General features: G+C 71.9%; 46 protein-coding genes and 2 pseudogenes (1 of these 48 running past the window's edge). 29 read left to right on the plus strand and 19 right to left on the minus strand.

Annotated elements, in window-relative coordinates:
- The 3 genes from ACF1GV_RS18170 to ahcY all read left to right on the plus strand — a co-directional run.
- Positions 1-765: vitamin B12 dependent-methionine synthase activation domain-containing protein (locus ACF1GV_RS18170; protein WP_391681671.1), on the plus strand; the 765-nt coding region annotated here is incomplete at its 5' end.
- Positions 762-1,661 carry a methylenetetrahydrofolate reductase [NAD(P)H] gene (gene metF, locus ACF1GV_RS18175; protein ID WP_391681674.1) on the plus strand — a complete coding sequence of 300 codons (900 nt, stop codon included), beginning with the start codon at positions 762-764 and terminating at the stop codon, positions 1,659-1,661. The genes ACF1GV_RS18170 and metF, both read left to right, overlap by 4 nt.
- Positions 1,651-3,048 (plus strand): adenosylhomocysteinase, encoded by a 1,398-nt coding sequence (gene ahcY / locus ACF1GV_RS18180; protein ID WP_391681676.1) that lies wholly within the window; start codon positions 1,651-1,653, stop codon positions 3,046-3,048. The genes metF and ahcY overlap by 11 nt, the downstream gene beginning before the upstream one ends.
- A 65-nt stretch (positions 3,049-3,113) precedes the next feature.
- Here the strand turns inward: ahcY and ACF1GV_RS18185 are convergent, their stop codons facing one another.
- Together ACF1GV_RS18185 and ACF1GV_RS18190 are read right to left on the minus strand one after the other, a co-directional pair.
- Positions 3,114-4,622: an FAD-dependent monooxygenase gene (locus tag ACF1GV_RS18185; protein ID WP_391681679.1), complete on the minus strand. Its 1,509-nt coding sequence runs from the start codon at positions 4,620-4,622 to the stop codon at positions 3,114-3,116.
- Positions 4,623-4,724: 102 nt separating this feature from the next.
- Positions 4,725-6,377, minus strand: coding sequence for an FAD-binding oxidoreductase (locus ACF1GV_RS18190; RefSeq protein WP_391681681.1), 1,653 nt, complete (start codon positions 6,375-6,377; stop codon positions 4,725-4,727).
- Positions 6,378-6,593: 216 nt separating this feature from the next.
- On the opposite strand from ACF1GV_RS18190, the gene ACF1GV_RS18195 reads away from it, so the two are divergent.
- The 4 genes from ACF1GV_RS18195 (at position 6,594) to ACF1GV_RS18210 (ending at position 11,270) form a co-directional block, all read left to right on the plus strand.
- Positions 6,594-7,400: a 2-amino-3,7-dideoxy-D-threo-hept-6-ulosonate synthase gene (locus ACF1GV_RS18195; protein WP_391682917.1), complete on the plus strand. Its 807-nt coding sequence runs from the start codon at positions 6,594-6,596 to the stop codon at positions 7,398-7,400.
- Positions 7,397-8,506, plus strand: a complete 1,110-nt coding sequence (locus tag ACF1GV_RS18200; RefSeq protein ID WP_363266136.1) for a 3-dehydroquinate synthase II — start codon at positions 7,397-7,399, stop codon at positions 8,504-8,506. Before ACF1GV_RS18195 ends, ACF1GV_RS18200 begins: the two co-directional genes overlap by 4 nt.
- Positions 8,507-8,572: 66 nt before the next feature.
- Positions 8,573-9,958, plus strand: a complete 1,386-nt coding sequence (locus ACF1GV_RS18205) for a class I adenylate-forming enzyme family protein (RefSeq protein ID WP_391681683.1) — start codon at positions 8,573-8,575, stop codon at positions 9,956-9,958.
- Between the two features lie 391 nt (positions 9,959-10,349).
- Positions 10,350-11,270 carry a bifunctional transcriptional activator/DNA repair enzyme AdaA gene (locus tag ACF1GV_RS18210; protein WP_391681686.1) on the plus strand — a complete coding sequence of 307 codons (921 nt, stop codon included), beginning with the start codon at positions 10,350-10,352 and terminating at the stop codon, positions 11,268-11,270.
- 341 nt (positions 11,271-11,611) lie between these two features.
- Here ACF1GV_RS18210 and ACF1GV_RS18215 read toward each other — a convergent pair whose 3' ends face one another.
- From ACF1GV_RS18215 to ACF1GV_RS18225, 3 genes are read right to left on the minus strand one after another with little or no spacing between them, the layout of a single operon-like run.
- Positions 11,612-12,835, minus strand: a complete 1,224-nt coding sequence (locus ACF1GV_RS18215) for an MFS transporter (RefSeq protein ID WP_391681689.1) — start codon at positions 12,833-12,835, stop codon at positions 11,612-11,614.
- A 1-nt stretch (position 12,836) separates the two neighbouring features.
- Positions 12,837-14,417 carry a 4-hydroxyphenylacetate 3-hydroxylase family protein gene (locus ACF1GV_RS18220; protein ID WP_391681693.1) on the minus strand — a complete coding sequence of 527 codons (1,581 nt, stop codon included), beginning with the start codon at positions 14,415-14,417 and terminating at the stop codon, positions 12,837-12,839.
- Positions 14,418-14,443: 26 nt separating this feature from the next.
- Positions 14,444-15,010 (minus strand): flavin reductase family protein, encoded by a 567-nt coding sequence (locus ACF1GV_RS18225; protein ID WP_391681695.1) that lies wholly within the window; start codon positions 15,008-15,010, stop codon positions 14,444-14,446.
- 202 nt (positions 15,011-15,212) lie between these two features.
- On the opposite strand from ACF1GV_RS18225, the gene ACF1GV_RS18230 reads away from it, so the two are divergent.
- Positions 15,213-15,875: a class I SAM-dependent methyltransferase gene (locus ACF1GV_RS18230; RefSeq protein WP_391681697.1), complete on the plus strand. Its 663-nt coding sequence runs from the start codon at positions 15,213-15,215 to the stop codon at positions 15,873-15,875.
- A 62-nt stretch (positions 15,876-15,937) separates the two neighbouring features.
- On the opposite strand, the gene ACF1GV_RS18235 is transcribed toward ACF1GV_RS18230, so the two are convergent.
- Positions 15,938-17,611 carry an FAD-binding oxidoreductase gene (locus ACF1GV_RS18235; protein ID WP_391681700.1) on the minus strand — a complete coding sequence of 558 codons (1,674 nt, stop codon included), beginning with the start codon at positions 17,609-17,611 and terminating at the stop codon, positions 15,938-15,940.
- 224 nt (positions 17,612-17,835) lie between these two features.
- On the opposite strand from ACF1GV_RS18235, the gene ACF1GV_RS18240 reads away from it, so the two are divergent.
- The 3 genes from ACF1GV_RS18240 (at position 17,836) to ACF1GV_RS18250 (ending at position 21,645) form a co-directional block, all read left to right on the plus strand.
- Positions 17,836-18,462, plus strand: a complete 627-nt coding sequence (locus tag ACF1GV_RS18240) for a cupin domain-containing protein (RefSeq protein WP_391681703.1) — start codon at positions 17,836-17,838, stop codon at positions 18,460-18,462.
- Between the two features lie 126 nt (positions 18,463-18,588).
- Positions 18,589-19,395 (plus strand): SDR family oxidoreductase, encoded by an 807-nt coding sequence (locus tag ACF1GV_RS18245; protein ID WP_363266127.1) that lies wholly within the window; start codon positions 18,589-18,591, stop codon positions 19,393-19,395.
- A 684-nt stretch (positions 19,396-20,079) separates the two neighbouring features.
- Positions 20,080-21,645 carry an MFS transporter gene (locus ACF1GV_RS18250; RefSeq protein WP_391681706.1) on the plus strand — a complete coding sequence of 522 codons (1,566 nt, stop codon included), beginning with the start codon at positions 20,080-20,082 and terminating at the stop codon, positions 21,643-21,645.
- A gap of 368 nt (positions 21,646-22,013) precedes the next feature.
- Here the strand turns inward: ACF1GV_RS18250 and ACF1GV_RS18255 are convergent, their stop codons facing one another.
- On the minus strand, positions 22,014-22,886 hold the full coding sequence (locus tag ACF1GV_RS18255) for a BTAD domain-containing putative transcriptional regulator (protein ID WP_391681708.1): 873 nt from the start codon (positions 22,884-22,886) through the stop codon (positions 22,014-22,016).
- 138 nt (positions 22,887-23,024) lie between these two features.
- Complete coding sequence (locus tag ACF1GV_RS18260; protein WP_391681710.1) at positions 23,025-24,734, minus strand: FAD-dependent monooxygenase; 1,710 nt, start codon at positions 24,732-24,734, stop codon at positions 23,025-23,027.
- 226 nt (positions 24,735-24,960) lie between these two features.
- Between ACF1GV_RS18260 and ACF1GV_RS18265 the strand changes: the two genes are divergently transcribed.
- From ACF1GV_RS18265 to ACF1GV_RS18315, 11 genes are all read left to right on the plus strand, one after another.
- Positions 24,961-26,679 (plus strand): class I adenylate-forming enzyme family protein, encoded by a 1,719-nt coding sequence (locus tag ACF1GV_RS18265; protein WP_391681712.1) that lies wholly within the window; start codon positions 24,961-24,963, stop codon positions 26,677-26,679.
- A 2-nt stretch (positions 26,680-26,681) separates the two neighbouring features.
- Complete coding sequence (locus ACF1GV_RS18270) at positions 26,682-27,695, plus strand: methyltransferase (protein WP_391681714.1); 1,014 nt, start codon at positions 26,682-26,684, stop codon at positions 27,693-27,695.
- A gap of 48 nt (positions 27,696-27,743) precedes the next feature.
- Positions 27,744-29,717 carry an FAD/NAD(P)-binding protein gene (locus ACF1GV_RS18275; protein ID WP_391681716.1) on the plus strand — a complete coding sequence of 658 codons (1,974 nt, stop codon included), beginning with the start codon at positions 27,744-27,746 and terminating at the stop codon, positions 29,715-29,717.
- Positions 29,714-31,111, plus strand: coding sequence for a lyase family protein (locus tag ACF1GV_RS18280; RefSeq protein ID WP_391681718.1), 1,398 nt, complete (start codon positions 29,714-29,716; stop codon positions 31,109-31,111). Before ACF1GV_RS18275 ends, ACF1GV_RS18280 begins: the two co-directional genes overlap by 4 nt.
- Positions 31,112-31,146: 35 nt before the next feature.
- Entirely contained in the window at positions 31,147-32,364 is a 1,218-nt protein-coding gene (gene metK / locus ACF1GV_RS18285) for a methionine adenosyltransferase (protein WP_391681721.1), read from the plus strand.
- 89 nt (positions 32,365-32,453) lie between these two features.
- Complete coding sequence (locus ACF1GV_RS18290; RefSeq protein WP_391681723.1) at positions 32,454-33,422, plus strand: PfkB family carbohydrate kinase; 969 nt, start codon at positions 32,454-32,456, stop codon at positions 33,420-33,422.
- A gap of 205 nt (positions 33,423-33,627) precedes the next feature.
- Positions 33,628-34,350 (plus strand): BTAD domain-containing putative transcriptional regulator, encoded by a 723-nt coding sequence (locus tag ACF1GV_RS18295; protein WP_391681725.1) that lies wholly within the window; start codon positions 33,628-33,630, stop codon positions 34,348-34,350.
- Between the two features lie 100 nt (positions 34,351-34,450).
- Positions 34,451-35,041 carry an RNA polymerase sigma factor gene (locus ACF1GV_RS18300; RefSeq protein ID WP_391681728.1) on the plus strand — a complete coding sequence of 197 codons (591 nt, stop codon included), beginning with the start codon at positions 34,451-34,453 and terminating at the stop codon, positions 35,039-35,041.
- Positions 35,038-35,838 (plus strand): MGMT family protein, encoded by an 801-nt coding sequence (locus ACF1GV_RS18305; protein ID WP_391681731.1) that lies wholly within the window; start codon positions 35,038-35,040, stop codon positions 35,836-35,838. The genes ACF1GV_RS18300 and ACF1GV_RS18305 overlap by 4 nt, the downstream gene beginning before the upstream one ends.
- Before the next feature lie 35 nt (positions 35,839-35,873).
- A complete protein-coding gene (locus ACF1GV_RS18310; RefSeq protein ID WP_391681733.1) occupies positions 35,874-36,419 on the plus strand; it encodes a methylated-DNA--[protein]-cysteine S-methyltransferase in 546 nt (181 codons plus the stop codon).
- Positions 36,420-36,520: 101 nt separating this feature from the next.
- Entirely contained in the window at positions 36,521-37,273 is a 753-nt protein-coding gene (locus tag ACF1GV_RS18315) for a 2OG-Fe(II) oxygenase (protein WP_391681736.1), read from the plus strand.
- Between the two features lie 43 nt (positions 37,274-37,316).
- On the opposite strand, the gene ACF1GV_RS18320 is transcribed toward ACF1GV_RS18315, so the two are convergent.
- Positions 37,317-38,294 carry an NAD-dependent epimerase/dehydratase family protein gene (locus ACF1GV_RS18320; protein WP_391681738.1) on the minus strand — a complete coding sequence of 326 codons (978 nt, stop codon included), beginning with the start codon at positions 38,292-38,294 and terminating at the stop codon, positions 37,317-37,319.
- A 7-nt stretch (positions 38,295-38,301) separates the two neighbouring features.
- Complete coding sequence (locus ACF1GV_RS18325; RefSeq protein ID WP_391681740.1) at positions 38,302-39,255, minus strand: ScbA/BarX family gamma-butyrolactone biosynthesis protein; 954 nt, start codon at positions 39,253-39,255, stop codon at positions 38,302-38,304.
- 221 nt (positions 39,256-39,476) lie between these two features.
- Between ACF1GV_RS18325 and ACF1GV_RS18330 the strand changes: the two genes are divergently transcribed.
- Positions 39,477-40,142, plus strand: coding sequence for a ScbR family autoregulator-binding transcription factor (locus ACF1GV_RS18330; RefSeq protein WP_391681742.1), 666 nt, complete (start codon positions 39,477-39,479; stop codon positions 40,140-40,142).
- Positions 40,143-40,210: 68 nt separating this feature from the next.
- Here ACF1GV_RS18330 and ACF1GV_RS18335 read toward each other — a convergent pair whose 3' ends face one another.
- Together ACF1GV_RS18335 and ACF1GV_RS18340 are read right to left on the minus strand one after the other, a co-directional pair.
- Positions 40,211-40,975, minus strand: coding sequence for an SDR family oxidoreductase (locus ACF1GV_RS18335; RefSeq protein WP_391681745.1), 765 nt, complete (start codon positions 40,973-40,975; stop codon positions 40,211-40,213).
- 57 nt (positions 40,976-41,032) lie between these two features.
- Positions 41,033-41,695, minus strand: a complete 663-nt coding sequence (locus ACF1GV_RS18340) for a ScbR family autoregulator-binding transcription factor (protein WP_391681747.1) — start codon at positions 41,693-41,695, stop codon at positions 41,033-41,035.
- Positions 41,696-41,984: 289 nt separating this feature from the next.
- Here ACF1GV_RS18340 and ACF1GV_RS18345 point away from each other — a divergent pair.
- A pseudogene (locus tag ACF1GV_RS18345) lies at positions 41,985-42,167 on the plus strand (NUDIX domain-containing protein); the annotation flags it as partial.
- A 479-nt stretch (positions 42,168-42,646) separates the two neighbouring features.
- Here the strand turns inward: ACF1GV_RS18345 and ACF1GV_RS18350 are convergent.
- Positions 42,647-43,173, minus strand: a pseudogene (locus ACF1GV_RS18350) (DUF6584 family protein).
- 199 nt (positions 43,174-43,372) lie between these two features.
- Here ACF1GV_RS18350 and ACF1GV_RS18355 point away from each other — a divergent pair.
- The 4 genes from ACF1GV_RS18355 (at position 43,373) to ACF1GV_RS18370 (ending at position 48,694) form a co-directional block, all read left to right on the plus strand.
- The gene (locus tag ACF1GV_RS18355) at positions 43,373-43,903 is read left to right on the plus strand and encodes a TerD family protein (RefSeq protein ID WP_391681750.1); all 531 of its coding nucleotides are present in this window, start codon (positions 43,373-43,375) and stop codon (positions 43,901-43,903) included.
- Positions 43,904-44,445: 542 nt separating this feature from the next.
- Positions 44,446-45,840, plus strand: a complete 1,395-nt coding sequence (locus ACF1GV_RS18360; RefSeq protein WP_391681753.1) for an amino acid permease — start codon at positions 44,446-44,448, stop codon at positions 45,838-45,840.
- Positions 45,841-46,535: 695 nt separating this feature from the next.
- A complete protein-coding gene (locus ACF1GV_RS18365; protein ID WP_391681755.1) occupies positions 46,536-47,075 on the plus strand; it encodes a DUF485 domain-containing protein in 540 nt (179 codons plus the stop codon).
- Positions 47,072-48,694 (plus strand): cation acetate symporter, encoded by a 1,623-nt coding sequence (locus ACF1GV_RS18370; protein ID WP_391681758.1) that lies wholly within the window; start codon positions 47,072-47,074, stop codon positions 48,692-48,694. The genes ACF1GV_RS18365 and ACF1GV_RS18370 overlap by 4 nt, the downstream gene beginning before the upstream one ends.
- Positions 48,695-48,739: 45 nt before the next feature.
- Here ACF1GV_RS18370 and ACF1GV_RS18375 read toward each other — a convergent pair whose 3' ends face one another.
- From ACF1GV_RS18375 to ACF1GV_RS18400, 6 genes are all read right to left on the minus strand, one after another.
- Positions 48,740-51,157 carry a SpoIIE family protein phosphatase gene (locus ACF1GV_RS18375; RefSeq protein ID WP_391681760.1) on the minus strand — a complete coding sequence of 806 codons (2,418 nt, stop codon included), beginning with the start codon at positions 51,155-51,157 and terminating at the stop codon, positions 48,740-48,742.
- 120 nt (positions 51,158-51,277) lie between these two features.
- On the minus strand, positions 51,278-52,555 hold the full coding sequence (locus ACF1GV_RS18380) for an ABC transporter substrate-binding protein (RefSeq protein ID WP_391681763.1): 1,278 nt from the start codon (positions 52,553-52,555) through the stop codon (positions 51,278-51,280).
- A gap of 5 nt (positions 52,556-52,560) precedes the next feature.
- Entirely contained in the window at positions 52,561-53,820 is a 1,260-nt protein-coding gene (locus ACF1GV_RS18385) for a branched-chain amino acid ABC transporter permease (protein ID WP_391681766.1), read from the minus strand.
- Positions 53,817-54,698 carry a branched-chain amino acid ABC transporter permease gene (locus ACF1GV_RS18390; RefSeq protein ID WP_391681768.1) on the minus strand — a complete coding sequence of 294 codons (882 nt, stop codon included), beginning with the start codon at positions 54,696-54,698 and terminating at the stop codon, positions 53,817-53,819. Before ACF1GV_RS18390 ends, ACF1GV_RS18385 begins: the two co-directional genes overlap by 4 nt.
- Before the next feature lie 5 nt (positions 54,699-54,703).
- On the minus strand, positions 54,704-55,519 hold the full coding sequence (locus tag ACF1GV_RS18395; protein WP_391681771.1) for an ABC transporter ATP-binding protein: 816 nt from the start codon (positions 55,517-55,519) through the stop codon (positions 54,704-54,706).
- Positions 55,516-56,274: an ABC transporter ATP-binding protein gene (locus ACF1GV_RS18400; RefSeq protein WP_391681773.1), complete on the minus strand. Its 759-nt coding sequence runs from the start codon at positions 56,272-56,274 to the stop codon at positions 55,516-55,518. Before ACF1GV_RS18400 ends, ACF1GV_RS18395 begins: the two co-directional genes overlap by 4 nt.
- 188 nt (positions 56,275-56,462) lie before the next feature.
- Between ACF1GV_RS18400 and ACF1GV_RS18405 the strand changes: the two genes are divergently transcribed.
- A protein-coding gene (locus ACF1GV_RS18405) for a PucR family transcriptional regulator (RefSeq protein ID WP_391681776.1) crosses the window boundary here: on the plus strand, positions 56,463-57,671 show its 5' portion. The gene runs 87 nt beyond the window's last position; only the first 1,209 of its 1,296 coding nucleotides appear in the window; it begins with the start codon at positions 56,463-56,465; its stop codon lies off the right edge, out of view.

Raw genomic sequence — 57,671 nt, forward strand, 5'->3', positions numbered from 1 at the left:
CCGCCGTTCTGGGGCACCCGCGTGATCAAGGGCATCCAGCTCAAGGAGTACGCCTCCTGGCTCGACGAAGGCGCCCTGTTCAAGGGCCAATGGGGTCTCAAGGGCGACACGATCGAGGCCGAGGGCCGGCCCAGGCTGCGGATGTGGCTGGATCGGCTGCGGACCGGGAACCTGCTGGAGGCGGCCGTCGTGCACGGCTACTTCCCGTGCGTGTCGAAGAACGACGACCTGATCGTCCTGGACGAGCAGGGCGAGGAGCGCACGCGCTTCACCTTCCCCCGTCAGGGACACGGCCGCCGGCTGTGCCTGGCCGACTTCTTCCGCCCGGAGGAGTCCGGGGAGCGGGACGTCGTCGGTCTCCAGGTGGTGACGGTCGGCTCGCGCATCGGCGAGGAGACAGCGCGCCTGTTCGAGGCCGACGCCTACCGCGACTACCTGGAGCTGCACGGCCTGTCCGTCCAGCTGGCCGAGGCCCTCGCCGAGTACTGGCACGCGCGCGTACGCGCCGAACTCGGCATCGCCGGGGACGACCCGGCCGCCCTGGACGGGATGTTCCGTACCGAGTACCAGGGGTGCCGCTACTCCCTGGGCTACCCGGCGTGCCCGAACCTCAAGGACCGCGCCAAGATCACGGACCTGCTCCGGCCGGAGCGCATCGGCGTGCACCTGTCGGAGGAGTTCCAGCTCCACCCCGAGCAGTCCACGGACGCCATCGTCGTCCACCACCCCCAGGCGAGCTACTTCAACGCGGGAGGCCGTTCATGAGCTCCGTGCGCGAGGCGCTGGCAAACGGCGTTCCCTCGTTCTCCTTCGAGTTCTTCCCGCCGAAGACCGGCCAGGGTGAGCGCGCCCTGTGGAACTCCGTCCGCCGCGTCGAATCCCTCTCCCCCACCTTCGTGTCCGTCACCTACGGCGCCGGCGGCTCATCGCGCGAACGGACCGTCGAGGTCACCCGGCGCATCGCCGCCGAGACCACCCTGCGGCCCGCCGCCCACCTGACCGCCGTCGGGCACTCGGTGGCCGAACTGCGGCACATCATCGGCCAGTACGCCGACGCGGGGATCAGGGACGTCCTGGTGCTGCGCGGTGATCCGCCCGGCGATCCGAACGGCCCCTGGACGGCGCACCCGGACGGTTTCACCTACGCCCGTGAACTGGTGGAACTGGTGCGCTCGCTGGGTGAGTTCACCATCGGTGTGGCGGCCTTCCCCGAGATGCACCCGCGCTCCCCGGACTGGGACAGCGATGTCCGGCACTTCGTCGCCAAGTGCCGGGCGGGCGCCGACTACGCCATCACGCAGATGTTCTTCCACGTCGAGGACTACCTGCGGCTGCGCGACCGGGTCACGGCCGCGGGCTGTGACATCCCGATCATCCCCGAGATCATGCCGGCCACCGACGTCCGTCAGATCCGCCGTTTCGCCGAACTGTCCCACGCGGCCTTCCCCGAAGACCTCGCCCATCGGCTCGAAAGCGCCCGGGACGACGCCGCAGCGGGCCACCGGATCGGCGTGGAGCACGCCACCGCCATGGCCGGACGTCTCCTCGCCGAGGGGGCGCCCGGCTTGCACTACATCACGCTCAACAAGTCCACCGCAGCCCTCGACATCCATCGGAACGTGCTGTCGACACAGATCACAAGGAGCGCTCGTGTCCGCTGAGTTCACCGATTTCAAGGTCGCCGACCTGTCCCTGGCCGAGTTCGGCCGCAAGGAGATCAGCCTCGCCGAGCACGAGATGCCGGGCCTGATGGCGATCCGCGAGGAGTACGCCGAGGCACAGCCCCTCAAGGGCGCCCGCATCACCGGCTCGCTGCACATGACGGTGCAGACCGCCGTCCTCATCGAGACCCTGGTCGCCCTCGGCGCCCAGGTCCGCTGGGCCTCCTGCAACATCTACTCCACCCAGGACCACGCCGCCGCCGCCGTCGCGGCCGCCGGCATCCCCGTCTTCGCCTGGAAGGGCGAAACCCTCCAGGAGTACTGGTGGTGCACCGAGCAGGCCCTGACCTGGCCCGCTCACCCCGGCCCGAACATGATCCTCGACGACGGCGGCGACGCCACCCTCCTCATCCACCAGGGCGTCGAATACCGCAAGAGCGGCGCACTGCCCGCCGCCGACAACGAGGAACTCGCCGTCATCCGCGCCCTGCTCCAGGCGAGCCCCCTGGACTGGACGTCCCTCGCCTCCGAGATCCGCGGTGTCACGGAGGAGACGACGACGGGTGTCCACCGCCTGTACGAGATGATGCGCGACGGGACGCTGCTGTTCCCGGCGATCAACGTCAACGACTCGGTGACGAAGTCGAAGTTCGACAACAAGTACGGCTGCCGCCACTCCCTCATCGACGGCATCAACCGCGCCACCGATGTGCTGATCGGCGGCAAGACGGCCGTCGTCTGCGGCTACGGCGACGTGGGCAAGGGCTGCGCCGAGTCCCTGCGCGGCCAGGGCGCCCGGGTGATCGTCACCGAGATCGACCCGATCTGCGCGCTGCAGGCGGCGATGGACGGCTACCAGGTCACCACCCTCGACGAGGTCGTCGAGACGGCCGACATCTTCATCACCACGACCGGCAACAAGGACATCATCATGGCCTCCGACATGGCCAAGATGAAGCACCAGGCGATCGTCGGCAACATCGGTCACTTCGACAACGAGATCGACATGGCCGGCCTCGCCAGGATCCCCGGCATCGTGAAGGACGAGGTCAAGCCGCAGGTCCACACCTGGACCTTCCCGGACGGCAGGAAGATCATCGTGCTGTCCGAGGGCCGTCTGCTGAACCTGGGCAACGCCACCGGCCACCCCTCGTTCGTGATGTCCAACTCCTTCGCGAACCAGACGATCGCGCAGATCGAGCTGTTCACGAAGCAGTCGGAGTACCCGACCGGCGTCTACGTGCTGCCCAAGCACCTCGACGAGAAGGTCGCCCGGCTCCACCTGGACGCCCTCGGCGTGAAGCTCACCACGCTGCGCCCGGAGCAGGCGGCGTACATCGGCGTCGAAGTGGACGGCCCGTACAAGGCCGACCACTACCGCTACTGAACGAGCGTCCTGCCGGATGGCGGGGCCCGTACGGCGCCGCTACGGCACCGTACGGGCCCCGCTGCCTACTCGGGGTCCCCGAACCAGCAGCCCAGCGCCCCGGCCAGGGTCTCCGCGTCCCCGGCGTCGCCGCGGGCCGACCAGGCGATGTATCCGTCGGGCCGCACCAGCAGGGCGTCCGTGCCCATCTGCTCGGTCGCGGTCGCCGCCACCACGTTCACCCGGAAGCGCCACGGCTCGGCGGCTTTGAGCAAGTCCTCCGAGTCGGCCAGCAGCAGCAACAACGGCCGTGCGCTGTGCAGGAGTTCGGAAAGGCCGGTGACCGAGTCACCGGTCTTCAGCAGCACGTCGGGCGCGAAGCGGCCGGCCAGCGGGTCGCCGGCGCGGCCGGTGTCGTAGTGGACGTCGACTCCGCTGATCATGCCGCCGAGGTACTGGTTGACGTCGTCGAAGTGCATCATCCGGGCGAACAGGGTGCGCAGCGAGTCCATGCGGGGGTCGGGGTCCATCAGGGCCACCTGGGCGCGCACGTTCTCCAGGACCGCCTCGGCGATGGGCGCGCGCTCGGTCTCGTACGTGTCGAGCAGTCCGGCCGGCGCCCAGCCGTGCACCTCGGCGGCGAGTTTCCAGCCCAGGTTGACGGCGTCCTGAAGGCCGAGGTTGACGCCTTGGCCACCGGCCGGGAAGTGGACGTGCGCGGCGTCGCCGGCCAGCAGGACCCTGCCGACGCGGTAGTGCTCGGCCTGCAGGGCGGCGTCACTGAACCGGGTGAGCCAGCTGGGTGAGTCCATCGGTACCGGGTGGCCCGCGATCCGCTCCACCTCCGCCCGGAACTCGTCCAGGGTCACGGGCGCCTGCCGGTCCGGGTGCGGGCCGCGGAAGTCGTAGGTGCACACCCGGCTGCGTCCGAACAGGTTGAGCCACACCAGGGTCCAGCCCCGCGGGTTGCGCTGCCAGCCCTGCGGAGCCCGCGCCGGGTCCAGCAGGCGGACTTCGCCGATCAGGGCGCCGACGCGGGCGGGCGTGCCGGTGAACGGGATGCCGGTCAGTCTGCGCACGGCGCTGCGGGCGCCGTCGGCCCCGACCACCCAGGACGCACGCAGTGTGTCCGTGACGCCCCGGGCATCGCGTACGGTCAGGCGTATCGCGTCCGCTTCCTCGTCGAGGCCGACGAGTTCGCGGTCGCGCCGGATGAGCGCGCCGAGCCGTTCGGCTTCGGCCGCGAACACCTCCTGGGCCCAGGCCTGCGGGCTGCCCACCATGACGGGACCCTCGGTGACGACACGGCTCAGGTCGAGGTCGAACATGCCGGAGAAGTGGAACGGCACGGGGCCACGGCCCACCGGCGGGGCAGGCGGGCCGGGCTGCACGGCCTTGAGGAGTCCGCGCCGGTGCAGGGTCTGCGCGGTGCGGGCGTGCAGTGTCCCCGCCTTCGACTCGCCGGTCGGCGCGGGCAGCTTCTCCAGGACGGTGACGCGCACGCCCAGCAGGGCCAGTTCCCGGGCGAGCAGCATGCCGACGGGCCCGCCGCCGACGACGGCGACCTGGGTGTCCACGGCTGGGCTGTTCGGCATCGGCGCTCCTGCGGTGGTAGACGACACTCTGGGCATCCGTTCGGATGCTGTACGTCAGGAGGAACACCGGCCCGCGCCGACGGGTTGCACGACGGTGCCAGTTCAGTTGCCCGGCAGCCGCACGGACTGCCGGTGCCGGAAGACGTTGCCTGGGTCGTACGCCTGCTTGACGCGCTGCAGGCGACGGTAGTTGCCCTTGTAGTACAGGTCGTGCCAGGGCGTGCCCGAGCGGTTGAACTCCGGCGAACCGAGGTCGGCGTCGGGGTAGTTGACGTAGCAGCCGTCGGTGACCGCGCCGGGGACCGGGACGCCGCCGGTGTCGGCGTACATGTCGGCGTAGAACTCGCGCAGCCAGCGTACGCAGTCCTTCTCGTCGGCCGGATCGTCCCACCAGATCATCCAGGCCAGCTTGTACGCGGCGTCCCGGTGGGCGCTCGCCGTGGCGTCCTGGGCGACGGCCGAGACCTGGCCGGCGAAGGAGCTGAGCATGACCGAGCCCGTCGGGTTGCCGATGTCCGTGCGGGTCAGGTGGCGGTGGAGCGCGGCCAGTTGGCGCTGTGGGAAACCGGCCTTCATGTACGCCGACTTGAAGTCGCTCTTCTGGGTCGGGTCGTTGGTGGTGGGGTTGGCCGTGCCGAGGTAGCGGGCCGCCTGCAGCCAGGGAAGGCGGCGCGGGGCGGCCAGGTCCGGCAGCGCGGCCAGTTCACCCATCCGCGTGGTGACCGGGCCGTGCGCGACGGTGACGCCCTCGGTGACCGCCGCGAGGAACTCGTCGTGCAGCCGGGCCGCGCCGGGCACGCTCGCGTCGACGTGCGTGATCAGGCCGACGGCTCCGTTGGAGACGTGGTTGAGGGAGAGCAGGCTGCACACGGCGGTCGCCGGGTCGCCTGGGGCGGCGTGGCGCACGTGCCAGTCCGCGTAGTTGCGGACCAGCCGCGTGAAGGACCGCTCGTCCAGGTCGGCCCACTTCCACGAGACGGCGCTGACCAGGACCTCCGGCGGCGGGGCCGGCAGCAGCCGGGCCGGGTCCGTGCCGCTCGCGCCGGGGCTGCGGAACCAGTAGCGGGTCACGACGCCGAAGTTGCCGCCGCCCCCGCCGGTGTGCGCCCACCACAGGTCCCGGTTCGGGTCGTCGTCCTCGCGGGTGGCGACGACGGTGCGCACGGTGCCGTCGGCGTTCACCACGACGACCTCGACCGCGTACAGGTGGTCCACCACCAGGCCCAGCCGGCGGCACAGCAGTCCCCAGCCCCCGCCGCTGACGTGGCCGCCCGCCCCGACCTGGAAGCACATGCCCGCCGGCACGATGACGCCCCAGGTGCGGTACAGGCGCTCGTAGACGTCGAGGAGCTGGGCGCCAGGCTGCACCATGAAGGCGTTCATGGACGGGTCGAAGTCCACGTCCCGCATCGCCGACATGTCGATGACCGCTTGCACGTCGGGGCTGAAGACGAAGTCCTCCCAGCAGTGTCCGCCGCTGCGCACCGTGAGCCGCTTGCCGGCCCGGACCGCCTGCCGGACGGCGGTGGCGACCTGGGCGGTCGAGCGCGGAACGTAGACCGTCTCGGGTCGGCCGATGTAGCGCTGGTTCCAGCCCCGGACGAGGTCCGGGTAGCGCGCGTCGCCAGGGGTGACGGTCACCAGTTCCTCCGGCTGGGCCACCGCCTGCCCGGCGGGCAGCAGCACCCCGCCGCCGATCCCGGCGCTCGCCGCGAGCACTCCCCGTCTGCTCACCTGTCGCCTGCCGTGCGTCATGGGGCCTCCCCTCCCGCTGTCGCGTGCGGATCACACGCGGATGCCGCCGACGCTAGGCATCCGGCGGCGGTGGCCGCACTCCGCATCTTGCGGCGTGCTCGGCGCGGGACACCTGGCTCGATTCTTCAGAGGCCACTGCGACAGTTCAGCCGGGACCCGCAGCGGAATCCCACCCGAACCCTGTGACCAGGAACGAGGAGGGGTGTCATGTCGAGCATGCCGCTCACCGGTAAGTCGGTGCGCCTGGCACGATTGTCCCGGCCGGGAGACGGCCGGTTCCTGTTCGTGCCGCTGGACCATTCCGTGTCCGACGGGCCCGTGGCCACCGCCGCCGGCTTCGGCGACCTGGTCCGCTCCATCGCGGACGGCGGCGCCGACGGCGTCGTCGTCCACAAGGGCAGGGCGCGCATGATCGCGCCGGCGCTGCTCACGCGGTGCTCCCTCGTGGTGCATCTGAGCGCGAGTACCGCGCACGGGCCCGACGTCAACGCCAAGGTGCTGGTCGGTGACGTGGAGGAGGCGGTGAGGCTGGGCGCGGACGCGGTCAGCGTGCACGTGAACATCGGCTCCGACACCGAGGCGGAGCAGCTCGCCGACCTCGGCGCCGTGGCCGCGGCCTGCGACCGCTTCGGCATGCCGCTCATGGCCATGATCTATCCGCGTGGTCCCCGTGTGACCGATCCGACCGACCCGACGCTCGTCGCCCATGTGGTGAACATCGCCGCGGATCTGGGCGTCGACATCGTCAAGACGGTGCTCGTCGCCCCGCCGGAGCGCATGGAAGAGGTGATCGCCTCCTCGCCGCTGCCGGTGGTGGTGGCGGGCGGCGGCTCCACCGAACGCAACCTGTACGAGTTCGCGGTCACCGCCATGGACCTGGGTTGCGCCGGACTCGCTGTCGGACGACGGGTGTTCACCAGCCCGTCGCCCGAGAAGGCGGTCCGGGAACTGGCCTCAATCATTCACCGCCGCGAGCTCACGTCCGAGCCCGCGCCGCAGACCGAGATGGCAGGTGTGTTGTGAAGTTTGCCTGGATCGACCTCCGGACCGTGCCCGCCGAACACCGCGAGGCGGTCGTCGACGCCGCGATCCACGCCCGGGTCGACGGCATCGTCGACAGCGACCCGGAGCGCCTCGCCCTGCTGCCGAACACCGTCAAGCGCGTCCTCGCGCCGGGCGCGCGCATCGGCGAGGAGGCCCCGGAGGACCTGATCGTGCTGCGTGAGGTCGTCGACGTCGACAGCCTCGGCGCGCTGGAGAGCCTGCACCGCGCCGGCGAGAAGGACACCGCCGCCTGGGTCAACGTCGTCGACGACCCCACCCTGAAGCTCGCCTGCGAGGCCGCACGTGAACTCCCCTTCACCGTGGTGGAGTTCAAGGACCCGACGAAGATCCCGCTGGAGATCGTGATCGCCGCCGCGGACGCCTCGCCGGGACAGCTGATCTGCCAGGCCTCCGACATCGAGGAGGCGCAGATCATCGTCGACGTCCTGGAGAAGGGCTCCGAGGGCGTCCTGGTGGCCCCGCGCTCCGCCAACGACGTCTTCGCGCTGGTGGAGATGTTGCGGGTGAAGACCCCGGACCTGCAGCTTCAGACGCTCACCGTCGAGTCGATCGAGCACCTCGGCCTCGGTGACCGGGTCTGCATCGACACGTGCACCCACTTCGAGAAGGACGAGGGCATGCTGGTCGGCTCCTACGCGCACGGCTTCGTGCTGTGCGTGAGCGAGACGCACCCGCTGCCGTACATGCCGACCCGGCCGTTCCGCATCAACGCGGGCGCGCTGCACAGCTACGTGTTCGGGGCGGACAACCGCACCAACTACCTGAGCGAGCTCAAGGCCGGCAGCCCGGTGCTCGCCGTCGGCGCCGACGGCCGCACCCGCCGCATCGTGGTGGGCCGCATCAAGCTGGAGTCCCGCCCGCTGCTCGGCATCAAGGCCGTGTCGCCGGAGGGCGTGGAGGTCAGCCTGATCGTGCAGGACGACTGGCACGTGCGGGTGCTCGGCCCCGGTGCGGCGGTGCTGAACGTGACGGAGCTGAAGAAGGGCGACCAGTTGCTGGGTCATGTGGCCACCGACAAGCGCCACGTGGGCTGGCCGGTCGGCGAGTTCTGCGTCGAGAAGTAGGCGACAGGCGTCCGGGGCCGCTCTCGTCGCGGCCCCGGCGCCGCGGCGAGGAGTCCGGTGGAGACGATGACGCAACGGTCCTGGTGGGGTGCCGAACTACTCGGCCGCCACGCCGACGACATGGTGTGGGCACGTGCCGCAGACCGCGAGGTCACGTTTGGCAGGATGCGCCGCGAGACGGCCTGGCTGGCCGATGTGCTGGAGCAGTACGGCATCCGGGCGCACAGCACGGTCGCCCTGTACGCCAACGCGAGTTTCACGCACCTGTGGACGCTGTTCGCGCTGTGGTCGCTCGGCGCCCAGGTGGTGCTGAGGGAGACACCGCCCGGCCGGTGGTCACGGGATGTCCCGCCCGGGGCACAGCCGGCGCAGTTCTCGGTGTCGCTCGGCGAGAGCCGCAGACGGCCCGACGACTTCGTCGACGAGTGCGAGGTGCTGGTGCGCCGCCACTCCGACGGCCGTCCGAGGGCGGGCGGCCACTGCCTCGTGCAGTTCTCGTCGGGAACCACCGGGCGTCCCAAGGCGGTCGGCAGGAGTCCGCGGTCGCTCCTGGCGGAGCTGGACCGGCTCGCCGCCGTGGACGGTGCGCCGCGCCACGGTGAGCGGGTGGCCGTGCTGGAGCCGCTCACGCACTCCTTCGGGCTGATCGCTGGGGTGCTCCACTCCCTCGCTGTGGGCGCGACTTTGGTGCTGCCGGTGGCCCGCACGGCGGCGGCGACCGTGCGGGCGGCTGCCGACGCGCACGTCGTGTTGGGCAATCCGCACCACTTCCGCCCGCTGGCGCGGGCCGAGCCCGGAGAGCTGCCGCACCTGCGGCTGGCCGTGTCGAGCGGCGACGCCCTGCCGCCCGAGATCCCCGCGATGTTCCACGGCCGCCACGGGGTGCGTGTCGGCCAGGCCTACGGCACGACCGAGACGGGCCTCGTCGCCGCCGACCTCACCGGCCGCTTCGGCCCGGCCGTCGTCGGCGTTCCGGTGCCCGGCGCCCGTACCCGTGTGGTCGGCGGGGTGCTGGAGGTGCACGTCCCCGAGTCCCCGTATCTGTACGACGACACGCCCTGGACGGGCGGCTGGATGTCCACCCGTGACCTGGTCACGTGTGATCCCCGGACCGGTGCTCTGCGTCTGCGCGGGCGCGTCCAGGGCGTCGGGGACGCCTCGGTCGACCTGCTGCGCATCGAGTCGGTGCTGCGGGCCCACCGGCACATCACGGACGCGGTGGTCCTCGGGGTCGGCCCGATCGAGGCGCATGTGGCGAGCAGTGCGGAACTGGACGGCGAGGACCTGCGTTCCTGGTGCCGCCGGTTCCTCGGCGGGGCGCCGGCGCCGGACCGGTACCACCTGCTGCGGGAACTGCCCCGCACCGCGAACGGCAAGGCCGTGCGGGACCGTGGCGTCCTGCGCCGTCACCGGACGCACCCGCCCGGGGCTTGCCGCTGCATCAGCTGGTGAGCCGCACGGCAGCCGAGAGCTGCGGCCGGGGACGGCGAAGGCCCGCTCGGGCGGCTCGGTGCCCGGGCGGGGTCCCGCCGCGCTCGCTCGCGTAGGACGAGGGCGCGCGCCACCGAGCCGTCCGAGCGGGCGGTCCCGTGCGTCGGCGGAAGCGGGGCCCGGGAGTGGCGGCCGGGCCGGCGGCCCCTTGTCCGTGGTCCGGCTGCGGTCGGATCGGCTCACGGCGGGCCACCTCGCGGCGATCCCGGTCGCGGCGGCGCTTCGTGACCACCCGCCGGGCGCCGGCATCCTCCCCGCCCCGCCCCCCGGACGCTTCCCCTCCGCCCGGCGGCGCCATCCGCCGCGAGAGCCATGAGTAACGACCTCCCAGAGGAAACGGAAGGCACGGAGCATGACGGTGACGACGACCGCCGCAACGCTGTACACCTGTGACGAGGCACGCTGGCAGGCCGTGCGGGACCGGGACACCCGCGCGGACGGCCACTTCTGCTACGTGGTCACCACGACCGGCGTGTACAGCCGCCCGTCCTGCACGGTGAGGCTGGCCCTGCGGGAGAACGTCCGCTTCTTCCCGACCCCTGAGGCCGCCCGGGCCGAGGGCTACCGCCCGTGCCGTCGCTGCTGCCCCGACGACTCCGACCGGCACGCCGCGTCCGCCGAGGCGGTGGCCCGGGCCTGCCGGATCATCGACGAGGCACCGCTGCCGCCGAGTCTGGACGAGCTGGCCCGCAAGGTCGGCTACAGCCGCTTCCACTTCCACCGCCTGTTCAAGTCGTTCACCGGCATCACGCCGCACGCCTATCTGGCGGCGGCGCGTGCCCGCCGGGTGCGCGAGGCGCTGCCGCTGTCCGGGACGATCGCCGACGCCATGTACAGCTCGGGGTTCAACTCCGGCGGTCACTTCTACGCTGCGGCGCCGGAGATCCTGGGCATGACCCCGAAGGCGTACCGGGCGGGCGGCGACGGCACGGACATCCGGTACTCGGTGGCGGGCTCGTCGCTGGGACCGGTGCTCGTCGCGGCGACGGACAAGGGCGTGTGCGGGGTGCTGACGGGAGACGAGGTGCCGGGTCTGCTGAACCAGCTCCGCACCATGTTTCGGCAGGCCCGGCTCGTGCCCGCGGACGACGACTTCGCCGCCGCCGTCGCCGCGGCCGTGCGCGAGGCGGAGCCGCCGCAGATCGGCCGTGAACTGCCCCTGCGCATACGGCGGTCCGCGCTCGCCGTGCGGGTGCGACGGGCGGTGCCGACGGCGGCGGCGGTGCGGGTACGGCGCACGGTGCCGGCGTCGGCCGTCGTCCCGAGCAGGTGACCCGGGCCTGGGCACGTCCACCGGCCGGGGCGCCACCGGCCAACCTCGGTGCACACCGGACCGGAGTGCCCCGTGCACGGCGCCGTCCGTCTGACGGAACCCGCCGGGAACACGGCCGCCGGCCCGGGCCGGCCCGGGCTCGGGCGCGCCGCGTGCAGGGGCACCGCCGGGTACGACGGTCGCAGTGTGCCGGCGGCCGCGCGCCTCCATGAGCCACCCGGCCGCACCGCACGGGAACCCGCAAGCGGCGCGGAACCTCTCCGCCGCCGGCGGGGCCGGCACTCCGGTGGTCCGCCCGTGCTGACGGACACCGGGGCCGGCCCCGCCGGCCGGGGCTCCGCTCAGCCCGGGGAGCGGGACTCCGCCCCGGCGGCGGCCGCCTGCTGCCCGGCCACCGCCGGGCGCAACCGCCCCGATGCCCAGGTCGCGGGCAGCGCCGCCGCGCACACCAGCAGTCCGGTGAGCACCGCGTCCGTCGCACCGCCGTGCGAGACGGCCGCGCCACCGGCCACCGCCCCGACCGCGATCCCCGCGTTGACCGCGGACGCCGGCAGCGTCGCGGCGAGGTCGCGTCCGGGGCCGGCCAGCAGCCCGACCCGGTACTGCAGCGAGGGGACCAGGCCGAACCCGACCACCCCCCACAGCACGAGGGCGAGAGCCACCAGGACGCGGGAGGCGCCGGCGACGTGCAGGACCGCCAACGCCACGACCAGGGCGAGGTTCGCCGCGACGAGCGTGCGCGCCGCGTCCCGGTCCGCCGCCCAGCCGCCCACGAAGGTGCCGGCGGCCGTCGCCGCCCCGTAGGCGAAGAGGAAGACGGTCAGCCAGGTGCCGGACACCCCCGTGACGTCCTCCAGGAACGGTGTGATGTAGGTGAACGCCGCGAACTGGCCCCCCAGCAACAGGAATCCGACGCCGAGCACGGCCAGCACCCGGGGCGCCAGCGCATGCCGGGACTGTGCCCACAGGCCGCCCGTGCCCGAGCCGTCGACCGGCGGGACGCACACCGCCGCCGCCAGCAGCGCCACCGTCCCGAGGACCACGATGGCCGTGAACGCCGCGCGCCAGCCCAGGTGCTGCGCGGCCAGGGTGCCGAGCGGGACGCCGAGCGCCGTGGAGACGGCGATGCCGCCGAACACCACGGAGATCGCGCGCCCGGTCCGCTCCGGCGGCACCAGGGCGGCCGCCACCGTGAACGCCGTCCCGAGGAAGAGGCCCTGCAGTGCACCGGTGACGGCCCGGGCCGCGAACAGCGTGCCGAAGCCCGGGGCCAGGGCGGCCAGCAGATTGCCGGCCACATAGCCGGCCAGGGACGCCCACACCAGGGTGCGGCGCCGGACCCGGATGGTGAGCGCCGTCAGCAGCGGACCGCCGACACAGATGCCCAGCGCGTACGCGGTGACGAGGGTGCCCGCCGTGTCCACGGACACGGCGAGGTCCCCCGCGACGAGCTTCAGCAGGCCGACGACGACGAGCTCCGCGCTGCCCATGACGAAGGTGGCCAGGAAGAGGGCGGCGAGGGCCGGGCCCGGCCGCCGCCGCACGGAGAGGGGAACGGAGGTCATGTCAGTGCCAGAAGTTCTTCCTGGCGCTGCGCAGACCCTGGAACGAGTCGAGGTCCGGGACCGTCCACCCGTCGAGGTCGTACTCCTGGAGGCACTGCTCGGCGAAGCCCTTGTACGCGTCGAGCTGACCGGTCTCCATCTGGGTCATGAAGATGTCGCTGCGCACCGACTCGTGGTTGCCGGAGTAGTTGCGTTCGTACAGCTCGTGCCGGCCGCCGAACTCGGTGCCGACCGCGTCCCACAGCAGCTTCATCAGCTTGACGCGGCTGACGGCGTCGTAGCCGTTGGAGCCGCGCACGTACTTGTCGAGGTAGGGACGCACCTCGGGGTTCTTGAAGTCCTCGGCGCTGGAGTTGACGTAGATCAGGCCGCTGGCGACGTCCTGCTCGATGATCTCCTTGATGCGCGGGTAGCCGATGGTCATGAACCAGCGGTAGGCCATGCCGTACTCCAGGCGCGGCAGCAGGGCCCCGTCCTTCCACTCCTCGGGGTTGCGGGCGGCGGCGTCGGTCAGGGCCCAGAACATGTTGCGCCAGGCGAGCACCTCGCCGATCCGGGCCTGGATGCCGCGGAAGTCCTTGGTGCCGGTCATCTCGACGGCCTTGGCCAGCAGCCCGGCGATGAAGTCGATCTTCACGGCGAGGCGGATGCAGCCGTGGAAGGTCAGGCGCGGGATGAAGCCGGACTTCGGGGCGAAGCCGTTGACCTGGTCGACGTCGCCGTAGAGGAAGACGTTCTCCCAGGGGATGAGGACCTTGTCGAGGACGAAGATGGTGTCGTTCTCGTCCAGGCGCGAGGAGAGCGGATAGTCGAAGGGGCTGCCCATGACGGCGGCCGTCGCCGCGTAGGAGGGGCGGCAGATCAGCTTCAGGCCGGGCGCGCCCATCGGGATGGTCGCGACGAGCGCGAACTCCTTCTCCTTGAGCGGCAGTCCGTAGTGCGAGATGAAGTTGTAGTGCGTGATGGCCGAGCCGGTGGCCACGACCTTGGCGCCGCTGACGACGAGCCCGGCGTCGGTCTCCTTCTCCACGTGCACGAAGACGTCCTTGACCTCTTCGGACGGGCGGTGGCGGTCGACCGGCGGGTGGATGATCGCGTGGTTCCAGAACAGCACCTTCTCCTGGGACTCGCGGTACCAGCGCCGTGCGTTGTCCTGGAACGGCGCGTAGTAGTCGGAGTTGGCGCCGAGGGTGCCGAGGAAGGCCGCCTTGTAGTCCGGGCTGCGGCCCATCCAGCCGTAGGTGAGGCGGGCCCACTCGGCGATCGCCTCACGGTCCTCCACGACGTCCTGGACGCTGCGCGGGGTGCGGAAGAACTTGTGGGTGTATCCGTCACTCCCGGTGTCGGTGCGGGTGGTCAGCACGTCGCGGCGGGCCGGATCGTGCAGCGCGTCGTACAGACGGGCCGTCATCCGGGCGGGGTTGGCGAACGCCGGGTGCTTGGTGACGTCCTCGACGCGTTCGCCGTAGATGTAGACCTCGCGGTCGTCGCGCAGGCTCTCCAGGTACTCGTCGCCGGTCAGGGGGCGGGTGGTGCGGGGAGCCGGTGCGGAGGCGGAGGCCTCGCCCTGCTGCAGCGTCATGGTGTGTCCTTGTCCGGTCGTGGCGGTCAGTGACCCAGGGGGATGTGGAGCGCCGCGGTTCCCGACGGCCATGCGCCGTCCGCCGGTCCGTCGAGGGTGCCCGCCCACGCGTGGTGCCCGGGCGCGGTGTCCAGGAGGCGGAAGGCCCCGCCGTGGAAGACCAGCGGCTCCGCGTCCCACGTCGTGAAGGTCCTCACCTGCCCGATGTGCAGCACGTGGTCGCCGCCGTCGTACGCGGCCCAGGGCACGCAGTCGAGGTGGGCGGAACAGCCGGCCAGACGCGGCCCCGCCGCGTCGGGGTCCCAGGCCACGGGAGTGTCCGCGGGCAGTGGCCGGCCCGCGAAGTGCAGGGCCAGGTCCTGCTGGTGTGCGGCGAGGATGTTCACGCCGAACGACGACGCGCCCGTGAGCAGGTCGCACATCCGGCTGCGCCGGTCCAGGGACACCATCACCAGCGGGGGGTCGAGGGAGACGGAGGTGAACGAGCCCACCGTGGCGCCGTGCACGCCGCCGCCGTGTTCGACGGTGACCACGGTGACGCCCGTGGCGAACCGGCCGAGGCAGTCACGAAAGCGGCGTTGACTGTCGCCCATCGACACTCCTCGAAAAGGAAATGAGCCCTCGAATTCGGCGCTCTCTGAGGGGCATTGTGCCGGTGGCCGCTGAAGGATCGATCGAGGGGAACCGCGGGTATTTCTGCGCAATATCCAGGAGGCCGGAGATGATTGACACCGGTGCGTGCGGGCGCCTGTAATTCCTTCTCGGATTCGAGTAACCGACACGAGGTGGCCAATCATGAGACTCCAGGTCGAGTTGACCGACGCACTCCAGGACTACGTCGCCGATGTCTCGCTGCGCGAGCCCGACCTGTTGCGGAAGCTGCGCGAGGAGACCTCGCAGCTTCCCCTGCACCTGATGCAGATCTCGCCGGAGCAGGGTCAGTTCATGCGGACCCTGCTGAAGGCGACCGGCGCCCGGCGGACTCTCGAGGTCGGCGTGTTCACCGGCTACAGCCTGCTGTCGACGGCGCTCGCGCTGCCCGCCGACGGCCGTGTGGTGGGGCTGGACATCAACGAGGAGTGGGGCGCCATGGCGCTCGACTACTGCAAGCGGGCCGGCGTCGCGGACAAGGTCGACCTGCGCATCGGCGACGCCCGGGCCTCCCTCGAGCGGCTGCTGAAGGAGGAGAACGCCGCCGGCACGTTCGACTTCGTCTTCATCGACGCGGACAAGGAGAACTACACGGAGTACTACGAGTTCGCGCTGGAGCTGCTGCGCCCCGGCGGTCTCGTCGTCGTCGACAACGTGCTGTGGCACGGCGCCCTGCTCGACGAGTCCGTCCAGGACTCCGAGACGCAGGCGCTGCGCGCCTTCAACCCGCGGTTGCTGCACGACGAGCGGGTGGAGCTGAGCGTGATCCCCTACGCGGACGGGCTGACGTTCGCCGTCAAGCGCTGAGTTCCGCGCCACGCACGCGTGAAGGCCGCCCCGGGAGGACCGGGGCGGCCTTCACGCGTGGGTCAGGGCAGACGGACGGACTGGGCGTGGCGGAAGAAGTTCGTCGGGTCGTACTTCTTCTTCACCTGCTGCAGCCGCGGGTAGTTGCCCTTGTAGTAGAGGGCGTGCCAGGGCGTCGACGACGTGTTGTACTTCGGGTCGTTAAGGTCGTTGTCCGGGTAGTTGACATAGCAGCCGTCGGTGACGTCGTTGGGCACGGGAACACCGCCCGTGTCGGCGTAGACCTCCGCGTAGCACTGCCGGTTCCAGGCGATGTAGGCGGCGTCCTCGGCGGGGTCGTTCCACAGGGACATCCACATCATCTTGAAGAACGACTCGCGGTGCGGATAGCCGGTGGCCGACGGGGCGAGCCGGTTGACCTCGCCGCCGTAGGAGCTGAGAGTGATGGAGGCGCCGGGCAGGGTGACGTCCGTGCGCGTCAGGTGCTTGTACAGCACCGCGAGCTGGCGGTCGGGGAAGGCCGCGCGCATGTACGCGGACTTGTACTCCTGCCGGTAGGTCGGGTCGGTGAGGTTGGTGTTGGTGGTGCCGAGGTAACGGGTGGCCTCCAGCCAAGGCAGCTTTCGGGGTTCGGCGTAGCTCGCCATCGGGCCGAACTCGGCGAACTGGCGGGTGACGGCCACTGTCGGGACGTCGACGCCGTCGCCGATCGCGGCGCGGTAATCGTCGAGGAGCTGGCGGGCGTTGGGAGCGGTCGCGTCGACCTGGGTGACCATGGCGATCTGGCCGGCGGACTTGTGGGTCAGCACGAGGAAGCTGGCCAGGGCCAGTTCGGGGGCGCCCGGGGCGCTGTGCGCGGTGAACCAGCGCGCGTAGTTCTGTGCCAGCCGGGAGAACTTCGCCTCCGTCATGGTCTCCCACGGCCAGGCCTGCGCCACCAGGTACACCTCGCGGGGCGGCTTGGGCAGCAGCTTCTTCGGATCGGTGCCGGTGGCGCCGGGTGTGCGGAACCAATAGCGCGTGACGACGCCGAAGTTGCCGCCACCGCCACCCGCGTGGGCCCACCACAGCTCGCGGTTGGGATCGCCCGGGTCGTTGGTCGCCACGACGGTGCGCACCTTGCCGTCGGCGCCGACCACGACCACCTCGACGGCGCACAGGTAGTCGATGATCAGGCCGAGCTGGCGGCACAGCAGGCCCCAGCCGCCGCCGCTGACGTGGCCGCCGGCCGCCACGGAGTAGCAGATGCCGCCGGGCACGGTGACGCCGTACACCTGGTAGAGCAGGGTGTAGACGTCCAGGAGCTGGGCGCCCGTCTCGACGGCGAACGCGCGCCGCCCGGAGTCGTAGTACACCTTGTTGAGCTGTGACAGATCGAGCACCACCTGGACCTCGGGGTTGAAGACGAAGTCCTCCAGGCAGTGGCCGCCGGAGCGCACGGTCAGACGTTTGCCGGCGGTGACGGCGGCCTGCACCACGCCCGCCACCTGGGAGACATCGTCCACGATCTGGACGGCCTCGGGATTGCCGACGTAACGGTTGTTCATGCCGTGCACGAGCTCGCCGTACTGGGCGTCCGCCGGCGTCACCGTCACCGGGGCGAACGTGACGGTCGCGGCCTCCTGCTCCGCTGCCGCCGCCCGCCCGGCGAAGGCTCCACCCACCGCGGCCGTGCCGCCCAGCGCCGCGGCGGTCGTGAAGAACCGCCTGCGGCCTATCCCACTGTTGTCGCGCACTCTACGTCTCCCGTTCTCGCCATTTTCGGCGCACCGCTTCACGCGTTCACCTGCGCCGCGACAGTACGAATCAGCCATCGCGGAAAACACTCCGGATCTTGCGGTCGAATCCCTGAACGGGGGATTCCGGGATACGACCGCAAGATGGGGAGTGTCGGACGGCCCACCGGTCGCCACCATCGGAGTCCAGGCTGAATTCGCCATGGTGGAAGGAGGCGGGGCCGGTGACGGTCAGCGTCGGTGAGGTGTACGAGAACCCGCGGTGCAGGGAGCGGGTCGTGATCAGAACGCCGTCCTCACACACGGGCGGGGAGCGCACCGTGATGGACGTGTACTCCGAGCCCGGCGGCGCCGTGTCGGGAGAGCACCTGCACCCCGTGAGCGAGGAACGCTTCACGCTGGTGCGGGGCAAGGTCGCCTTCCTGATCGGCGGGCGCCAGGTGACCCTCGACAAGCCCGGGCAGAGCGTGCTCATCCAGCCCGGCATCAGGCACCGCTGGTGGAACTGCAGCGGTGAACAGGCCTTCCACATCTGCGAGGTGCGCAAGAACAGCGACCGCTTCGAGCAGTTGGTGCTGCGCCAGCTCTTCGGGCTCGCGCAGGACGGCAAGACCACGCCCGAGGGCATGCCCCGGCTGCTGCAGCAGGCGGTGACCACGCTGGAGTTCGGTGACGTGGTGCGGTTCACCTCGCCACCCTGGGCGCTGCAGCGAGCCCTGTTCACCGTGCTGGCCCCGGTCGCCCGACTGCTGGGGCACCAGGGCTGCGACCCGCGGTACATGGACCGCAAGCCGTCCGAGATCGCGGAGCTGGAGGAGCTTCCGGAGGAGGTCATGCGCTGGCACCGCTGATCCCGCCGGCCCGGTGAACATCGCCTGCAACACCTTCGGGCACGGCGGTGTTTCCCATGACGAGAGCACATCGCACCGCGCTCCTCCCCCACCTCAGGGCGGGGCCGACCATCGAGAAGGAACCTTATGGATCTGCAGCTTTCCGGCCGGGTCGCCGTCGTCACCGGCGCCTCCAAGGGCATCGGCCTGGCCATCGTCCGCACGCTCCTCGAAGAGGGCGCCAAGGTCGTGGCCACGTCCCGCAAGAGCACCCCGGAGCTGGATGCGCTGGCCGGCCCGAACCTCGTGCACGTCTCGGCCGACTTCATGGACGAGGACGCGCCGGCGCAGGTCGTCGCCCGCGCCGTGGAGCAGTTCGGCGGGCTCGACATCCTGGTGAACAACGCGGGCGGCCCGCCTCCCGGCGTGACCCTGCCGCGCGGCTCGTTCCTGCACGCCTCCGACGAGGAGTGGCGTGCCATGTTCGAGTTCAACCTGTTCTCGGCCGTGCGCGCCATCCGTGCCGCCATCCCGCACCTGCTGGAGCGCGGCGGCGGCGCGATCGTGAACATCTCCTCCGGCAACGCCCGGCAGCCCTCGCCGATCAACGTCGACTACGGTGCCGCGAAGGCCGCCCTGAGCAACATCACCAAGGTGCTCTCGGGCGAGTTCGCGCCCCAGGGCATCCGCGTGAACACCGTCTCCCCCGGTGTGGTGCGCACCCCGTGGTGGACCGACGAGGGCGGCGTCGCCGACATGATCGCCTCCCAGGCCGGCACCGACAAGGACAACGTCATCAACAGCGTCGTCCCGGAGATGCTGAACCTGGCCACGGGCCGCTTCGTCGAGCCGCAGGAGGTGGCCGACGCCGTCGTGCTGCTGGCGTCGCCGCGCTCCGGCAGCACCACGGGTGCCGAGTTCGTCGTGGACGGCGGGCTCCTCAAGGAGCTCTGAGCACCACCGTGCGGGAGGGCCGGCGAACCCGGCCCCTCCGCCCGTGCCCGGCCGCCGCACTGCGGCCGGGCGTACGACGCACCACGGCCGCCGGCGGCGTGCGGTGACCTGATCCGCGCGGGCCGCCGGCGCCGCCGGCAGTGCTGTCCGCTGCTGTCGCCTCCTGGAGCGACCTGCCGCTGACCCGCCGGCTCCCCCGGAGGACCGCAGGAGTTCCGTCCGCTCCCGGACCCGGCTCCGCGACGACACCGCCGGAGGACGGCCGGGCCGTCCGCGGCGGCCCGGCCGTCCTCCGGCGGAACTCCGCGGCGCCCTGCCTGCTCCCGCGCCCTCGCCGCGTCCCGCTCGTTCCCGAGTGCCGCCGCAGCGCCCAGCCGTCGCGGGCGCCCTGCCGCGGGCCCCGCCCGCTTCTCCGCTTCTCCGCCTTTCCCTGTCCTGCCCGCCGTGACGTCTCGCGGCCCCAGGGCCGCCACTCGTTCGGATCGCCGGGCTCGCACGCCCCGGCCGCCTGCCGCGTCGCCGCCGGCCGCCACCACTGCGCGTGGCCTTTCGCCGTGCCCGCCCGCACCAGGACCCGCCGCCTGATCCGCGCCGATCCGAACGGCAGGCCGCGGGCCGCCTCTTCCCGTCCACCCCGCTCCGGGGCCGGCGCGGCGGCATCGATGTCAACTCCCTGGAGTCGTCATGGCCTTGGCCGCCCCTGCTCGCACCCGCGACCGCGCAGCGCCCCCGCTGGACCGCCGGCTGCTCGCCCTGGCCGTCCTCGCTCCGCTGCTCGCCAACGCCGACTCCGGCATCGTGACGCTCGCGCTCAGCGACATCCGGCGCGACCTGTCGATGTCGCTCGACGCCGTGCAATGGGTGACCAACATATACGTGCTGCTGGTGGGCGGGCTCCAGCTGCTGGGCGGCCGGCTGGCGGACCTGGCCGGGGCCCGGCGTCTCTTCCTGCACGGCATGGGCGCCTTCGCCGTGGCCTCGGCCCTGTGCGGCGCCGCCCCCAGCGGCCCGCTCCTCGTCACCGCCCGCGCCGGGCAGGCGCTGGCGGCGGCCGTGCTCGTGCCCGCCGCGATGTCGCTCCTGGTGACGGCGGCCGCACCGCAGCAGCGCGCCCGGGCCCTGGCGCTGTGGGCGGGCGCGGGCGGCGTCGGCTCGGTGGCCGGTGTGGTGTGCGGCGGCCTCGTGGTCAGCGGCCTCGACTGGCGCTGGGCCTTCTGGCTCAACGTCCCCGTGATCGTCGGCGCCCTCCTGGTGTCCCGCCGCACCCCGCTGCCCGATCCGCCCCGCACCCGTGGAGCCCGCCTCGACCTGGCCGGGGCCGCCGCGCTGACCGGCGCTCTGCTCGCGGCCGTGTACGCCCTGGTCCGGCCGGCTGCTCACGGCGTGGACCAATACACGGCGTACGCCGCGCTCGCCGCGTCGGCGCTGGCAGCCCTCTTCGCGCACCGGCAGCGCAGATGTCCCCACCCGCTGCTGCCCGCGTCCCTGCTCCGCGACCGGAACCTGGTGTGCGGTGCGGCCGGCGTCCTGCTCGTGTCGACGGCCGCCGCGCCCGTCGCCTTCCTCGGCGGCATGCGGCTGCGTGACACCTACGGGTTCGGTGCGCTGGCCGCCGGAGTCGCCCTGCTCCCGATGGTCGGGGGCATCTTCGTCGTGGGCAGGGCCTGCAGCGCACTGCTCACCCGGTACGGTGCCCGCCTGCCGTGCGCGCTCGGCTGTCTGCTCCTGGGGGCGGGCCTGTGGACGCTGGCCGCCCGCTCGCACGCCCCGGGGTACGTCTCGGGCATGCTGCCGGGGCTGGTCCTGGCCGGCGCGGGGCTTCCGCTGATCTGGATGTCGTGCGAGGTCGTGGCGCTGGCCCGGTTCCGGGGCAGCGGCGCGGGGCTGGCGGCGGGCCTGGTGCAGTGCGCGGGACAGTTCGGGACCGCGCTGGGCACGGTGCTCGCGGTGGCGGTGTGCGGTCGTGGCACCGGGGCGGCCGCCGGGGCGGGGCAAGCGTTCGGGGCGGCAGCCCTGCTGATGGGGCCGGCCCTGGTGGGCGCCCTGGTCTGCCTGCCCGGCCGCCGCCCGACCGGCCCGGGCCGCCGCGCGCGGAGCCGGGACCGCCGCCCGCACCGCCCGGGCCGACGCCCGCACGGCCCCGGCCGCCACGGACAGGCCCCGGCCGGTCTCGCGCCGTCCACTTGGGCGACGCGGCCGGCACGCGAACCCGTCCGGCCCCAGCCCTGGCGTGTGCGAACCGGTGGCTGAACTGTTCCGCGGCAGCCGTCAGCCGGCCGCCTCGACCAGTCCGACGGTGCCCTCGGGGCCGCGGAAGTGACAGAGCCGTAGACGTCCTCGTACTGCACGGTTGCCGCCGACCGGTTTTCCCACCGGTGCCCGCGGGCGGGCCGCGAGACGTCGTCGCGGCGGACTCGCGCGGCAGCTGCCCGCACTCGTGTCCTGCCGCGTCCGGCCACCGCGGGGGCCCGGTCACCTCGACACCCGTTGACCGGCTCGCTGACCGCGTGGGGATCACCCTGCCGAGAACACCGCATGCGGAGGCGGAGGGCGTGCCGCGGGGAGCCACGGGCGGGCCGGAAAACGCGTCCCGCGCCACCGGTTCCCCCGCAGGGCCATCAGACCCGGACCAGCCCGTCGTCGCCTACCGGGCCACGGGGGGCGGAAACAGTGCGCTCGGCCAGCAGGTTGAGCGACTGCCTGGAGCGCGAGTTCGAGGGAGGCTCCAGCCCTTGGTCCCCGGAGAGCATGCGCGTGTGCAGGCGTTGCAGCCGCGCCGACGGCTTGGTGCCGAGTTCCTCCCGCAGCCGGGCCCGCAGCCGGTGGTAGGCCATCAACGCGTCGGCCTGCCGGCCCGACCGGTACAGGGCTAGCATGAGGTGCGCGACGAGGTCCTCGTGCGTGCCGTACTGATGCACCAGCGCGGTCAGTTCGCCGAGGATCTCATGGTGCCTCCCGAGGCGCAGCTCGGCGCCCAGCCGCTGCGGAACGGCGTCGAGCCGGTCACGCTCGACGACCTCGATGGCGGCCCTGAGCAGCGGACCGGTGGGCACGTCGACGAGCATCGGCCCCGTCCACATCATCTCGGCGGCGCGCAACTGCTCGGCGGCCTCGGCGTACTCGCCGGCGTCCAGTGTGGCGCGCGCGGCACGCACCTGCTGCTCGTAGCGATCCAGATCCAGTTCACCGGCGTTCAGCTTCAGCAGGTACCCCTGGTCGCGGGTCTGCAGCCGGCCGGGGGTGCGTCCCGGGCCGCGCCGGGCCCCGTCCAGGAAGCGGCGCAACTGCATGACGTACGTGTGCACCGCGGCGACCGCGCTCGACGGCGGACGGTACTCCCATATCTCCTCGACTATCTGCGCCACGGACACGACGTGGTTCGCGTTGAGGGCGAGGAGCGACAGCAGTTGCCGTTGTTTCGGCGCGGTCGGGGTTCTGTGGCGGCCTTCGTCGTCGCACACATTCAAAGGGCCGAGAACGCGAAACTCCATGTGACTCCCCCATCGTCGCCCGGGCGGGCCGGCGGAAGATCGTCCCGCTGGAATACCCGGTCAAACGTCGCGATCCGCGCGGATTCTACCGTCGCTCAGGCTCTTCCGGTCCCGTCACGGGACCTGTTGTGCGCTCGATCACCACCGCCCGCGGGCCGTGGCCGGCGAGGGTCTCGCCGCCGTCTCGCACGGCCACCCGGTGACCTGCGCCAGGAGCGCCCCGGGGTCACCGGGCTCCCGGTCGGCCCGCCAGGCGACGTGCTGGTCGGGGCGGATCAGCACCAGATCACGTCCGTACACTTCCCGCGCGAGCGGATCGTCGAGCGTCAGGGTCCGCAGCGGCACGCCCCGGGCACCCGCCGCGGCCTCGATCCGTTCCGTCCGCGGCGGACGCGGGCCGAGCCGTAGCAACGTGAAGCCGGGGCCGAACCGGTCGAACAGCGAACTGCCGGCCGTGCGGCGGTCGTCGAGCCACAGGTGGGGTGCACGGCCGCCCGGTACGGCGGAGGGCGTGTACGCGGCGAAGGAGTCGGGCACCGGCCCGGAGCCGTCCCCGGCGACGATCGGGGAGCCGTCGTAGCGGGCGCCCAGCTGCACCCCGAGGGTGTCCAGGGTGCGCATCCCGTACTCGGCCAGTTCCGCTCCGGTCTTGGTCCGGGCCGCCTCGCCGGCCGCGGAGTCCGCTTCCAGCCAGGCGGGCCGGTCGACGGCGCCGAGTCCCTGGCCGAGGGTCCGGGCCGCCGAGGTGTTGCGCAGGGCGATGGGCCGGCGCTCGACGCCGTAGGTGTCCAGGAGGTCCGGGCCCGCCCAGCCCCGCACGGCCGCCGCGAGTTTCCAGGCGAGGTTGGCGGCGTCGTCCACACCGGTGTTCATGCCGAAGCCGCCGTTGGGTGTGAACAGGTGCGCGGCGTCACCGGCGAGGCGGATGCGGCCCGTGCCGAACGACTCGGCGACCAGCGCCGCGCCCGCAGTCCAGGGCCGGTGGCTGAGCACCTCGACCGGCAGGGGCTCGCCCGCCGCCCGCTGCACCAGCCGCACCAGCTCGGCGTCGGTCGCCGTGTCCGGGTCGACGGAGCTGGTGAGCAGGAAGAACTCGTCCACACCGTTGAGCGCGATCAGGTTCAGCGCGAGGTCCGCGTTGACGACCCAGTTGCTCCATGCGCCGCGATCGCGCAGGAAGTCCCGGTACAGCGTGGGCACCCGCAGGTGGGCGGCGGTGGAGCGGCGTCCGAGGATGTCCTGGTCGAGGGTGCCCTCTCCCTCGTAGCGGATGCCGAGGTGGCGTCGGACCAGGCTGTGGCCGCCGTCGCAGCCCGCGACGAACGCCGCCCGGAACAGGCGCCGGGCGCCGTCGCGTTCGGCCACGACGTCGACGTGTTCCGCGCTCTCGCGCAGGGCGGTGACCGTCCAGCCGTAGCACAGGGTGATGCGCGGCCGGGTGCGGGCGTGGTCGAGCAGCAGCCGCTCCACGTACATCTGGTTGGCCCGGTGCATCGGTTCCGGGGACGGGTCCGTGCGGTCGGCGGCCATCCGCCGGCGCAGCACCTCGCCGCTGCCCGGCCAGGGCAGCAGGGCCAGTTCGTGCGCGTTGTAGCGGGTGAAGAAGGAGATGCCGGCCGAATGACCGGCGGGAAGACCGAGCTCGCGGATCCGCTCGGCCAGTCCCAGTGTGCGGTAGTGCTCCATCGTCCGCGCGTTGTGGGTGCTGCCACGCGGCTGGTCGGGCACGCCCGCTTGGGTGTTGAGGACCACGCAGGGAACTCCCTGCCGATCCAGCAACAGCGCGAGCATCAATCCGACCGGACCGCCGCCGACCACGGCGACCGGAGTTGTCAGCGGGTCGTCCATCCGACGCGGCCTCCAGCCTTCTCTCGATCGAACTGGTGCGATCGTTGCAACCCGCTCTGAAGAACGAAGCAAGATCGGCGGCCGGGACGGCTTTCCATCGGCCCTTTAGCAGCCGGTTGGAGACTCCGCCACGAACCTTTACCGAACCGCTGGGGTATCACGGGCCGCGATGTCTCACCGGTGACCGAAGAATTCGGCGCATCACTGCGGAGTGTGAGGTATTCCTATGTTCCTGTTCGGCACCCACAGGTCCGTATCGCAACGCCTGCGTCTCCATGCTGACCGGGATCTGGGGGCGGGGAATTTCTTCTGGCACGCGTGGCGCATCGCCCGCGACCGGGACCGTCCGCTGCTGTTCCACCCCGACGTGTCCTCCCCCCATTGGGCGACGGGCACGCCGAGGGCGATGTCCCTGGACGACGTGCGCGTGGCCGTGATCCGTTACGCCCACTGGTACCGGGGGCGCGGGGTGCGGCCCGGGGCGCACGTGGGCCTGCACACCCGCGACGGGCTGCTCGGCCTGATCCACCACATCGCCATCACGTCGCTCGGTGCCGCCGCCGTCCACTGCAACCCCAGGATGGCCCCGGCGACGGCCGCCGAGTACTTCCTGCGCACCCGGACCACGGTGCTGGTGGGTGACGGCGACCTGCTCAAGGGCCTCGCGGACGCCTGGGAGGCGGACGCGCCGGGGAAGGCCACGCCCGAGGTCGCGGACATCGCCTCGCTCGCCGTCACCGCTCCGCTGCCGCCCCGGCCGATGCCCGGTTTCCCGCACCGGCACACCGCCGAAGACCTGGTCATGATCTCGCACTCGTCGGGCACCACCGGCCGGCCCAAGGCCCCGGTGTTCCACCACGGTTCGTTCTTCGCGGGCAAGCGGGAACGGCTGTGGTCCTTCCCCTCCCTGCGCTCCGACCGGCTGCTGACGGCCCTGCCGCACAGCCACTCGGCGGGCATCAGCTACCTCAGCCTGGCGATCCTGCTCGGCATCCCGACGCTGATCCTGGACGACGCGAGCGGCGAGGCCGTGGCGCGGGCGGTCAACTTGTTCCACCCCACCACCGTGCTGGCCTTCCCGCTCACCCTGGCCGAGATACCCACCGGGGAGATCAGCCCCGAGGCCGCCCGGCGCCTCCACACTTGGCACGGCATGGGCGACGCCTCCCACGAGCGGCACATCCGACCGCTGATCGCGCTGGGCCGGCGCACCGAGAACGGCAAGGTGCTGAACGGCTCGCGCTACCTCGACGGACTCGGGTCGTCGGAGATGGGCATGGTGCTGTTCAAGCAGGCCTACACGCCCGAGACGACCCGGTACGCACGCCACATCGGCCTGCCCGCCAAGGTGGTGCGCAAGGCGGCCGTACTCGACGAGCAGGGCCGTGAACTGCCCGACGGGCAGGCCGGCCGGCTCGGTGTGCGGACACCCAGCATCACCGCCGGTTACCTGGACGATCCCGACCTGACCGAGGAATCGACGGTCAACGGGTACTTCCTCACCGGTGACATCATGCGCCGCGACAGCGACGGCACCTGGTACCACCTCGACCGCACCCCCGACGTGATCCACACCGCCGGCGGTCCGGTGTACAGCCTCCCCGCGGAGGAGGTCGTCCTGCTCGCGACCCAGGCGCTGGACGCGGCGGTCGTGGCGGTCGACGATCCCGACTCACCGGGGCGTTCCCGTCCCCTGGCGGTCGTCCTGTTCGCCGACGGTGAGGAGCGCGACGCGGGCCGGCTGCTCGCATCGTGCAACGCGGCCCTGGCCCGCGAGGGCCTGGCACCGCTCGGCGGGCTGCTGCTGGCCGCCGACCGCTCCGAACTCCCCGTGGGGGTGACGGGCAAGGTCCTCAAGCGCCTGCTGCGCGAACGTCTGCGCACCGTCCTGTCCCGCACCGGCGACCCCGCGCTCGCCGTGTCCTCCCCCGTACGGAAGGTCTGATCATGCCCGGTACCGAGACGACGGCGGCACGTCAGGTGGTCGATCTGATCACCGGCACCTGGCGGGCCCAGGCCCTGCACGCGGCGGCCGCGCTGTCCCTGCCCGACCACATCGCCGCCGGACACCGCACCGTCCCGGCGCTGGCCGAGCGCACGGGCGCCAGCGAGGACGGCCTCGCACGGCTGCTGCGGCTGCTCGCGGCGCTCGGCGTGTTCAGCGGAGACGAGGAGGGTGGCTACGGGCTCACCGACGTGGGCGCGCTCCTCGTCGCCGACGGCGAACAGTCCATGCGCGACATGGTGCTGCTGTACGGGGAGGAGTTCCACCGCGCCTGGGGTGCGGTGGTACCCGCGATCCGCACCGGGACCTCCGGCTTCCAGCACGCCTTCGGCACCTCGCTGCATGCCCATCTGCGCGACGAGCCCGACGCGGGGCCGCGGTTCCTGCGCGCCATGAACGCCGGCAACGTGTTCTTCCCCGAGGCCGCGGCGGCCTTCGACTTCACGCGGGCGCACACCGTGGTCGACGTGGCGGGCGGCAGCGGCCTGCTGCTGTCGGCCGTGCTCCAGGCCCACCCGCACCTGACGGGGACCGTCTTCGACCTGCCGCACATGCTGCCGGTGGCCGAGCGGCACCTGAGCGCCACCGTCGACGCCCACCGCTACGAGACGGTCGCGGGCGACGTCTTCGACAAGGTCCCCGCGGGCCACGACGTGTACCTGTTGTCCCGGGTGCTCCAGGACTGGGACGACGAACGATGCGTGACGCTCCTCGCCAACATCCGCGAGGCCATGGCGGACACGGGGCGGCTGCTGGTGCTGGAGAGGATCGTCGCCACCGACGGCACGGCGCCCGTGCTGCCGCTGCTGTGGGACCTGCACCTGCTGATGGCCGCGGGCGGCCGCGAGCGCACCCTCGACGGATACCGCTCCGTCCTGGGCGCCGCTGGCCTGCGACTGGAGAGCGTGCACTCCCTCGCCCTCGAGACGAGTCTGCTGATCGCCGCACCGGTATGAAGCAGTCCCCGCGTCCCGGCCCTCCCCTGACACCCATGGAGTATCCCTATGCCCAGCGGTGACCTCGACCTGTGCCTCGTCGGTGCGGGACCGCGCGGTCTGTCGGTCCTGGAGCGGCTGTGCGCCAACGAACGCTCCGCGCCCGCTCACCGGGCGGTCACCGTGCACGTCGTCGACCCCTACCGTCCCGGAGCCGGACGGGTGTGGCGCACCGGACAGGCGCGTGTGCTGCTGATGAACACCGTCGCCTCACAGGTGACCGTGTTCACCGACGCCAGCGTGGAGATGGACGGCCCCGTCGAGCCGGGCCCCAGCCTGTACGAGTGGGCGCGCACGCTCGGCGACGGGCCCTGCGAGGCGCCGCTGTACGACGAGGCCGTGCTCGCCGAGGCGCGCCGGCTCGGCCCGGACGACTACCCGACCCGTGCCTTCTACGGCCGTTACCTGGAGGACGTCTTCGCCCGGGTGGTGTCCCACGCCCCGCCGCACGTACGGGTGCGGGTGCACCAGGCCCGGGCCGTCGCCCTGCGGGAACGGCCCGAGGACGGCGCGCAGCAGGTCGTGCTGTCCGACGGGGCGGTCCTCGACGGCCTCGACGCGGTCGTTCTCTCCCAGGGACACGTGCCGACCTGCGTCTCCTCCGCCCAGCGCGTTCTCTCGCAGCGCGCGCGGGCCCACGGGCTGCTGCACGTCCTGCCGGCCAACCCGGCGGACCTGGACCTGTCGGACGTGCGGTCCGGTGAGACCGTGCTGCTGCGCGGACTCGGCCTGAACTTCTTCGACCACATGGCCCTGCTCACCGTGGGGCGCGGCGGCCGCTTCGACCGCGTCGGCGAACGTCTCGTCTACCGCCCCTCCGGCCGCGAGCCTCGCATCGTCGCGGGCTCCCGGCGCGGCATCCCCTACCACGCCCGCGGCGCCAACGAGAAGGGTGCGCACGGCCGTCACGAGCCGCGCGTGCTGACCGAGGAGGTGGTCGCGGCGCTGCGGGAGCGCGCGGTGGACGGTGAGCGGGTGTACTTCGGCACCGACCTGTGGCCGCTGATCGCCCGGGAGGTGGAGAGCGTCTTCTACGGGACGCTGTTGAGCGCCCGGGGCCGGGAGGCCGAACGCGAGGAGTTCGTGGAGCGGTTCGTCTCGCTGCCCGAGGGCTCCGCCCACATGGACGAGTTGCTCGACGCGTACCGCATCCCACGCGACGAGCGGTGGGACTGGGACCGGATCTTCCGGCCGCACGGTGACGGGGAGTTCGCCGACCGGGCGGAGTTCCGCCGCTGGATGCTGGAGCATCTGCGCCAGGACGTGCGCGAGGCTCGGGCGGGCAACGTGAGCGGGCCTCTCAAGGCGGCGCTGGACGTGCTTCGCGACCTGCGCAACGAGGTACGGCTCGCCCTCGACCACGGCGGCCTGGACGGCACCTCCTACCGGGACGAGGTGGAGGGCTGGTACACCCCGCTCAACGCCTTCCTGTCGATCGGGCCGCCCTCCTCACGCGTCGAGGAGCTGATCGCGCTGCTCGAGGCGGGTGTCCTGGACCTGATCGGTCCGGGCATGCGGGTGCGCATCGACGGCACGGCGGGAGCGTTCGTCGCCGAGTCGGACGGCGTGGGGGGCGGCGCCCCGGTGCACGCCCGGGTGCTGGTGGAGGCGCGCCTGCCGGAGCCTGACGTGCGCCGGACCTCCGATCCGCTGCTGCGCGGGCTGCTGTCCACCGGGCAGTGCCGTCCGTTCCGTATTCCCGGTGCGTGCGGCACGAGTTACGAGACGGGCGGGCTCGAGGTCACCGAGCGCCCGTATCACCTGGTCGACGCCTACGGCCGCAGGCATCCACGGCGCTTCGCGTACGGGGTGCCGACGGAGGCGGTGCACTGGGTGACCGCGGCCGGCATCAGGCCCGGAGTGAACTCGGTGACCCTGGGCGACTCCGACGCCATCGCGCGGGCGGTACTGGCCCTCGCCCCCGCCGCCGCGGATGCCTCTCCAGGGCGTTCGGGCAAGACGCTGACGGAGGCACCCGCGTGAGCGCACACCCGGCGGGACTGGACTCCGGGCTGCTCTCGCCGGTGCGGGCGGGCACCCCGGTGGAGCGGGCGGTCGGTGACGAGGCATGGCTCCAGGCGATGCTGGACGCGGAGGCGGCGCTGGCGCGCGCCCAGGCCGGGCTCGGCACACTGCCGGCGTGGGCCGCCGCGGCGATCACCCGGGCCGCCCGCGCCGAGCGGATCGACCTGCGCCGGCTCGCCGTCGCCGCCCGGGAGAGCGCCAACCCGGTGGTGGGCCTGGTCCGCGCCTTGACCGCGGTCGTCGCCGAGGAGAACCCGGAGGCCGCCGACCACGTGCACCGCGGTTCGACCAGTCAGGACATCTTCGACACCGGCGCCATGCTGGTCTGCGACCGGGCGCTGCGCCTGGTGCACGCCGACCTGCTGCGCACCGCGGCGGCACTGGACCGGCTGGCGGCGCGGCATCGGGACACCCTGATGGCCGGGCGGACGCTGACCCTGCACGCCGTTCCGATCACCTTCGGGCTGAAGGCCGCCGGCTGGGGGCTGCTGGTGCGCGAGGCGGCCGACCGCGTGGCCCGGCTGCTCGACGGCCGGCTGCCCGTCTCGCTCGGCGGTGCGGCGGGCACCCTGGCCGGCTATCTGGAGTACTCGGCGGTGGACGGCGCGCCGGCTGCGGACGCGGCGGCGCTGTCGAAGGCGTTCGCGGCCGAGACCGGGCTGGCCAGTGCCCCGCTGCCCTGGCACGCGTTGCGCTCCCCCGTCGCCGACGCGGCCGCGGCCCTGGCCTTCGTGACCGGGGCGCTGGGAAAGATCGCCGTGGACGTGCAGTCGATGGGCCGTACCGAGGTCGGTGAGGTCGCCGAGCCGGCGGTGGCCGGGCGCGGCGCCTCCTCGGCCATGCCGCACAAACGCAATCCGGTGCTGACCACCCTGATCCGCTCGGCCGCGCTCCAGGTCCCCGCGCTCTCGGGCGCGCTGACGCAGTGCCTGGTGACCGAGGACGAGCGCTCGGGCGGTGTCTGGCACGCCGAATGGCTGCTGCTGCGTGAGTGTCTGCGGCTGGCGGGCGGCGCCTCGCACACCGCCGTCGAGCTGTGCGAGGGGCTCGTCGTCCACGGGGAGCGGATGCGGGCCAACGCGGCCGCGACCGGCGCCCTGATGTCGTCCGAGCGGATCGTCGCGGTCCTGGCGCCCGAGTTCGGCAGGGCCACGGCGAAGCGGCTGCTGTCCGAGTCGGCCGAGACCGCCGCGCGCACCGGACGGCCCCTGGCCGACGTCCTTGCCGAACACCCGCTTGTCGGGCCCGCATTGGGCCCCGTGGAACTGGCGGATCTGCTCGATCCCGCCACGTACACGGGCGCGGCCGCCTCCCTGGTGGACCACGCCCTGGAACGTCACCGCAACCCCTGATCCACGCCCCGTCGTCCCGACCCCCAGGAGTTCTCATGTCTGCCCGGCTCTTCACCTCGGAATCGGTCACCGAAGGCCATCCCGACAAGATCGCCGACCGTATCAGCGACACGATCCTCGACGCCCTCCTCGCCCAGGACCCCACGGCCCGCGTCGCGGTGGAGACCCTGATCACCACCGGTCAGGTCCATGTCGCGGGCGAGGTCACCACCAGCGCGTACGCCGACATCCCCGCCCTCGTGCGCGAAGCCGTCCTGGAGATCGGCTACGACTCCTCCGCCAAGGGCTTCGACGGCGCCTCCTGCGGCGTGTCCGTCTCGATCGGGGCCCAGTCCCCCGACATCGCCCAGGGCGTCGACACCGCCTACGAGCGGCGGGTGGACGGATCCTCGCCGGAGGAGGACCGGCTGGCCCTCCAGGGCGCCGGCGACCAGGGCCTGATGTTCGGTTACGCCTGCGACGAGACGCCCAGCCTCATGCCGCTGCCCATCCACCTGGCTCACCGCCTGTCGCGGCGCCTGTCGGAGGTGCGGCGCGACGGGACCGTGCCCTACCTGCGCCCGGACGGCAAGACCCAGGTCACCATCGAGTACCTGGGCAACAAGCCCAAACGCCTGGACACCGTCGTCGTCTCCTCGCAGCACGCCAGTGACATCGACCTGGACTCCCTGCTCACCCCCGACGTGCGCGAACACGTCGTCGAGCACGTCCTGGACGAACTGGCCCAGGAAGGCCTCAAGCTGGAGACCGAGGACTACCGGCTGCTGGTCAACCCCACCGGCCGCTTCGAGATCGGCGGCCCGATGGGCGACGCCGGCCTCACCGGCCGCAAGATCATCATCGACACCTACGGCGGCATGGCCCGTCACGGCGGCGGCGCCTTCTCCGGCAAGGACCCCTCCAAGGTCGACCGTTCCGCCGCCTACGCGATGCGCTGGGTCGCCAAGAACGTCGTCGCCGCCGGCCTCGCATCCCGGTGCGAGGTGCAGGTCGCCTACGCCATCGGCAAGGCCGAACCCGTCGGTCTCTTCGTCGAGACCTTCGGGACCGCCACCGTCCCGCAGGCCGCCATCGAGAAGGCCGTGACGGAGGTCTTCGACCTGCGCCCGGCCGCGATCATCCGCGACCTCGACCTGCTGCGCCCCATCTACGCCCGGACCGCCGCCTACGGGCACTTCGGCCGCGAACTGCCCGACTTCACGTGGGAGCGCACCGACCGCGTCGATGCGCTGCGCCGGGCCGCCCGGCGGTAACCGTCCGCCCGAACGCGGCCCCGGACCCTCGTGGTCCGGGGCCGCGTCGTCGCCTCCTGACGGGCCTTGCTCCCTAGGAGTTGATCACCATGCGTATAGCCGTGACCGGTGCCATCGCGACCGACCAGGTGCTGACCGTCGCAGGCCGGCTCACCGACGGCACGGCGCTGGGCCGCGGCGCCGCCGCGGTGCGGGCCGAGACCCTGCGGGTGCGCCGGGGCGGGGCAGGCGCCAACATCGCCGTGGGACTGGGCCGTCTCGCCCTGCGCCCGCTGCTGGCCGGGGCGGTCGGCAAGGACTTCGCCGACTACGGCCGCTCCCTGCTGTCGTACGGCGTGGATCTCGAACTCGTGCGCGTCAGCGAGGTCCTGGACACGGCGCGGGCGGTGGAGATCAGGGACGCGGGCGACGGCCGGCTCAGGCTGTCGTACGACGGCGCGCAGACGGAGTCCCGGCACATCACCCTGCTGCCGGCCGCACGCCGCATCGGCGGGCTGGGTCTGGTGGTGGTGACGGCGGGGGACGTCGAGGCCATGGTGCGGCACACCGAGGAGTGCAGACGGCTCGGCATCCCCTTCGCTGCCGACCCCGGTGACCGGCTGTCCCGCCTCACCGGCCGGCAGGCACGCCAACTCGTCGACGGGGCCCGCTACGCGTTCACGGACGAGTTCGACGTGCCGCTGCTGCGTGAACTCACCGGGTGGGGCGAGGCGGAACTGCTCGGGCGGGTGGGCACCTGGGTCGTCACACGCGGGCTGCGCGGGGTGGCGATCGCGCGGCGCGGGCACCCCGCGGCCTGTGTCGAGGCGGTGCGCGCGGTGCGGGAGGGCGATCCGTCGGGGACCGCCGAGGCGTTCCGCGCCGGTTTCCTGGCGGGTGCCGTCTGGGGCTGGTGCGCCGAGCGCGCGGCGCAGCTCGGGTGCGCCCTGGCGGCGGCCGCTCTCGAGTCGCCCGACGCCCAGGGCTACCCGCTTGTCCGGGACCGGCTGGCGGCCCGCCTCCGGTGCGCCTACGGCCCGGACGCCGCGGATCAAATAGCCGCCAGATTACCGTCCTGAATAGCAGCCGAACAAAAGAACCGGCCGGCTGACCGAATTAATTATCAGTCACCATTCCGTTTGACGTCGAAAACGTTACATGCCTATCCTCGAGTCGCAAAACAGGATGCCTGTTCGAAGTGTTACGACACCACGGGGATAGGAATTCCTTATGAAGTCGGGCGTTCTCGGCCCTCTCTTACTGTCCGGTTCCGACGCGAATCTGGTGCCGAGCGCACCGAAGCCGCGCCAGCTCCTCGCATTCCTGATGCTGAACGCACCGCGGATGGTGCGCGCCGGCGACTGCATCACCGAGCTGTGGGGGTCGACTCCCCCGAAGAGCGCGATGTCCACGCTCCAGACCTACGTGCTCCACATACGGCAGGCTCTGCGCGGCCCCCGCGGCGACCACAGCCGTCTGCTGCTGACCAGGAACCAGGGCTACCAGCTGGCCCTGGAGACGACCGACTTCGACCGGTTCCGGTTCACGGACCTGACGCGGCGCGGGCGCCTGTCCGCCGCCGCCGGGGACCACCGCACCGCATCGGAGATGTTCACCCTGGCCCTCGCCCAGTGGCGCGGGACCGCCCTCTCGGACGTCCGCACCGGCCCCCTGAGCTCACCGCACCTGGCGGAGCTGGCGGAGACCCGGCAAGGCGTGCTGGAACAGCGCATAGAGGCCGATCTGGCCCTCGGCAAGCACCGTGAGCTGGTCGACGAGCTGAGTGATCTGACCGCGCGCCACCCCACCCACGAGAACGTGCACGCCCAGCTGATGGTGGCGCTGTACCGCTCCGGTGACCGCAAACGCGCCGGGGACGTCTTCCACGGCCTGCGCCGGGCGCTCGGCGACACCCTGGGGATCGAGCCCGTCCCCCGGATGCGGCGCCTGTACCAGGCGGTCCTGGCCGGCAGCTCGGCGCTGGACGCTCCGGTCGTCCACCGATGACCCGTTTCCGTCGTCCACGGACGAGCGCTTCCCGACGTCGGCGGACGACCACTTCCCGACGTCTGCAACCCCCTGGCCCTGGACGGTGTTTCTCTCAGTGATGGACGACAAGGCCGAGCAGCTGACCGATCTCCTGGCGGCGCACCTCGAATCCGGCTTCACCGAGCTGGTCCGGGTGCACGCCGGGGCGGTGCACGCGTTCCTGTACCGGGTCTCCGGCTCGTTCGCCGAAGCGGACGACCTGGGCCAGGACACGTTTCTGCGTGCCTACACGGCTCTGCAGGAATACAGCCCCGCACGGCGCCGTGAGCTGCGTCCCCGTGCGTGGCTGATGACCATCGCAGCGAACGTGTGGCGCAATCACGTCCGCACTCGGACACGGCGCCCGGCCACAGCCGGACTGCCCGTGGAGGAGACCATGGACGTCTGGCCTGACCACAGCCCGGGCCCGGAGGAACGCGCGGCGACCGCGGAGGACCGCTCCCGCCTGGTCACGGCGCTGTCCGCCTTACCCGAGCACCATCGCATACCGGTCGTGCTTCACCATGTGATCGGGATGAGCTACACAGAGGTGGCCGAGGTACAGGGCTGCGCGGTGGGCACCGCGAAGGCGCAGGTCTCCCGCGGTCTGGCCGGCCTGCGGCGACTGCTCGAACCGGAGCCGACGGCCCTGAAGGAGGTGACGATGTGAACGAAAGCAACGGCGACGCGGTGACGCGGCGCCTGCCGGATCTCGCGACCGGGGCACCGGAGGACTTCGCGCTGCGCGTGCTGCGCCGTGCGGGCATCTCCGAGGAGCGCTACGACACGTACGTGCGCCTCGACACGGCCGCCGGCGGTCTGTTCGTGGCCGCCGGTCCACAAGCCGTGACCGGCGCCTGCCTGGACTCGGCGGGCCTGACCTCGACCGGCTTCGAGGAACTGCACCGCGCGCGCACCGGCCGCTCGGCGATCCCGGGAGGCCGACCGCTCCCCGGGCTCATCCCCGCGCTGCGCACCGGCCGGGCCCGCCGGCTGGCGATCGACCTGTCCGGGCTGCCCGCACAGCAGCGCGCGGTGCTGGAGGCCGTGCGAAACATCCCCGCCGGGCAGCTCCGGCCGCTGAGCTGGATCGCCCGCGAGGCCGACGCCGAGGCCCCGCCCTCGGTCTCGGAGATCCTGCGCGCGCTGGCGGCCAATCCCGTCGCCGTGCTCATACCGTGCCACCGGGTCACACACGACAACGGATCGCCGTGCGACGCCGCGTACCTGCCGAAGGCGGGTGAGGCCCTGCGCCGGGCCGAACACATCGACATGCGCAGGGTGGCGGAACTGTCCCGAGCCGGCGCGGTGTTCCTCGGCAGCGACACCACCTTCATCTACTGCCACCCCACCTGCGCCCACGCACGCCGCATCACCCCCGGGCACCGGGTGCACTTCCGCACCGCGCAGGACGCCCGCGAGGCGGGTTACCGGGCCTGCAAGAGCTGCCGGCCCATCACCGTCTGACCCGGCGCACCACGGAGCACCACAGAGAGGTCCCCATGCCCACCCCACCCACCGCCGCACTCGCCTCGCACCGCACCCCGCTGGGTCTGCTGACCCTCGCGGCCACCGACGACGCGCTGGTGCTGTGCGCCTTCGACGACCGTGAGCAGGCGGTGAACCGGATCACCCGCGGTGGCCTCACCGCCGTGGACGCCGAGGCAGCCACCCCGGCCCAGCTCCGCATTCTCGAGGAGGCGGGCCGCGAGCTCGACGCGTACCTCGAAGGCCGCAGCCGCGCGTTCACCGTACGGATGGACCTCCGCCTGGCCACACCGTTCAGCCGCACCACCGTGGAGCGGCTGGACGGCATCCTCCCGTACGGGGCGACGGGCACCTACGCCGAGCTGGCCGCCGCGCTCGGACGGCCGCGGGCCGCGCGGGCCGTGGGCACCGCGCTGGGCGCGAACCCGCTGTGCGTCGTGCTGCCCTGTCACCGGGTGGTCGGCTCGGGCGGCCGGTTGACCGGCTACGCGGGCGGAGTCGCGGCCAAGCGATTCCTGCTCGACCTGGAGTCCGGCCGCACGGCTGCGCCCTCCCTCTGAACGGGCGGGCGCCGGAGCACATCCCCCGTCTCCGGCGCCCGTCTTCCTCGACGACCGCGGAGCACACCCTGACCAGCTACGACACCCCTCACCTGCCCGGCATGGAACACGGCCGCATCCCCACCGCGCCCGACGCCGGCGCCGACGACACCCTCGACCTGCCCGCCGTGGACGCGCTGGACTGGACGGCGCTGAGCGCGGAGCTGGACGCCGAGGGCGTCGCCGTCACACCGCCCCTGCTGTCGCCGGAGGCCTGCGGCGAGATCCGCGCGCTCTTCGACCGGGACGACGTGTTCCGCAGCACCGTCGACATGGGCCGCCACCGCTTCGGAAGCGGCCGCTACCGCTACTTCGCCGCGCCGTTGCCTCCGGTGGTGACCGCGCTGCGCACGCGGCTGTACCCGCCGCTGGCGCGGATCGCCAACCAGTGGGCGGAACGCCTGGACCGGCCCCGCTTCCCGCAGACCCACGCCGAACTGACGGCGGCGTGCGCCGCGGCCGGACAGCTCCGGCCCACACCCCTGCTGCTGCGCTACGGCCCGGGCGACTACAACTGCCTCCACCAGGACGTCTACGGCGAGCTGACGTTCCCGCTGCAGGTGGCGGTGATGCTGGACCGTCCCGATGTCGACTTCACCGGTGGTGAGAGCGTCTTCGTCGAGCAGCGTCCACGCGCCCAGTCCCGTCCCGTGGTGAAACGGCCGGGACAGGGGCAGGGACTGATCTTCGCGGTACACGACCGTCCGGTGCGGTCGGCGCGGGGCTGGAGCCGCTACATGCTGCGCCACGGGGTGAGCGCGGTTCACGACGGCCGGCGCCACGTCCTTGGTGTGATCTTCCACGACGCGCCGTGACGCCGTGACGCCGTGGCCGGTGCCCCCGGCACCGGCCACGGCGTCACGCCGGCTGCCGCGCGTACCAGTCCCGGCACGCGGCGAACTGCTCTTCGAACACGGGCCCGGGCCGCTGCCCGGACCGCTCCCACAGCCTGCGCGCGTCGTACCAGTGGTCCTGGGTGACCAGGGCGTACTGATGGTCGGAGAGCCCAGGCACCGCCTGTTGGATGCGGGCTCGGTGTTCGGCCGGGGAGATGTCGCCGGGCGGCAGCGGCAGCCCGAGGACACGGTGCAGCGCGAGCAGCAGCCTGCCGAACGGCAGCGGACGCGGATCGGCCGCGTGGTAGATCGCGGGGCCCCGTGCCGCTTCATGGTCACGGACGAGCGCCGCGACGCAGCGCGCCAGGTCCCCCAGCGAGATCACCGAGGTGAGCGGCCTGGTGTGCGCCGGCCAGTCCGGCACGGCCGTCAGCATCCGGGCCAGGGCCGGGACCACCCAGCGGTCGCCCTCCCCGTAGATCAGGTGCGGCCGCAGCACGATGCCGCCGGCGTCCAGGACGGCGGACTCCCCGCGCAGCCGCGACGCGCTCGCCGGGGACAGGGGGCGCGGCGTGATCTCCTCTTCGCCGGCTCCGCGGTGCGGGCCGGTCCCGTACACGGAGGCGGTGCTCAGGTAGATGATGCGCCCGACCCCGGCGCGCCGGGCCTCGTCGAGCAGGGCGCGCACACCGAGGTGGTTGACCGCCTCGCAACGGTCGGGATCGCGCCCCACGTAGGAGGCGGCGTGCACCAGCGTCGTCACGTCCTCGCACACCCCGCGCAGCGTCTCCGGACGCGTGAGATCGGCGCCGATGTGCCGCACCCCGTCGGCGTGGGGAACGACCGGTGCGCCGCGGGACGACAGGACCCTCAGGTCCGGGGCGCCGGAATCGGCGCCCGACAGCAGCGCACGCACCACGGCGCTCCCGACGAAACCGGTGCCTCCGGCCACCAGGACGGTGCCCGTCCCGTGCGCCAAGGGTGTCGTGGGTTCGGCCATGTGCCGCTCACTCCCCGGCCACGGTGAGGATCGCGACCCGGCAGGTGCCGGCCTCGAAGCCGTCCTGGAGGAAGCGGACGGTGAGGGTGTGGCGTCCCCTGCCGTCGTGCTCCGGCTCGTCGGCGGACACCAGGCACGGCAGGTCGAACTCGACGTAGCGCCGGAACTGCGCCTCGCACGCCACCAGGAGACCCCGGGGCGCGCCCAGGGCCAGCAGGCCGGCCTGCCGGGCCGCCTCCATGAGAACCATGCCGGGCACGTGGTCCACCGGGTGGTCGAAGAGCACCGGATGCTCGGGGACGATCCGCAGCGGGTGGGCGCCGGCGTCGGCGCAGGCACCGAGCACGACGTCGGACTCGCGGTCGCGGCCCACGAGCCGCGGGTCGACCGGGGCCGTCGTGGTGTGCGGCGGGCGGGCGTCGATCCGGTCGCCGCGCAGCCGCCGGTAGACGGCCTGCGAGGTGCACTTGCCCTTCAGCCGGCCGCTGCCGAGCCGCTCACCGTCGCGATGGGCGACGACGTCGTAGCCGTAGCGGCTGACCACCCCGGCGCGCCGCTGTATGTGGCTCAGGCGCATGTCGAGCACCACGTGGGCGGGACGGGCCGGACGGGAGAGGCGCACCTGCTCCTCGTCGACCTCGAAGCCGGTGGACTCGGTGAGGAAGCCCGAGCCCATGGGCACGTCGAGCGCTTCGTGGGCTAACAACAGGCAGGCCTGTCGGATCGTTTCCGCAAACAGCATCGGGTCGTGCCAGCGGCCGTCGACCGCTCCGTAGTAGCTGTGGGTGCGGGACCACTGCGCACCGAGGCGGTGATCGTCGTGAACGGTCTCCCACCCGGTCAGCAGCACCTCGGACACGGCGGCACGGTGGACGAGGCTCCGCGGGACGGTCTGCTCGAACAGCCCGGGGTCGCGCCTCTCTCCGAAATGCGGACGGTCGGCTTGCAAAAGGGAATTCATTGAGCCCCCCGAGTTCTGGAAACTGATGTGGAAACACCGTCTGACCAGTACCGATACAGCCTCGAAGGCTCCGCGAGCATCCGAGGCTCCGCGCCGAGAATACTAGCCGAATGGTATTCTTCGGCTATAGCGAAGTGGAAGTTCGGGCGCATGAGGGATCGCGGTGATCACCGGAGAGGCGGAATGCCGTCATCCGCACCGCGGGGGGAGGAGAACCGGCTGTGGCGACGGGAACGAGAACTCGGCAGGAGCGTGCGGAGGCGACGCGGCAGGCGATCCTGGACGGTGCGGCGGCCGCGTTCGACGCGGCCGGGTTCGGCAGCACCAGCCTCAGCGACATCGCCAGGCATTCCGGTGTCACCAAGGGCGCTATGTACTTCCACTTCCAGTCGAAGGAGGCCCTGGCCAGGGAACTGGTGGCGGAACAGTTCGAACTGCTCCCCGAGGGCGCCGATCCCGACCTCCGCGCGCTGCAGCGAGCCATCGACCTGACGCACAGCATGGCCCACGGCCTGCGCACCAGCACCCGGTTGCGGGCGGGCATCCGGCTCGTCATAGAGCTCGGCTCGTTCGCGGCGCCCGACCCGACGCCCTACAACCAGTGGATCGACTCCGTCCGCGACCTGCTGGCGAACGCCCAGGGCGCCGGCGACGTCAAGCCCGAGGTGAACACCGGCGACCTGTCGACCTACATCGTGGGGGCGTTCGCCGGTGTGCAGATCACGTCACAGGTGCGCACCGCCCGGCAGGACCTGCACGACCGGGTCACGGACATGTGGACGTGGCTGCTGCCCGGGGTCGTCCCGGCCCGCCGCCTCGCCCGGTTCGCACCGGCGGGGTCCGGCGAAATGCGGGCCGCGATCGGCGATGGCGCGAGGGCGGACTGAAGCGCCGGCCAGGCTGCCCGGCACCGGCCGGCCCGGTGACGGCACCGCGCGTCACGCCGCGGGAGCCGTCAGAGCCGGGAACCGCCCGAGGCGTCGATGCACTGACCCGTGATCCACCGCGACGCGTCGGACGCCAGGAAGGCGACGATGTCGGCCACATCGGCCGGCTGCCCCAGCCGCTCGAACACGGACCACGCGGCCAGCTCCGCCGCAGCTCGACTCGTACGGCGCTTCTGCGCGTTCATGTCGGTCTCGATGAATCCGGGCCGGACGGAGTTGACCGTGATGTGGCGCGCCCCCACCTCCTTGGCCAGCGCCAGGGTGAAGGTGTCGACCGCCCCCTTGCTCATGGAGTAGACCAGGGACTCGGGGTAGGCGATGCGGGCGGCCGCAGAGGAGATGTTGACGATGCGGCCCCCGTCCGGCATCCGCTCGAGCGCCTGCTGGGCCGTGAACACCAGGGACTTGGCGTTCACCGCGAAGATGCGGTCGAACAGCTGGGGCGTCACCTCGTGGATGCGGGCGGATCCGCTGACCCCGGCATTGTTGACGAGGACGTCCAGTCCGGGACCCGTGCCGTGGCGTGCGGCTCCGGCGTCGAACTGGGCGTACAGGCTCTCCACTCCCCCGGACACCCCCAGGTCCGCTCGTACCGCGAACGCCCGTCCGCCACCGTCCCGGATCGCCCCGACGGTGGTGGCGGCCGCGCTCTCGTCCTCCCGGAAGTGCACCGCCACCAGGGCGCCGTCCTGCGCCAGCCGCTGCGCGATACCCCGCCCTATCCCCCTGCTCGCACCCGTCACCAGTGCCGTCTTGCCCGTTAACACGCCCATGTCCAACCCCCCTTGAGACCTGCCCCGGATCGCAGCCGTGGCAAGTTGTAGCAGCGGTCAGTGACTTGCGGCGCGCCCGCGGGCCAAGGACGCGCCGCCCGTGGGCGCCGTGGTCCTCACCCGCGGGAGGGCGTCCGGGGAGGCGACGACGGGAAGCACCAGTTCCCACAGGCACCCGAGCCACTTGTGACTCTCGTCCTCGGACACGCCCATCCACGCCAGCGTCTCGACTCCGCAGACCACCGCGGTGACGAGGGTGCGCGCGGACAGGTCGGGAACGTCGGCGGCCAACTCGCCGTCCTTGCGCGCCGTTTCGAGCAACTGCCCGAGCCGGTCCAGCCACAGCGGGTAGAAGTCCATGGGGGCCGGGCTCCCGGCCGTCCGCTCCCGCGCGATCCGCACGCCGGCCTTGATGAAGGGATCCGAGCGCAGCATTCCGCTCAGCGCGTGCAGGGCGTCCACGAGGACCTGGAGACAGGACTTCTCCGCGTAGGTCAAGTCCGTGAGCATCGCCTCCAGGATGTCCTGGCCCCGTTTCTGCACGGCGTCCGCGAGGTCGTCCTTGGTCGGGAAGTGGAAGAACAGCGCCCCCTTGGTGACACCGGCGGCCCGGCTCACACCGCCGAGCGTCGACTTGACGAAGCCGTGGAGTGCGAACTGCTCGGCGGCCGCGACGGTCAGCTTCTCCAGCGTACGTTCCGATCGCTCTTGCTTCGCCATCAGTTGGTCCCCCCATGCATCGAAGCGGCAGGACCTGTCCCCGTAGGCCCACCGCCTGCACCGCCGGCCCGTCCCCGGCCTCGCGGTACTCGACAGACGGGAGCGGCTCTCCCGACTGCGGCACAGGATAGAAACCGGTCGAACGACTTGTCAACGAAAAACCGGTCGACTGACTTGTTAAACGAGGGGGTGACCGCAACGGTAGTCGGGCGCACTTGAGCGCGGCCGGATGCCCGCCCTCGCAAGCGAGTTGAGTTCGGCGTTTAGGCCAGGCCACGCGAGGGCGGCCATGCACTGGGGTCGACGTCGGCAGTGGATCAGCACACGTCATGCCCCGTGCGCCTACGGGGCGTTCCAGCGCGTCAGCTACCGACCCATCCCCGTGCTGCCGGGCGGCGCCGTCGCCCTGGACGAGTCCCCCGTCCAGGGCGCTGCCCGCGGGCTGGAGGAGGAACTCGGCGTGCGACACGAACGCCTTGCCGACCCGGAAGGTCACGGGCACGGCCCTGTCGTCGCACCTGATGTGCAGATGTCTGTCCGTTTGCTGCTTCACACTGCGGCAGCTCGGCTGCTCCGCCAGCCGCACCGGGCCCGCGGCGGCGAGGACGGTCAGACGCAGCGCCGCGGCGACGCCCAGGGCGGTTCGACGAGCCGGCATCCTCGTTCTGCCTCTCGACAGCGGAAACGTGCGTCAGACCACCGACCGTCGCGATCGGTTGTACGGCGCAGCGGGCAGGAACCACCCGCAGTCCCCGGAAGAAGGAGGCGAGTGGGCCCTGTTCGAGGTGCCGGTGTGCCCTGCGCGACCGGCTCAGGGCTCTGGCGCCGGCATGCTTCGGGGCCCAGGAACGCCGTCGGCCCGCGAACGGCAGGCAGATGGCGTACGCCGCGCGGCAGGAGGCGTAGTTGTCGCACCATGAGCGGCGCTCCTCACCGGCCCGGTGACGTGTGTCAGTCGAAGAGGGCAAGGAGTCCGTTCACCCAGATCGCGAGGAACACAAGGGCCGCCACCAGACAGCCGGCGCCCGCCAGCACACCGCCGACCGTCCGCGGCTCGGTCGGCGCCTCGCGCTCCCCTTCCAGGTCGTCCCGGCAGGAGGCGGGGTCGTCCCAGTCGACGGGGTGCCCCACCTCCTCGGCCCGAGCGGTCCGCACCGCGATCAGCTGCCCCTGCGCGAAGGCGGTGGCGGCCTTCGCCTCCGGACCACGCCAGGCGAGGGCCTTCATCCGCCACCCGGCAGGCCCGTACCGCGCCTCGAAGCTGCCGTCTCGTCGGCGTCCCGGTCCTCTTCGAGGTACATCCAGCGTCCGGCCTCGGCGGCGTCGCCGTAGAGCCGGTACACCTCGGCCAGACGACGGCGGAGCGTCAGGTCGTGCGGAAAGGACGAAACGAGACCACGCAGGCGCTGGCGCGCGACGGGAACCCGACCGGCAGCCAGGTCTGCTTCGGCTCGGGCAAGGGTCTCTCTCAGGGGCATGAACGCATGATCGGGTACTCCGCCGATCCACGTCGACCTGGTTTTGCCGCTGCCGCCGGCCTGACCACCGTCTCCTGGATGCCGGCGTGAACGACGCCGCAGCGCCAGGGCTCTGCACGGAATGCATCAACGAGCTGTCAGGACCGCATACTTCATCATGCGGGAAGGTCTCACGGTGAACCTGAGGGGGAACGGCAGGATGAGTGGTACGGGCGAAGGGCTGGGCAAGGTCGAGGTGCGGCTCAAGTGGGACCCGAGCCCGTTCGGAGAGGCTCCCCGGCACCTCGACATCATCGCGGCCGTCTACCCGGCCGACGCCCCCTACGGCCGGCCGGCGTACACAGTGCACTACGACAGCCGCTCACCGGACGGCACCATCAACATGACCCGGCACAGCCAGACCGGTATGGGTTTCGGTTTCGTCGAGGTGATGGTCCTGGAGTTCGAGCGGCTCTCGGAAGCCTACGGCCGGGTGGTGGTCGGCGTGGCCATCCACCAGACCGGCGGGCCGCGGACGTTCGATGACATCTCGAACGTCGGCGTCCTCGTCGTCGAGAAGTACCGGCAGTTGATGACGGACGACTTCGCGGAGGTCGCCGGCTCGACGGCGGCTACCGTCGCGGAGTTCTCCCGGGACGCCGGCGGAGCGTGGCAGTTTCGCCGGATGATTCAGGGCTTCGACAGCGACCCGGGGATCTTCAGTTCGGAAATGGGCAGCGCGCGTCACTGATCCGCGATTCGCTCGGGTCGCTTTCCGTCCAGTGCAGCTCACGTCGCCCTGCGGTCGCGGCCATCCCCCACAGCGGGGCTGCACCAGGGCACGCCGTCCGCATCAGCGCCTCTTCGCCCGGGCAGCCGATGCGTTTCCCGCCTCGCCGGTTCACCGACGCGGGGCCGTTCTGCGGCGGCGTGAATACCGGCAACCCCTTCCGGCAACCCGTCGAAGACGACCGCGAGCGCGAGGAGGGCGGCCCCCGTTGTGCCGGGCCCCGGAGACCAGGTCACCGCCCACACCGCCTCTCCTCGCGCTTCCCCCGTGCCGCTCCCCCGCCGACGGCCGCATCGTGACACGGCCACGTCACACCGGACATTGCCCGGTTCCGGCAATCTTGACGCCCGTTCGATGCCGGAGAGCATCAAGGTTCGGCCCGCCCGGCCGTCTTGACACCTCTTTGACGGGCCGCTGATCGTTCCTGACGTAGTCTTGAAGACGGTGTGCCGGGAAGTCTGGTCGGCGAAGGTCCCTCATCCACTGCTTCGAAAGGTCTTCGCGTGGCTTCCCCCGCAAAGGCAGCCCCCACGGCTGCCGCACCCAGCATCCGAGGCCGTACGCCACGGCGTTCGGTCCTGTTCTTCGCCTTCGCCTTCGCGGTGATCGCCGACCCGGTCTCCTCCGTGGCCTACGCGATCGAGGCGGCGCTGCGCGCCCTGCACGGAGACCTGGGGCTGCTGCTGCCGACCATGAGTCTCGTCGTCGGGCTCGTCGTCGTGGTGACAGCCAACTACTGGCAGCTCGTGCGCCGCTTTCCCAAGGGCGGCGGCGCGGCTGCCGCCGCGGCACGGGCCTTCGGCTCCCGCTGGACGTTCCTGCCGATCGGCGCGCTGGTCGTCGACTTCGTCCTGACCATCGGCATCTCCATCTCCGCCGCGGCCAGCGCGGTGATCGCCCTGTTCCCCGGCCTGGCACCGGTCCGCATCCCGCTGGCCCTGCTGCTCCTGCTCGTCGTGGCCGGTCTGACCTGGTTCGGACACGGCGGCCGGTTGCTCTTCGCCCTCATGACCGTGGCCTTCGTGGTGATCTCCGTCGCCGTGGTGGTGCTCGGTTTCACCGCCCCGCACGCCACCGGTCACGCGGCGGCGAGTGCGGACCCGGGTCACTCCGCCACCCTCGCGGTGGTCCTGGCCTTCCCCGTCGCCATGGCCCTGGCCACCGGGGTCGAGGCCCCCTCGACCGCGATCGCGCAGCTCGGTCAGCTCGACGACACCCACCGGCGCCGCTTCGGCCGCGGCACGCTCGCCCTGCTCGTCGTCATCGTCGGCGGCCTCACCCTGGCACTGACCGCGCTCGCCGTACGCCTGGGCATCGGCATCCCCGGCACCGACTCCACCCAGATCGCCGACATCGCCCACGCGGCGGCCGGGCCGGGCCGGCTCTACGGCGCTTTCCAGCTCACCAGCTCCTTGTTGCTGCTCGCCGCGGCCAGCTCGTCCTTCCAGGCCGGACCGGGTCTGCTGAAGGCCCTGTCCGGAACGACCGGGCGCCCTGGTGTGCTCCCGCCCGTCCTGGGCCGGACCAACGGCCACCACACGCCGTACTGGTCGGTCGTGGTGTACCTGGCCGCCGCCGCGGTGATCATCGTCGCCGCGGCCGGCCAGGAACAGGAACTGGTCCTGTTCTACGCCGTCGCGGTCTTCGTCAGCTTCCTGGTGGGTCTGATCGCCATGGCCCGCTTCGCCGACCGTGAGCGCAAGCCGGCGCTGGCGTGGGTCAACGGCCTCGCCGCCGCGGCCGTCGCCTTCACCCTCGTGGTCAATCTGCTGCGCGGCTGGCCGGTGCTGTCGATGGCGGCGACGTTGCTCATTGCCGGTGGCCTGTACCTGCGCTGGAACCGGGCCGGCCGCCCCACCGGTATCGAAGACGTCGAGGCCCACGCGGAGACCGGCTGACCGTGCCGGGCAGTGGCCAGCCGATCGCAGAGACCGACCTGCTCTGCTCCTGCGACCGGCTGCCGCTCTCCCCACCGCCTGCGCGTTCGACGCCCGCAGCACAAAACGCCCTTGCTGAGGCCGGCCGTCCCAGCTGTCCACTTACACGTGGCCCTTGCCCGCCAAGCCGGCAATCGTGCGGCCGCGACCGAGCCTGCAATACCTGCCGCAGGCCGGTCACGGCACCCGTCCCTGCGCCTTCCATGGCGCCACCGGCAGCTCCGGGGCCGGCAGCGGAGCACCCTCGTACCCCTTCACCTCACCGAACCGCCCGCGAACTGGCCCGGGCCCGGTTCTTCGACGGGCCCCTCGGCGTGCTCCCGGTCCCCGGGTTGGACCTCGCCCACGGGCGGGCTGCCAGACGGATCTAGCGGTTGGTCGCAGACATTGCGCCTCCCGTCGTCGCGGCCCCCTGCGAACATACCGACCAGTAGGTACGTCGGTCGCAGTGATATTCACCACAGGCCGGTCCGGCCGTCGGACGCCTATGGTTCGGAGGCCGTCGAGCCGTCGGCCGCTGCTGCCGTCCAGATGCGATCTCGAGCTCAAAACGTAACGCTCGACTGGCTTATCAAGCATCCCAACCAGTCGGTATCGTGCGCCGCCACGCTCTTCTCCAGCCCCAACGGTTCCTCGCAGCATCGGAAGGCCACGCGATGACATATCCCGACGACGGGCGGTATACGCAGCCGGCATCGCCGTATTGGACGCAGCCGCGGAACGAGCCGTCCGGCGGCGCCCCTCGGCACGAGGCGTACGGCCGGGACCCGTGGCACGAGTCCGCGTCCGGATACGACAACTCTCCGTTCCGCAGCGGCAGCCACGTGCACGGCGACTCTCCGTACGACAGGTACGGAACGGCCACCCGGCAGGAGCCGTACGCGCACGCGGCCCCTCGGAACGGCGGTGACCTCGTCGCCCTCCGCTCGGCCTACCGTGTGCTCCGCCGGGTCTCCACGTTCTCCGCACTCGGCTCGTTCGTGGTCTACGTGGTGCTGTCCTGCTACGCACCGGACCTGATGGGGTCCAAGATCGCCGGGGAGCTGAGCCTGGGAATGACCCTGGGGGTCCTGCAGCTCGTCGTCACCTTCTGGGCGGTCTTCTGGTACGGGCGCAGCGCACGACGCTCGGTGGACCCGTTGGCCGGCGCCGTCAGGGAGCGGGCGGCCGGCCGGGCCGCGGGGGTGGCGAGATGAACGCCGTCGACTCCGGTACGCAGACCATCGTCCTCGTCCTGTTCACCGCCCTGGTCACCGTCACGCTGCTGATCTGCGTGATGGCGGGACCGGAGCGCGACGACCTGACGAACTTCTACACCGGCTACCGCTCGCTCACCCCGATCAAGAACGGCCTGGCCATCGCGGGCGACTACATCTCCGCGGCCACGGTGCTGAGCACCACCGGCATCATCGCGCTCGCCGGATACGACGGCTATGTCCTCGCGGTCAGCACCGCCCTGTCCCTGGTGCTGCTGATGTTCCTGATGGCGGAGCCCCTGCGCAACGCCGGCCGGTTCACCATGGGCGACGTCCTGGTCCGCACCCTGCCCGGGCGTGACCGGGCCGTGCGTGTCGCCGCCTCCCTGGTGACGCTGGCGGCGACCCTGCCCTTCCTGGTCGTCCAGCTCTCCGGGGCCGGGTCGCTGCTCACCTTCATCCTGGACATCCCGCACGGGGAGGGTGCCCGGACCGCGTGCATCGTCATCGTGGGCAGCCTGATGATCATTTACGCGGCACTCGGCGGAATGAGGGGCACCGCGCTGCTGCAGATGATCAAGATCGTCATCCTGCTCGGCACCAGCGCCGCCATCGCCGCGCTGGTCCTCAACCGCTTCGACTGGAACCCCGGAGAAGTGCTCAGGGCCGCCCAGCACGGCAGCGGCACGGGCCCCGCTTTCCTTCAGCAGGGCCTCCAGTTGGGCACCTCGGCCGTGGACCGGCTGGACTTCGTCGGGCTCCAGATCACCGTGGTCCTCGGCGTGGCCTGTCTGCCCCACATCACCATGCGTCTGTACTCCGCGCAGGACGTGCCGGCCGTGCGCCGCTCCATGTCGTGGGCGGTCGGCACGGTCACCACCTTCTGTCTGCTCGTGATCATCGTGGGGACCGGCGCGGCGGCGCTGGTGGGTTCGCGGTCCATCACCGCGGTCGACCCGCACGGCAGGACGGCGCTGCTCATGCTGTCCCAGGTGCTCGGCGGTGCGCCCGACTCCGCGGGCGTGACGATGCTCTACTCGGCCGTGGCGGGCATGGTGTTCATCACCCTGCTGTCCTCGGTCGCGGGAATGACCCTGGCCGCGGCCTCCTCGCTCGCCCACGACCTGTTCGCCCACGCGGTGCGGCGGGGACAGGCGGAGCCGCATACGGAGATGACCGTCGCGGCGTGGACGAGCGTGGCGGTGGGCACGCTGGCCATCGCGCTCTCCACCCTGGTCCAGGACTGGGACGTCGCCGTGCTGACGACGCTGGCCGTCTGCATCGGGGCGTCCGCGGTGGCCCCCGCGCTGACCTACTCCCTGTTCTGGAAAGGATTCACGCGCACCGGCCTGCTCGCCTCCCTCTACGGCGGTGCGAGCTGCGCGCTGGTGCTGATGATCTTCTCCAAGGCCGTCTCGGGCACACCGTCCGCCGTCTTCCCGGACGCCGACTTCCACTGGTTCCCCATGCAGTCCACCGGCCTGATCTCCATCCCCTTCGGTTACCTGGCGGGATGGCTGGGCAGCCGTCTGGACCACCGGCGCCGCGCCGCCGACAGCCGGCAGAGCCGGCAGCTCTACGAGGAGACTGAGGCACGCCTGCTCGCCGCCGCCGAGTGACCGAGAACACCACCGAGGATCGACCACCACTGTGCCCGGCGACGGTCAGGTGACCGTGCCGGCCAGTGGCTGTTCGGTCCACACGGTCTTGCCCTCGCGGGTGTAGCGGGTGCCCCAGCGTTCGGACATCTGGGCCACCAGGAACAGGCCGCGCCCGCCCTCGTCGGTGGTTCGGGCGCGGCGCAGGTGAGGCGCGGTGTGGCTGCTGTCGCTGACCTCGCACACCAGAAAGCGTTCGCGGATCAGCCGCAGGGTCGCGGGGCCACTGGCGTACCGGTAGGCGTTGGCGACCAGTTCGCTGACGATCAACTCGGTGCTGAACACCAAGTGGTCCAGACCCCATTCGGACAGCTTGGCCGAGACCAGTGCCCGGGCCCGGGCGGCGTCGGCCGGCTCCAGCCGCAGCTGCCAGGAGGCGACGTCGTCCGGAGGCAGCATGCGGGTGCGGGCGATCAGCAGCACGATGTCGTCGCTGGGGCGCGTCGGCACGAGCGCGTCGACCACCGCCTGGCAGGTCCGTTCCAGCGCGTCGGCGGGACGGGTGAGCACCGCGCACAGCCTCGCAAGGCCGACGTCCGCATCGATGTCGCGCTCGCCGATGACGCCGTTGGTGTACAGGCTCAGCAGGCTCCCCTCGGGCAGGTCGATCTCCTGGGCCTCGAACGGCAGGCCGCCCAGGCCCAGCGGTGGGCCGGCGGGAAGGTCGAGCAGGGCCGGCTGTCCGTCCGGAGCGGTCACCACCGGTGGCGGGTGGCCGGCGCGCGCCGCGGAACACCGCCCGGAGACCGGGTCGTACACGGCGTACAGGCAGGTGGCGCCCACGACCTGCTCGCCCACCGGCCGTTCGCCGAATGCTTCCTGCTCGGCCGCCAGCAGGGTGACCAGGTCGTCCAGACGGGAGAGGACCTCGTCCGGCTCCAGATCGAGGCTGGCGAGGGTGTGGACGGCGGTACGCAGCCGGCCCATCGTGGCAGCGGCATGGATGCCGCGCCCCACCACGTCGCCGACGACGAGGGCGACCCGGGCCCCGGACAGCGGAATGACGTCGAACCAGTCGCCGCCCAGGCCCGGGGCCGCACTGGCCGGCAGGTAGCGCAGGGCCACCTCGACGGCCGACTGGTCCGGCACCGTCCGGGGCAGAAGGCTGCTCTGCAGGGTGAACGCGGTCTGCTGCTGCTGGGTGAAGCGCCGGGCGTTGTCGATGGCGACGGCGGCGCGCGAGCCGAGTTCCTGGGCGAGGGTGAGGTCGTCCGCTTCGAAGGGATCGGGGCGGCGCGAACGCCACAGGGTCAGCACGCCCAGTACCAGGCCCCGTGCGGCAAGAGGGACCACGATCAGCGAATGGGCGCCCAGATCCGGCGCTTGCGCCCCCTGCCGGGTTTCGGCCGAGAAGGAGTCGGGCGGCAGAACCGGTTCCAGGACCGGCCGTCCTTCGGCCAGGCACAGCGCCTGGGGTGTGCCGGGCGGGAACTCCACCGGCGCGCCCTGGGGATGGGGCGGGCCGGGTTGCTGCGGGCCGACGCCGCAGGTCCCCACGCGCACCACGGGTCCTCCCAGTGCCTGGACCGGTTCCGCACCGCTTGTCACCGACTGCACCAGGTCCACCGACGCATGGTCGGCGAGGTGGGGCACCATCACCTCGGCGAGTTCCCGGGCGGTCTCCGCCACGTCGAGGGTGGTTCCGATACGGCTGCCCGCCTGGTCCAGGAGCGCGAGCCGGCGCTGGGCCCGATGGCGTTCGGTGATGTCCTCGATCATCTCGGCCACGCCCAGGACGCGGCCGGAGGGATCCTCCATCCGGAAGCCCGAGACCAGCGCGACCCGCTCTCGTGCCGGATCGCGCTCGAGGCGGGCGAACTGCTCGGAGTAGACCAGCGGTCTGCCCGTTTCCATCACCTGGCGTACCCGGTCCACGGCCCTGCGCGCGTCGTCGGGCAGGAGCATGTGGCCGGTGGGCAGACCCCGGAAGTCCGGTGCCGGGACGCCCGTGAAGCGTTCGACAGCCCGGTTGACGCGCAGAACCCTCAGGTCGGTGCCGTGGACGACCAGGCCGATCGGGGACTGCCGGTACAACCCGTCGAGGATCGCGCGGTCCCTGTGCCACTCCAGGACGTCGGCCGCGAGCGCCCCGGCGACCAGCCACTCACGGACCCCGTCGGCGCGGGAGAACGCGTGAGCCGTGAGCCCGGCCTCCACCCGGCGTCCGTCGTGGTGCCGCACTGTGAGCACCCCGGACCAGTCGCCGGCTCTCCGGCAACGTGCCGCGGCTTCCCGGACGGCCCGATCACGCGGTTCGGCCAGGATCTCGGATGCCGGGCGACCGATCACGGCCGGGCCCGGATGGCCGAGCAGTTCCTCGGCCATCCGGCTCCATCCGACGACGGCGCCCCGGTCGTCGAGCACCGCGAGCGCGGCGAGGCGCGGGGTGAGCGGATCGTCGTGGCGTGCGCTGAACTCCGTCATCCGCTTCTCCACCGCTGGTGACGTGGTGATACGCGTAAGCCTAGTGAACCCGGTGCAGACGTGCCCGCGCCCGCCGTGGCGCAGGGCGTGGCGGGCGCGGTGATCATTCGGTCCGGTGGCTCACTTCGCGACGGGTCCGAACTCCTTACGGGTGTCGACCGGCTTGCCGAACAGCTGCCACCGCTCGCCCTTGAACTGCATCAGCTGCATGGTCTCGAGCGGGAAGGCGTCGTGGGGTCCGGTGGAGAGGGTGACTCCGGGCAGCAGCATGTCCACCTTGACGTCCCTGAGGTTGCGCACCGCGTCCCGCAGTCCCTCCCTGGTCGGGCACTTCATCGTGTCCAGGGCCTTGTGCAGGCTGGAGGCGACGGCCCAGCCGTAGGCGTTGAACTGGTTGGCCGGGTCGCTGTCGGGCGCGTACTTGTGCAGCGCCTCCTTGTAAGTCTTCACCTCCGGGTCGTCGGCCCACTGCGGGTCGGCGGGGTCCTTGAAGTAGGTCGCCGAGACGACACCCTGCACGTTCTTGAATCCGACGGGCTTGAGCACGGCGGTGGACGACGCCACGTTGTTGACGATGTGCAGCGGGTTCCACCGGGTGTTCCTGGCGTCGGCGGCGAGGGCCTGGCTGCCGAACTTGGGCGTGGTGATGTCGAGCAGCACGTCCGCCTTGGAGCGGGCGAGGCTCGTCATCTGCGCCGAGACGGAAGGGTCGGTGACCTCGTAGCTCTCCTCGGCGACCACCTTGACGCCGCTGCCGGCGACGGCCTGCTTGAACCCGCCGAGCAGGTCCTTGCCGAAGTCGTCGTTCTGGTAGAGGACGGCGACCTTGGCATCGGGCCTGGCGTCCTTCAGGTACTTGGCGTACACCCGGGCCTCGGACACGTAGTTGGGCTGCCAGCCGATGGTCCAGGGGTGCTTGTCGTCCGTGCCCCAGACGGAGGCGCCCGTGGCGACGAAGGGCTGCGGCACCTTCTGCTGGTTGAGGTAGTCCCACACGGCTGCCGTGGACGGGGTGCCCAGGCTCTGGAACACGGCGAACACCTTCTCCCGCTCGACGAGTCTGCGGGCCTCCTCGACCGCCTTGGGCGGCTGGTAGCCGTCGTCGCGGACGACGAACTCGACCTTGCGGCCGTCTATGCCGCCCTTGTCGTTGACGTAACTGAAGTAGGCGGCCACGCCCTTGCTGATCGTGCCGTACGCGGAGGCCGGTCCGGACAGCGGGTAGATCCCGCCCAGCTTGATGGTCTTGTCGGTGATGCCGGTGGTCTGCTGGCCCTTGCAGGCGCCGCCGGCGGCGCTGTCCTGGGCGTCCTGGCCTCGCTGGCTGCTGCAGGCGGACGCGGCGAGCAGTGCGGCGGTGGCGGCCGCGGCCGTACACAGAGCGGTCGTCTTGCGCATGTGCTTCATTCCTTTTCCGTGCGGGGCGGTGCGCCCACGGGTTCGACATCGACGACTGCGGCGTCCGCGGGGGTGAGAGTCGCGGAGGGTCCGGAATCGGCTTGGGGCTGGGGTTCCGTGTCGGCCGCGGAGGCGGACATCGGCTTCGGCTCCTCGTGGGCCGCGGCGGCGGATGAGGGCTTCGGCTCCCCTTCGGGTGCGGCGGCGGATGAGGGCTTCGGCTCCCCTTCGGGTGCGGGTCCGGCCTCGGGCGTGGGGTCGGCGGCGATCGTGGTGGCGCGGGGCAGGCGATGGGTGACCGCACCCAGGACACGGCCCGGCAGACCGGCCAGTCCCGTCGGGGCCACGAACATCACGATGATGATCAACAGGCCGAACACCACTCCCGGTGCCGCCTCGCTCACGTCCTGGGACACGCTCGGCACGTACATCACGAACGCCCCGCCCAGCAGGGGCCCGTACAGCGAGCCGAGCCCCCCGACCACCAGGCCGGCCAGCAGCGTGATGGACAGGACGAAGCTGAAGGAGTCGGGCGAGACGAAGCCGATCACCCAGGTGTACAGACACCCGGCGACACCGGCGAACATCGCGCTCCACGCGAAGGCCATGGTCTTATGCAGCGACAGCCGTACGCCCATGACCTCGGCGGCGCTCTCGTTGTCCCGCACGGCGAGCAGTGCCCGGCCGACCCGGGACCGCAGCAGGTTGCGGGCGAGCAGCAGGACCGCCGCGGTGACGGCGAGGACGACGAAGTACGTCCACTGGTCCTCGGCCAGGCCGCTCCAGGCGGGCGGCCGCAGCTTGTCCACGGTCAGCCCCATGGAGCCGCCCGTCACCGGTTCGAGCCGCTTGAGCAGCGGTGGCAGGAACACCGCGAACGCGAGGGTGACCAGGGCCAGGTAGAGCCCGCGCAGCCGCAGCGCGGGCACTCCGAACGCGAGGCCCAGCAGGAAGCATCCGGCGGCCGCGACCGGCAGCGTGGCCAGGTGGCCGGTGTCGTACCGGTCGAGCATGACCGCCGCCGTGTAGGCGCCCGCCGCGAAGAAGGCGCCGTGCCCGAGCGAGATCTGCCCGCCGAAGCCGACCAGCAGGTTCAGGCCGGACAGCGCCACGGCGTACAGGAGCACCATGGTCAGCTGGAAGACCTGGAAGGGGGCGAAGTAGAACGGTGCGCCGGCGGCGACCGCCGCGGCGAGCAACAGGGTGAGCATGGCCCGCAGGCGCCGGCCGCGGTCCGTGCCTAGGGTTGCGATCATCGTGCTCATGCGCGCTCCACCGCCGCCCGTCCGAACAGGCCCTGAGGCCGCACCAGCAGCACCGCGAGGATGATCACCAGGGGGACGCCCACCTTCAGATCGGCACCGATGACGTCGACGTACGCCCCGGTGAGCGTCTCGGCGACGCCCACGAACAGGCCGCCGACGACGGCGCCGACCGGGCTGTCGAAGCCCCCGAGGGTGGCCGCGGCGAACGCGTAGATCAGCACCCCGCCCATCATGTTGGGCTCCAGGAACAGCAGCGGGGCGACGAGCACGCCCGACACCGCGCCGACCATCGCGGCCAGGCCCCAGCCGAGCATCAGCACCCGGCCCACGCGGATGCCCGACAGCCGGGCGGAGGCCGGGTTGCAGGCGACCGCCCGCATCACCAGGCCGATGGAGGTGTGCTGGAACAGCAGGTACAGCAGTCCCATGACGACGGCCACCACGCCGATGATCCCGAGCGTCGACCAGTCCACGCGTACCCCGGCCAGGTCGAGCCCGCCGTCGGGGAAGGGCTGCGGGAAGTCCTTCACGGTGAACGACCAGATGAGGCCGGCCAGCGCGTTGACGAAGATGAACAGGCCGACCGTGACGATGACCACCGTCAGCTCGGGTGCGCCCTGCACGGGGCGGATGACGATCCGCTCGACCAGCATGCCGCCGGCGAAGGACACCGCGAGGGTGACCGGCAGCGCCAGCCAGAACGGCATCCCGGACGCCACCAGCTGCCAGGCGACGTAGGTCGAGAGCATGGCCAGCTCGCCCTGCGCGAAGTTGACGATCCCGGTGAACCGGTGGATCAGCACCAGGGCCAGCGCCAGACTGGCGTACACCGCCCCGGAGCCCAGCCCCTCCACCACTTGCTGGAGAAGATCGGTCACGGCGCTCACCCGTCCTTCCGGGTCAGGATGGAGACACCGAGGTACACCTCGGCGACCTGCCCGTCCTCGCGGATCCGCGCCGCCGGTCCGGACAGCACCAGGCGGCCGGCCTCCAGTACGTGCGCCCGGTGCGCGATGTCCAGCGCGAGCTGGGCGTTCTGTTCGACGACGACCACGGTGGTGCGTTCCTCCTCGTTGACGGCACGGACGATCTCGAACAGCTCGCGGGTGACCAGAGGCGCCAGTCCCAGGGACGGCTCGTCCAGGAGCAGCAGCGAGGGCCGCAGCATCAGCGCCCTGCCGATGGCGAGCATCTGCTGCTCCCCGCCGCTGAGGCTGCCGGCCGCCTGGCCGGACCGCTGGCGCAGCTTGGGGAAGTAGCCGTAGATCCGCTCCAGGTCGGCCGCCACCGCCGCACGCTCGGCGCGGCCCCGCCGCAGGCCGGAGCGCAGGTGGGCACCGATGCGCAGGTTCTCCTCGACGGTCAGGTCGTTGAAGGTGCCGCGGCCCTCGGGAACGTGCGCCACGCCGAGCCGGGCGGCCTGCTCGGGCGAGCGACCCAGCAGTTGTGTGCCGTTCAGGGTGACCGAGCCGCGACCGCGGACCATGCCGCACAGTGCCCGCAGCGTCGTGGTCTTGCCGGCGCCGTTGGGTCCGAGGACGGCGCACACCTCACCTCGGGCAACGGAGAAGTCGAGGCCCTGGAGCACGCGGGCCTGGCCGTATCCGGCATGCAGGCCGGACACCTTCAGGAAGTCGGGCTCGGCACTCGCTTCGACCCCGGTGGGACCGGTGGCGTCACCGGTGGTGGGCTCGCTCACGCGGCCACCCCCAGGTACGCCTCGACGACCGCCGGGTCGCGCTGGATCTCCTCCGGCGAGCCCTCGGCGATGGTGCGCCCGAAGTCCAGACACACGATCTTGTCGCACAGGCCCATCACGAACCCCATGTGGTGTTCGACCACCACGAGCGTGAGGTCGAACTCCCTGCGCACCGAGTGGACCAGGTCCGCGAACTGGCCGACCTCTCCGTGGCTGAGCCCGTTGACGGGTTCGTCGAGCAGCAGCAGACGCGGCCGTACCGCGAGCGCCCGGGCGAGTTCGACGCGTTTGAGCGTGCCGAACGGCAGCCCGGAGGCGGGGCGGTCGGCGACGTCCGCCAGGCCGAGCCGCCGTAGCAGGTCGTCCGCGTGATCACGTAGTTCTCTCTCCTCCCGCCGGACGCGGGGCAGCCGGAGCGCCGCGGCGAGGTGTCCGGTGCGCCCCCGGCTGTGGGCGCCGACCATGACGTTCTCCCGGACCGTGAGCCGCGGGAACAGGCCGAGGTTCTGGAAGGTGCGGGCGATGCCGCGCCCGGCCACGGCGTGCGGCGGAAGGGCGAGCAGGTCCTCACCCTCGAACCGCACCGTTCCCGCGTCGGGGGTGCAGCGCCTGGTGAGGCAGTTGAACAAGGTGGTCTTGCCGGCTCCGTTCGGTCCGATGAGTCCTACGGCGGTGCCCGGCTCGACGGTGAATGCGACACCGTCCAGTGCCGTGATTCCGCCGTAACGCACGGTGATATCGTCGACCGCGAGCATGAGTGACGCCCCTTCCGACGTGCTGGGGGGTGGGCGAGCGTCACAGTAGGTGGGGGCGTTGCGGGCGCACATTGGGTGCGGGCACCCAACTTCCCGGTCGCCGGACTGTGCGCCGCGCACAGGGGGCGGCAGATGTCTCACACCGGGCCTGTTGACGGACCACGAGGCGGACGGCGACGATCGGCGTCATGCCTCGCGGTGCCGCCCTGAGCACTCCCCCACTCACCGAACCCCTCCGCCGGGAGCGGCGGCGGATCCTGCACGCCGTCCACGACCGGGTCGAGGAGGTGGCGGAGAGGGCCGTCGAGGTGATGCGCACGGAGATCCCGTCGTACGCGCTGCAGGACGAGCGGTTCTTCGACGACGTGCGGGAGCAGGTGCTGGAGCACTACCGGATGCAGCTGGCTGCGCTGGCAGGCGACCGCGACATCGCCCCCGAGGATCTGGTCTTCAGCCGCGCGGCAGCCATGCGCAGAGCACGCGCGGGGTTCGCCCTTGAGGACTGGATCAGTGCCTTCCGGGTCGGCCGGCAGGTGCTGTGGGACGCGCTGCTGGCCTGCGCGGGCACGTCCGCCGAGGCCCAGCAGGCCGCCCTGGCCCTGGTCACCCCGCTGATGCGGTACGTCGACTACGCCAGCACCCATGCGGCGCAGGCCTACGTCGAGTACCAGCAGCATGTGGTGGCGGACGCGGACCGGGAGCGCCGGGATCTGCTGGACCAGCTCCTGTCCGGTGGGGCACCGACACGCGGTCCGCTGTTCGCGGCGGCGCAGGCGTACGGCATCGGACCTCGCTCGCCGATGATGGCGGTCGTGGCGGTGTGCGTCGGCGACACCCGCACCGGGGATCCCGCCTCGGCCGAGCACGGGTACGCCACCAGCGCGTCGATCAGCGTGGCCGGGCCCTGGGCCGGCCGGACGCTGGTCGTCGTGCGCCACGACGAGGTGGTGGCCGTGCCGGTGGTCCGGGCCGGCATGAACGCGGAGGACATCTGCGCCCACTTCGAGGCCGTGCAGCGGCGGCTCGCGCGCGACGGAACCATGCTCTCCATGGGCATCAGCACGATCGCCCGCGGCGCGTCCGAGCTGCCGCGCGCCTACCAGGAGGCGCGGGCCGCCCTCGATCTGGTGCCCGACGGGGGCGGGGTGGCGGCACTGCCGCGGCTGTCCCCGTTCGACTACCTGGCCCTGCGCGCCGACGACCTCGCCCGCCAACTCGTCGATTCCCGCGTCCGGTTGCTGCTGGAGGAGGACCGCCGACGCGGCGACACCCTGGCCGACACCATACGGGCCTTCGCGGAGGCCGACCTGAATCTGCGGCTGGCCGCCGAACGGCTGCGGGTGCACCACAACACGGCGCACTACCGGTTGCGCCGCATCGAGGAACGCACCGGCCGC

Origin of the sequence: Streptomyces sp. NPDC014006 (assembly GCF_043088925.1) — a bacterium.
In the GTDB taxonomy this organism is placed as follows: Bacteria; Actinomycetota; Actinomycetes; order Streptomycetales; family Streptomycetaceae; genus Streptomyces.

Coding starts and splice junctions, on each gene's coding strand:
- metF (WP_391681674.1), top strand. CDS start 762: ATGAGCTCCGTGCGCGAGGCGCTGGCAAACGGCGTTCCCTCGTTCTCC.
- ACF1GV_RS18185 (WP_391681679.1), bottom strand. CDS start 4,622: ATGCCGAACAGCCCAGCCGTGGACACCCAGGTCGCCGTCGTCGGCGGC.
- ACF1GV_RS18190 (WP_391681681.1), bottom strand. CDS start 6,377: ATGACGCACGGCAGGCGACAGGTGAGCAGACGGGGAGTGCTCGCGGCG.
- ACF1GV_RS18195 (WP_391682917.1), top strand. CDS start 6,594: ATGCCGCTCACCGGTAAGTCGGTGCGCCTGGCACGATTGTCCCGGCCG.
- ACF1GV_RS18205 (WP_391681683.1), top strand. CDS start 8,573: ATGACGCAACGGTCCTGGTGGGGTGCCGAACTACTCGGCCGCCACGCC.
- ACF1GV_RS18210 (WP_391681686.1), top strand. CDS start 10,350: ATGACGGTGACGACGACCGCCGCAACGCTGTACACCTGTGACGAGGCA.
- ACF1GV_RS18215 (WP_391681689.1), bottom strand. CDS start 12,835: ATGACCTCCGTTCCCCTCTCCGTGCGGCGGCGGCCGGGCCCGGCCCTC.
- ACF1GV_RS18220 (WP_391681693.1), bottom strand. CDS start 14,417: ATGACGCTGCAGCAGGGCGAGGCCTCCGCCTCCGCACCGGCTCCCCGC.
- ACF1GV_RS18225 (WP_391681695.1), bottom strand. CDS start 15,010: ATGGGCGACAGTCAACGCCGCTTTCGTGACTGCCTCGGCCGGTTCGCC.
- ACF1GV_RS18230 (WP_391681697.1), top strand. CDS start 15,213: ATGAGACTCCAGGTCGAGTTGACCGACGCACTCCAGGACTACGTCGCC.
- ACF1GV_RS18245 (WP_363266127.1), top strand. CDS start 18,589: ATGGATCTGCAGCTTTCCGGCCGGGTCGCCGTCGTCACCGGCGCCTCC.
- ACF1GV_RS18250 (WP_391681706.1), top strand. CDS start 20,080: ATGGCCTTGGCCGCCCCTGCTCGCACCCGCGACCGCGCAGCGCCCCCG.
- ACF1GV_RS18255 (WP_391681708.1), bottom strand. CDS start 22,886: ATGGAGTTTCGCGTTCTCGGCCCTTTGAATGTGTGCGACGACGAAGGC.
- ACF1GV_RS18260 (WP_391681710.1), bottom strand. CDS start 24,734: ATGGACGACCCGCTGACAACTCCGGTCGCCGTGGTCGGCGGCGGTCCG.
- ACF1GV_RS18265 (WP_391681712.1), top strand. CDS start 24,961: ATGTTCCTGTTCGGCACCCACAGGTCCGTATCGCAACGCCTGCGTCTC.
- ACF1GV_RS18270 (WP_391681714.1), top strand. CDS start 26,682: ATGCCCGGTACCGAGACGACGGCGGCACGTCAGGTGGTCGATCTGATC.
- ACF1GV_RS18275 (WP_391681716.1), top strand. CDS start 27,744: ATGCCCAGCGGTGACCTCGACCTGTGCCTCGTCGGTGCGGGACCGCGC.
- metK (WP_391681721.1), top strand. CDS start 31,147: ATGTCTGCCCGGCTCTTCACCTCGGAATCGGTCACCGAAGGCCATCCC.
- ACF1GV_RS18290 (WP_391681723.1), top strand. CDS start 32,454: ATGCGTATAGCCGTGACCGGTGCCATCGCGACCGACCAGGTGCTGACC.
- ACF1GV_RS18300 (WP_391681728.1), top strand. CDS start 34,451: ATGGACGACAAGGCCGAGCAGCTGACCGATCTCCTGGCGGCGCACCTC.
- ACF1GV_RS18310 (WP_391681733.1), top strand. CDS start 35,874: ATGCCCACCCCACCCACCGCCGCACTCGCCTCGCACCGCACCCCGCTG.
- ACF1GV_RS18315 (WP_391681736.1), top strand. CDS start 36,521: ATGGAACACGGCCGCATCCCCACCGCGCCCGACGCCGGCGCCGACGAC.
- ACF1GV_RS18320 (WP_391681738.1), bottom strand. CDS start 38,294: ATGGCCGAACCCACGACACCCTTGGCGCACGGGACGGGCACCGTCCTG.
- ACF1GV_RS18325 (WP_391681740.1), bottom strand. CDS start 39,255: ATGAATTCCCTTTTGCAAGCCGACCGTCCGCATTTCGGAGAGAGGCGC.
- ACF1GV_RS18335 (WP_391681745.1), bottom strand. CDS start 40,975: ATGGGCGTGTTAACGGGCAAGACGGCACTGGTGACGGGTGCGAGCAGG.
- ACF1GV_RS18340 (WP_391681747.1), bottom strand. CDS start 41,695: ATGGCGAAGCAAGAGCGATCGGAACGTACGCTGGAGAAGCTGACCGTC.
- ACF1GV_RS18355 (WP_391681750.1), top strand. CDS start 43,373: ATGAGTGGTACGGGCGAAGGGCTGGGCAAGGTCGAGGTGCGGCTCAAG.
- ACF1GV_RS18365 (WP_391681755.1), top strand. CDS start 46,536: ATGACATATCCCGACGACGGGCGGTATACGCAGCCGGCATCGCCGTAT.
- ACF1GV_RS18370 (WP_391681758.1), top strand. CDS start 47,072: ATGAACGCCGTCGACTCCGGTACGCAGACCATCGTCCTCGTCCTGTTC.
- ACF1GV_RS18375 (WP_391681760.1), bottom strand. CDS start 51,157: ATGACGGAGTTCAGCGCACGCCACGACGATCCGCTCACCCCGCGCCTC.
- ACF1GV_RS18380 (WP_391681763.1), bottom strand. CDS start 52,555: ATGCGCAAGACGACCGCTCTGTGTACGGCCGCGGCCGCCACCGCCGCA.
- ACF1GV_RS18385 (WP_391681766.1), bottom strand. CDS start 53,820: ATGAGCACGATGATCGCAACCCTAGGCACGGACCGCGGCCGGCGCCTG.
- ACF1GV_RS18400 (WP_391681773.1), bottom strand. CDS start 56,274: ATGCTCGCGGTCGACGATATCACCGTGCGTTACGGCGGAATCACGGCA.